Below are 53,320 nucleotides of genomic sequence, written 5' to 3' on the forward strand. Positions count from 1 at the left end.
CTCCCACAGGTACTCCACAGCTCTCAGGCTTCGTGGGGTACCTGTGGGAGCCGGCTTGCCGGCGATAGGGCCAGTACAGGCAACCCCCGCAGTCAGCCCCTGCGCGGACTAAGGATCAACAGAGTCAAAACCCCCGCCACGATCCCCCAGAACGCCGACCCAATGGAAAACAGGGTGAACCCCGAAGCCGTCACCATGAAGGTAATCAACGCCGCCTCCCGCTCGCGTGCTTCGCCCATGGCCACCGTCAGCCCATTCATGATCGAGCCGAACAGCGCCAGCGCGGCAATCGACAGCACCAATTCCTTCGGCAGCGCGGCGAACAGCGCTGCCAGCGTGGCGCCGAACACCCCGGCAATGCCGTAGAAAATCCCGCACCACACTGCTGCGGTATAGCGCTTGCTCGGGTCTTCATGGGCGTGCGGCCCGGTGCAGATGGCCGCACTGATTGCCGCCAGGTTGACCCCATGCGAGCCGAACGGCGCCAGCAGCAGCGAGGCAAAGCCAGTGGCTGAAATCAGCGGCGAAGCCGGCACCTGATAGCCATCGGCGCGCAACACGGCCACACCGGGCATGTTCTGCGAGGTCATGGCCACCACGAACAGCGGAATGCCGATGCTGATGGTCGCGGCCAGCGAGAAGCTCGGGGTGGTCCACACCGGCGTAGCCACTTCCAGTTTGAAACCGCTGAAGTCCAGCAGGCCAAGGACGCCGGACAACGCCGTGCCGACCAGCAATGCGGCCAGCACGCAATAACGGGGCGACAGGCGCTTGACCAGCAGATAGCTGAAGAACATGCCCAGCACCAACAGCGTGCGGTGCTGCGCGGCGACGAAGATCTCGCTGCCGATCTTGAACAGGATGCCGGCCAGCAAGGCCGAGGCCAGCGAGGCCGGAATACGTTTGACCAGGCGCTCGAAGCTGCCGGTCAGTCCGCAGATCAGTACCAGCACGGCGCAGGTGATGTAGGCGCCAATGGCTTCGCCGTAGCTGACCCCGCCAAGGCTGGTGATCAGCAGCGCCGCACCGGGCGTCGACCAGGCGATGGTGATTGGTGTGCGGTAGCGCAACGACAGGCCGATGCTGCAGACCGCCATGCCGATCGACAAGGCCCAGATCCAGGATGAAATTTGCGCGTTGGTCAGGCCCGCCGCCTGGCCGGCCTGGAACATCAGCACCAGCGAGCTGGTGTAGCCGGTGAGCATGGCGATGAAGCCGGCGACCACCGCCGACGGGGAGCTGTCTGCCAGGGGCCGCAGGCGTGCGGAAGTGGCATCGGTCATGGGGTAAGTCCTTGTCCATGTGTAAGCAGTTTTTTCAGACTAACGCGGGCGCGCTTGATCCTTGTCATACAGCGGGCATTGCTTTTAGCCGTACAGTCGCCAACTATTGGGCCCTGACGCGCAACTGCATGGGAGGGGAGGGGCGATGTACAAGGTCTATGGCGACTACCAGTCGGGCAACTGCTACAAGGTCAAGCTGATGCTGAGCTTGCTGGACCGACCGTATCAATGGCACCCGGTGGATATCCTCAAGGGCGAGACCGAAACGCCCGAGTTCCTGGCCATGAACCCCAATGGCAAGGTGCCGGTGCTGCAGTTGGAGGACGGCACCTGTCTGTGGGAGTCCAACGCGATCCTCAACTTCCTGGCCGACGGCAGCGAGTTCCTGCCCAGCGAGCCGCGTTTGCGTACCCAGGTGCTGCAGTGGCAGTTCTTCGAGCAGTACAGCCATGAGCCGTACATTGCCGTGGCGCGGTTCATCCAGTTCTACCTCGGCTTGCCGGATGAGCGGGTGGAGGAGTACCGCAAGCTGCACAAGGGCGGGTACAAGGCGCTGAAGGTGATGGAGCGGCAGTTGCAGATGACGCCGTACCTGGTGGGTGAGCAGTATTCGATTGCCGATGTGGCGCTGTATGCGTACACCCATGTGGCGCAGCAGGGGGGCTTCGAGCTGGCGGATTACCCGGCGGTGCGGGCCTGGTTGGCCAGGGTGGCCAGCCATCCGCGGCATGTGCCGATGGTGGACTGAGACGCTACCGGCCCTATCGCCGGCAAGCCGGCTCCCACAGGTACCTCACCAAGCCTGAGAGCGGTGGAGTACCTGTGGGAGCCGGCTTGCCGGCGATAAGGGCCAGGCAATGTATCAGGCCGACGCGAACCGCTTGTCCAGGTAAGCAATAATGGCCTTGGACTCATACATCCAGGTCACCTTGCCCGCTTCTTCGATGCGCAGGCAAGGCACCTTCACCCGGCCCCCACCTTCGAGCAGCGCTTGGCGGTGCACCTCATCATTCTTCGCATCACGCAGCGCCACCGGCACGTTCAGCCGGTGCAGGGTGCGGCGGGTCTTGACGCAGAACGGGCAGGCATGGAACTGGTACAGCGCAAGGCCCTTGGCCTCCTGCTCGACGTGGGCCTGGGCCGCGGCATCGCGCTTGCGCTTGGCCGGGCGGCTGATCCAGTCGCCGAACACGATGAGCTGGCCGAGGCCGACCCGCAAGGCTTTGACGATCATGGGCAACTCCTGAAATGAAAAAGCCGACCCCACAGGGTCGGCTTGGGTCACGCGCCGATCACTTGATCAGGCTGAGGAACTCGCTGCGGGTGGCGGCGTTTTCGCGGAACTCGCCGAGCATCACCGAGGTGAGCATGGTCGAGTTCTGCTTTTCGACACCGCGCATCATCATGCACATGTGCTTGGCTTCGATGACCACCGCCACACCTGCAGCACCGGTCACCTGCTGGACGGCCTCGGCGATCTGGCGGCTGAGGTTTTCCTGGATCTGCAGGCGGCGGGCGTACATGTCGACGATCCGCGCGACCTTGGACAGGCCCAGCACCTTGCCTTTGGGCAGGTAGGCCACGTGGGCCTTGCCGATGAAAGGCAGCATGTGGTGTTCGCACATCGAATACAGCTCGATGTCCCGGACCAGCACCATCTCGCTGTTGTCGGAGGTGAACAGCGCGCCGTTGGTGACTTCTTCCAGCGTCTGCTCATAACCGCGGCAAAGGTACTTCATGGCCTTTGCAGCCCGCTTGGGCGTGTCGAGCAGGCCCTCACGGGAGACGTCCTCGCCGATCTGGCTGAGGATCTCGGTGTAGTTCTGTTCCAGGGACATGTATCTACCTGTGGGAAAAAATCGCAAAAACGAAGGGTACGGCGGCAAAGCCTACGCTGCAAGCGCGGCGTTACTCGTCGCGACCTTCCATCATGGTTCGCTTGAGCATTACATACACAGCGCCAGTGCCGCCGTGGCGGGCCTGGCAGGAGGTGAAACCGAGCACTTGCGGGTGCTGGCGCAGCCAGGTGTTGACGTGGCTCTTGATCATCGGCCGCTTGCCATCCAGGCGCGCGGCCTTGCCGTGGGTGACACGCACGCAGCGCACTTCCAGCTTGGTGGCTTCGGCGATGAAGTCCCACAGGGTTTCGCGGGCTTTTTCCACGCTCATGCCGTGAAGATCGAGGCTGCCTTCGAAGGCAATCTGGCCGAGCTTGAGCTTGCGGATCTGGCTCTCCTGCACCCCGTCGCGGCGCCACATCAGCTCGTCTTCGGCGCCGACGTCGATGACGAACTGGTCGGACAGGCCGTCGATCACCAGCGGCTGGTCACTGCGCACGGTCGCGGCCTGACGCAGGCCGGCGAGCTGCTTGCGGTCGGTCTTGGGTTTGCCGATGTCAGCGCGGTCGTGCTTGATCGGCTTGACGCCGCGCACCTCGGCGCTGAACAGGGAAAAATCGTCGTCTTGCATGCTGCCTCCACGTGGGCGACGTAGTTTACGCCATCAGCCTTGTGGCGTCAGCAATGGCCCTATCGCCGGCAAGCCGGCTCCCACAGGTATCTCACAGCGTTTGAGCATCGTGGTGTACCTGTGGGAGCCGGCTTGCCGGCGATAGGGCCGGTAAATTGAAAAAACTGTCAGTGGTGCTTCTTCATCAAGTGCGGCGACAGGTTCAACTCCCGCCCCCGACGCAAGCGAATACGACTGCGCCGCCAGAACCTCACGCCGAAATACAACATCAGCAACCCGGCCACCGTGATGATCCCGGCCAGCGGCCGGTTGGCATTGAGTTCGGCCAGCGCTGTGTAGTTGCCGAGCAAGCCGGCGATGCCAGCCATGGCCAGCAGCACACCGAGCGTCGCGAGCAAGGCCGACAGACCGGCAGCCAGGCGAGCACCCCAGTTGCGCGGTTCGCGTGGGCGCAGGCGCTTGGCGTCGAAACTGCCTTTTAGCTTCATTCCGATTTCCTCTGTGGACATCAGGAATTGGACCGGTCGCCGACCCTCGGGTTCCGCCTGGCTGCCGGCCGGTCAGATCAGGCTGGCAGTCGGGGCGACACAGGCGAAGTTGTCGGCCATCACGGCCATTTCGCACTCATGGATCTGCGCGGCGGGGATCACCCGGTCTTTCAGGGCAAGGTCGCGGGTCGCCGAGGCGTCTTCCACCAGGGTGCAACGATAACCATAGTCCTTGGCCCGGCGTACCGTGGTGCTGACGCTGGAATGGCTCATGAAACCGCAGACGATCAGGTCAAGGTGCCCCAGCGCTTGCAGGGTTTCGTGCAGCTTGGTGTTCTTGAAAGCGTTGGGCATGCGTTTTTCGATGACGATTTCTCCCTCGCGTGGCTCAAGGCCGGGGATGAACTCACCGGCCGCACCCTGGGGGTCGAAGCGACCACCAACGGTACCGAGGTGGCGGACGTGGATGATCGGACGGCCGGCCTTGCGGGCGGCGTCGAGCAACCTGGCGATGTTGGCCACGGCCTCGTCCATGCCCGACAGCGCGAGAGGGCCACTGAGGTACTCTTTTTGCGCATCGATGACGATCAGGCTGGCTTGGCTCAGCTTGGCCGGCGGGTAGTCGCGGCCAGTGAGGCGGAACATCGTGGTTGGAACGGACATCAAGGGCTCCTTGGGTAGGGCTTTTGTATACCTATTCTCCCTTGCCTTGGCGCCAATGGGAATGGTTGACATCGCAAGCAGCGTGGTTACTGGCCTGTGGCGGACTGCGGGGCGATCCGCGGCAACAAATGTGCGGGTAGGACTGTTAGACTTTTGTCCGGTCTGAATAGGAGTACCCCGTGATCACATCTCGTCTGCGCACGTTGCGCGACCATATCCGCTGGGCGGTCAGCCGCTTCCATGAGCACGAGCTGTTCTTCGGCCACGGTGCCGACAATGCCTGGGACGAAGCCCGCCTGCTGGTGTTGGGTGCCGTGCACCTGCCATGGGAGGTGGCCGACAGCTACCTGGACTGCCAGCTCGAGGACGACGAGCGGGTGCGCCTGCAGCACCTGCTCAAGCGCCGCATCCAGGACCGTGTGCCGACCGCCTACCTGTTGGGCGAGGCGTGGTTCTGCGGCATGTCGTTCATTGTCGACGAGCGTGTGCTGGTACCTCGTTCGCCGATCGGCGAGCTGATCGAGAAACGTTTCGAGCCGTGGCTGGCCGCCGAGCCTGCGCGCATTCTCGACCTGTGCACCGGTTCCGGCTGCATCGGTATCGTGGCGGCGGAAGTATTCCCCGAGGCCGAAGTGGTGCTTGCCGACCTGTCCTTCGAAGCACTTGAAGTGGCCAACCAGAACATCGAGCGCCACGGTCTGGACGAGCGCGTGTTCACGGTGCAGGGCGATGGTTTCGCCGGCCTGCCGGGGCAGCGTTTCGACCTGATCCTGTCCAACCCGCCGTATGTCGATGCCGAGGACTTCGGCGACATGCCGGCGGAGTATCACCACGAGCCGGAAATGGGCCTGGCCTGCGGCAACGACGGCCTGGACCTGGTGCGTCGGATGCTGGCCGAGGCGGCTGATCACCTGACCGAAAAGGGCTTGCTGATCGTCGAGGTAGGCAACAGCCAGGTGCATGTCGAGGCGCTGTACCCCGAAGTGGACTTTGCCTGGCTGGAGTTCGAGCGCGGCGGGCATGGGGTGTTCATGTTGACGGCCGAGCAGTGCAGGCAGCATCAGGAGCTGTTCAAGGCGCGCGTCTGATGCTGGAGCCTGGGGCTGCTTTGCAGCCCTTTCGCGACACAAGGCCGCTCCTACAGTCGACCGCGCTTCCTTGTAGGAGCGGCCTTGTGTCGCGAAAGGGCCGCAAAGCGGCCCCCGGTTTCAACGAGTAGCAATCCAGATCAGCAGGCCCGCCTGAAACACCGCAAACGCCACCAGGCAAGTGATGGTAAAGCGTAGCCCGCTGTCTTCGCGCCGATACTTGGCCACCCGCTCATCCCGCTCGCGCAGTTGCGCTTCCTTCTCCAGCAACTGCTGTTCGGCCTGCTGCAGCATGCCAGCGGCCTCCAGCATGTCCACCCGCTGGACCTTCTCGGTATTCCAGCCACCCTTGAGCTGGCCGACGGTCGTCTCCACGGTACTGCCCTTCAGATGCTGCGGGTCGGCGTATTCCACCTCGATGCCGGTGGCAGTCAAGAAGCGATCCCGGCGCAGGCGCGTGTCTTCGTTCATCGCATCCCTGTTCGGCAATGCCATGCCTTCGACCTTGTAGTGCGACCAGCGGCGCTGCAGCCACTGCACCGCCTGGCCCAGCAGGAAGCGGCCGAGGCCTCGGTTGAGGGGCTCCAGCTGCAGGCCGCTGTCGCTGCCGATGCTGACCCGGCGCTCGGCGTGGTCGACGCGCACATCCAGCTGGTTCTGTTCCTTGCGCACTTTCTGGCCGGGCAGGCGGATTTCCAGGCGTAGCAAGCTGTGCACTTTGTCGTGGCGCTCGGCATGGCCGAACTCGACGAAGCGCAGCGGCCGTGCACCGCTGTTGCGGTCGGTGGGCAGCGGCGCCAGGCGCAGCAGCTGGAAGTGCTCGACGGCAAGGTCGGCCCAGGGCAGCGAGTCGCTGTCCGGGGTTTGAGGCGCTTCGGCCGGTTCTACGGCAGCGGGGGCATCGGTCATCAGGGTGTTCTCGAATACAGGCCAATACCGAGCTTATCGGCCGTATCGCCCCGGACCTGAGGCCGTTGTGCGTCGATCTCCTCAGGCTGAGGGCAGCTGATGAATGAACGTCACGATGCGCTCGCCCAGCTCCCGGGCCAGGGGCAGTTCCGGGTTGAGGTAGCTGTCGCGCTGCAGGCGCATTTCCTTGGGGCTGATGCGCAGCATGTGGTTCATGCCATCGATCAGTACCAGTTGGGCGTCCGGTTTTGCCGCCTTGAGGCGTTCGGCGTCGACCACGTCGACTTGCACGTCGTTGCGGCCCTGCACGATCAGGGCGGGCATGGGCAGGCGGGCGAAGGCTTGCGCCGGGTCCTGGCGGAACAGCGAGATCAGGTAGGGCTGCACGCTGGGGCGGAACACCTGGCGCAGGGGCGCCGGCACGTCCAGGCTGGTATGCCCAGTCTGCAGACGGTCGAGCAGGGCGTCGCTGCGTGCCAGTTGTGCTGGCGGCAGGCGTCGGGCCAGCTGTTCGCGCACCACGTCGGCCAGCGGCCTGCCGCTGCCCGCCAGGGTGATCACGGCGCTGGCGCCGGCCTGTTCGGCAGCCAGGCTTGCGATCAACGCGCCTTCGCTGTGACCGATCAGGATCAATTGGCCGAAGCGCGGGTCAGCCTTGAGCTTGCGGCTCCAGGCGACCACGTCGGCGACGTAGCGCTCGACGCTGAGGTCGCGTTCATCGGGCGTGGCCGGTTGGCTGGCGGCTACGCCGCGCTTGTCGTAGCGCACGCTGGCGATGTGCTCGTTGGCCAGCAGCAGGGCCAGGCGCTTGAGGTTGTCGATGCGCCCCGAGGCTGGGTTGTTGCCGTCGCGGTCGGTGGGGCCGGAGCCGGCGATGATCAGCACCACTGGCGGTGGCGTGGCCTGCTGCGGCAGCAGCAGGCTGCCGTGCAGCACGCCCTGGCCGGTGTCCAGATCGATGGGCCGTTGCAGCACGGTAGGGGAGGCGGCCTGGGCCAGGCCTGCGCAGAACATGAAGAACAAGGCGACGAGGCGCGACATCATGGGGGTACTACGTGGTGAGATAGCGGTTTGACACTGTCTTTACCGGAAGGTTCGGCAGCCGGTTTGTTGCTTCCGGCCTCATCGCCGGCAAGCCGGCTCCCACAGGGTTTTGTGCCGCGCTGAGCGTGGTGCTTTACCTGTGGGAGCCGGCTTGCCGGCGATGAGGCCGGTACAGGCGAGCATTCCTTGTGAAATTTTCCGTATACTGCCGCTTTCGTCCACATCAGGCAGACTCGCGGAGCGTCCATGTCCGGCAATACCTACGGCAAGCTGTTCACTGTCACCACCGCTGGCGAAAGCCATGGCCCGGCGTTGGTCGCCATTGTCGATGGCTGCCCACCGGGCCTGGAAATTTCCCTCGCCGACCTGCAGCACGACCTCGACCGGCGCAAGCCCGGCACCAGCCGGCACACCACCCAGCGCCAGGAAGCCGACGAAGTGGAGATCCTTTCCGGCGTCTTCGAAGGCCGCACCACGGGCTGCTCGATCGGCCTGCTGATCCGCAACACCGACCAGAAGTCCAAGGACTACTCGGCGATCAAGGACCTGTTCCGCCCGGCCCACGCCGACTACACCTACCACCACAAGTACGGCGAGCGCGACTACCGCGGCGGTGGCCGCAGCTCGGCCCGTGAAACGGCCATGCGCGTGGCCGCCGGCGCCATCGCCAAGAAGTACCTGGCCACCCAGGGTATCCAGGTGCGTGGCTACATGAGCCAGCTGGGCCCGATCGAAATTCCGTTCAAGGGCTGGGAGTCGGTGGAAAACAACGCCTTCTTCAGCCCCGACCCGGACAAGGTGCCGGAGCTGGAGGCCTACATGGACCAGCTGCGCCGCGACCAGGACTCGGTTGGGGCGAAGATCACCGTGGTCGCCGAAGGCGTGATGCCGGGCCTGGGCGAGCCGATCTTCGACCGCCTCGATGCCGAGCTTGCCCATGCGCTGATGAGCATCAATGCGGTCAAGGGCGTGGAAATCGGCGCAGGCTTCGCCAGCGTCGCCCAGCGCGGCACCGAGCACCGTGACGAGCTGACCCCGGAAGGCTTCCTGAGCAACAACGCCGGCGGCATTCTCGGCGGTATCAGTTCGGGCCAGCCTATCGTCGCCCACCTGGCGCTCAAGCCAACCTCCAGCATCACCGTGCCGGGCCGTTCCATCGACGTTCATGGCAACCCGGTCGAGGTCGTTACCAAAGGGCGCCATGACCCTTGCGTGGGCATTCGTGCGACACCGATCGCCGAGGCGATGATGGCCATCGTGCTGATGGATCACCTGCTGCGTCACCGTGGGCAGAATGCCGAGGTGAAGGTCACGACGCCGGTACTGGGCCAGCTCTGATTCGTCTTTACCGGCCCTATCGCCGGCAAGCCGGCTCCCACAGGTACCCCACACGCTTCAGGTTTGTGGTGACCCTGTGGGAGCCGGCTTGCCGGCGATGGGGCCAGTACAGACAACCACCCTCCACGCAGAGCCCCGATGAACCCGATCCCCTACTGGCGCCTGTCCAGCTTCTACCTGTTCTACTTCGCCCTGCTGGGCTCCACGGCCCCCTTCCTGGCCCTGTATTTCGACCACCTTGGCTTCCCTCCGGCGCGCATCGGCGAGCTGGTGGCGATCCCCATGCTGATGCGCTGCATCGCCCCCAACCTGTGGGGCTGGCTGGGCGACCGCACGGGCCAGCGGTTGCTGATCGTGCGGCTCGGCGCCTTGTCGACCCTGGCCACCTTTTCGCTGATCTTCTTGGGCAAGAGCTACGCCTGGCTGGCGCTGGTGATGGCCCTGCATGCGTTTTTCTGGCACGCGGTGCTGCCGCAGTTCGAGGTCATCACCCTGGCCCACCTGCACGGCCAGACCTCACGCTACAGCCAGGTGCGGCTGTGGGGCTCGATTGGCTTCATCCTCACCGTGGTGGGCCTGGGTCGTCTGTTCGAATGGCTGAGCCTGGACATCTACCCGGTCGCGCTGGTGACGATCATGGCCGGCATCGTCGCCGCCAGCCTGTGGGTGCCCAACGCCCAGCCGGTGGAGCAGGGGGAGCGCGAGGGGGCCGGCGGTTTCCTGCGCCAGCTGACGGCGCCAGGCGTGATCGCCTTCTATGTGTGCGTGGCATTGATGCAGCTCAGCCACGGGCCGTACTACACCTTCCTCACCTTGCACCTGGAGCACCTGGGCTACAGCCGCGGTGCCATTGGCCTGTTGTGGGCCCTGGGGGTGGTGGCCGAAGTGCTGATATTCATGGCCATGAGCCGAATCTTCGCGCGCTTCAGCGTGCAGCAGGTGCTGCTGGTCAGCTTCCTGCTGGCGGCGCTGCGCTGGCTGTTGCTGGGCAACCTGGCCTCCGAGCCGGGCGTGCTGGTCTTTGCCCAGGTGCTGCATGCGGCCACCTTCGGCTGTTTCCACGCGGCATCGATTGCCTTCGTCCAGGCCAGTTTCGGCGCGCGTCAGCAAGGCCAGGGCCAGGCGCTGTACGCGGCATTGTCGGGTACGGGCGGTGCCCTGGGGGCGCTGTATTCAGGCTACAGCTGGAAACTGCTGGGGCCGACCTTCACCTTTGGTATGGCCAGCGCCGCAGCACTGGCTGCAGCCGTTATCATTGCCACTCGTTTGAAATCGACCAGGACCCGCCGCTGATGAGCATCCTCTGTGTTTTCCACCCGTCCAGCCCGGACTTGCCGAACAAGGTACTGACCCACCACGACGATATCGCTGCAACCTTGGCCGAGCAGGGTGTGCGTTTCATTCACCAGCCGCTGGATCTGCGCGTACGGCCAGGTTCGGGCGAGCAAGCGGTACAGGACGACTGCCGTGAGTTGCTCGACCAACTGATGACCGCGCACGGCAGCGCCGCCTTGCGCGTACTCGATCGTGATGGCGCACAACCGGCGCAGGTCGACCTGCGCGACGAGCATGTGCATGACGCCGAAGAAGTATTTGCGGTGGTGAGCGGCCGTGCCCAGGTCGGGTTGCGTCTGGGTGACGACGTGTATGCGGTGTTGTGCGAGAAGGGCGACCAGCTGGTGGTGCCGGCCAGGACGCGGCGCTGGGTGGAGCTGGGGGATAACCCGTTCTGCGTGGCGCTGCGGCTGTTTGGCAACGAGCAGGGGGTGGAACCACGGTTTACGGGTGATGAGACGGCTCGGTTGTTCTTGGGCATCGATGAGCTTTGAGCTTTAGTGCCTGACCGGGCCTCATCGCGGATAAATCCGCTCCTACACAAGTGCCCCGCCATCCCTATGGGCAATGCAGCAACTTGTTGTAGGAGCGGATTTATCCGTGAGAGGCCGGCCCAGGCAAACTCTACCGATAGGTCGGCAACGCAAACCGTTGCTGGCTCTGCAGCATCGTGATCACTGGCAGTTCACTGGCCTGTTCGGCCAAGTCACGGCGAATGGCGCTGATCGCCCAGGACAGCTGTTCGGCGCTGTGCAGTTGCGCATAAGTCAGCACCCGGCGAGTCACTTTGCTGTCAGCGGCGCGAAGGGTAAGCAGGATGCCACCATCGGGACGGGGCTGGGTGGCGACCTGGTAGGCCGGGAACACCGAGACGAACTTTTCCTGGATGAGGTCCATATCAACTCCTGACTGTTGGTGGGCAGACGTGAGTTGATTGTTGCAGTGACCGTGCCAGAACGGCTTGTTAGTAAAAATCCTTTAAATTCAATGAGTTATAAAGATTTTCAGAAGGCCGCGTCGTGCAGGCTGCATGGTCGTGCATTTTGCACAGTGCATTTTGCACGAGTCACGCAACGCCTATCGGCCCTATAGATTCTGAACCTTTGACCCTGTGCACGTGCCTGACAAACACTTGGGCAATCTTTTCTGCCAGGAGGTTCCAGATGTCCGATCAACATGCGCCCGCTGCCATGACCGATGAAGAAACCGCTGCCTTCGCCGAGCAGGTGTTCGAGCGTGCCCGCCAGGGGGACGCCGAGATGCTTGAACGGTTGTTGGCCAGCGGCCTGCCGGCCAACCTGCGCAACCACAAGGGCGACACCTTGCTGATGCTGGCCAGCTACCACGGCCAGCATGAGGCGGTGCGCGTGCTGCTGGCCCATGGCGCCGACCCGTTGATCGCCAACGACAACGGCCAACTGCCGATTGCCGGCGCGGCGTTCAAGGGCGATCTGGCGATGATTCGCTTGCTGCTGGAGCAGGGGGTGCCGGTGGACGCCGCCGCACAGGACGGGCGTACCGCACTGATGCTGGCGGCCATGTTCAACCGCGGCGAGATCCTCGACTACCTGCTGGCCCAAGGCGCCGACCCGGCTCACCGAGATGCCCGTGGCGTCACCGCGTTGATGGCGGCGCAGACCATGGGCGCAGTGGAAGCCGCAGCACGCTTGCAGGCGCTGGCCGGCTAACCGTTCGGGGGCGTTTGCGGCTATCCTTGGCGACTTTTCACCCGTCGCAGGCCCCCGTTCATGAAAAACCAGTTGCTCGAATTCATCAGCCTCATTGCCGCCGGCTGCATGCGCGATGAAGACATCGAGCGCATCGCCGACGAGGCCGCCCAAGCCTACGCCGACCCCGCCGCCTTCCTGTCCGCCAATCCGGACATCAATTATGACGACAGTTTCCCGATCGCCCTGGGTGAGTGGGTCGTGCTCGGCAGCCTGCCGGATACCGTGGTGTTCCAGGCCGACAGCTATCAGGAGCTGTTCCAGCACATCAGCGATTCGTTCGACAAGAGCGTGCCGTTCACCCTCAAGCCCAAGCAGCTGGCACGTACCGAGCCGCTGACCGCGCTCAACCGTATTCAGGTGCAGATGGGGGCGTTGAATAAAGAGGCGGGGGGATATGTGCTGCTGAACTTCAGCCAGTTGCTCGATGATGAGCTGCAGATGGTGATGGTGGGGCAGAACGACCTGGCGCGCGTGCTGGAGTTGGGGGCAGAGGTGGGGATCAAGGTGGAGCCTGCGTTGGAGGCCTTGAAGGTCGCGGTTCACGTCTGAGTTGATGGGCTGGCTGGACTGGCCCTATCGCCGGCAAGCCGGCGATAGGGCCCGAACAGGCAACCCACATGCTCAGCCCAGCGCAGTATCCAGAAACATCATCACTGCAAACCCACCCATCAACCCCAGGGTCGCCGCCGTCTGGTGCCCATTGCGGTGGGTCTCGGGAATCACTTCGTGGGACACCACGAAAATCATTGCCCCAGCCGCCAACCCCATGCTGATTGGGTAGGCGAGGGCGAACCCAGTGGAAATCCCCAGGCCAATCACCGCCCCCAGCGGCTCCATCAATCCCGAACCAATCGCCACCAACGCTGCCTTCAAATTCGAAAGCCCGGTCGCGCGTAACGCCAAGGCCACGGCCAACCCTTCGGGAATATCCTGGATAGCGATGGCGCTGGTCAGCGGCAGGCCGATGTTCATGTCGCCGTTGGCAAAGCTCACACCAATCGCCATGCCTTCAGGCAGGTTGTGCAAGGTGATCGCCAGCACGAACAGCCACACCCGGCTGATCCGCTCGGCCTCGGGGCCGCAGGGGCCGGTGCTTTCATGTTCATGCGGGGTGAAGCGATCGAGGCCGAGCATCAGCAGCACGCCAAGGCCCATGCCCAGCACCACGGTGAACGCTGCGGCCGGGCCATTACCGGTGATCTCGCGGGCGGCATCCAGGCCCGGCAGAATCAACGAGAAGGAGCTGGCCGCGAGCATCATGCCAGCCGCAAAGCCGAGCATCACGTCCTGGCTTCGGGCGCTGACGTCGCGCAGCACAACGGCCAGTACCGCCCCCAATGCCGTGGCGCCGAAGCCGGACAAGCCACCGAGCACCGCCAGGTGCAGGTTGTCGGCATGGTCGCCGTTGACGGCGTTCCAGAAACTGGCCGCCAGCAGCACGATGACCGCCAGCAGGCTCACGCCCAGGCCGGCGCTGAGCCACGGGGTGTTGATCGCTTGTTGCCGCCAGGCGCTCAGCAGGGAGGGGGAGGCGGCGCTTTGGGTGTTGGCGGGGGGCATGGGTACCTCGAACTGATGAATACAAGCAGTCTATCCAGAGACCGGCTCGCGTGACCAAGGATTCCCTTCTATCGACCTGATAGCCGATCATGCGCGGTTTCGCGCACTTCAAGGGGGGGCGACATGGGTTCGACATTCAATTGCGTGGTTGGGCTGATCATCCTGGCCCTGGATATCTGGGCCATCTTCAATGTGCTCAAAAGCGGCAGCAAAGTGGGCATCAAGGTGCTGTGGATGCTGCTGATCGTGCTGGCGCCAGTGATCGGGCTGGTGATCTGGGCGATCGCCGGGCCGCGCGCCAATGTGCGCGCTTGAAGGCCGCGGCAGACAAAAACCGCAACAGGTCCGTGACAAAATTTTCACATTGGTTTAAACAGAATCCGCACCCGCACAATGCTGCGTTGGTCTAGTGCCAGCGCCATCTCCGCAAACCGCAATCCTAGGACTTCCCCATTCATGGCTAACACGGATGCCTTGAAGCAACAGGGCGCGCGAGCTTTCACGCCGACCTTGAAATCGCACCTGGCCTATACGCTGCTCAGCGGCCTGGTAATCATGTTGATGCTCAGCCTGGTGCGCCTTGCGCTGCTGGTCTACAACAGCGACATGATCGGCGACACCCCTTACTCCACGGTCGCCGAAGGCTTCCTCAACGGCCTGCGCTTCGACCTGCGGGTAGTGGTGTACCTGAGCATTCCGTTGCTGCTGGCGATCCTCAGCCCGTGGGCGATGGCCCAGCGTGGCCTGTTCCGCTTCTGGCTGACGATCGCCTCGAGCGTGGTGATGTTCCTCGGCCTGATGGAGTTGGACTTCTACCGCGAGTTCCACCAGCGTCTGAACGGCCTGGTCTTCCAGTACATCAAGGAAGACCCGAAGACCGTGATGAGCATGCTCTGGTACGGCTTCCCGGTGGTTCGCTACCTACTCGCCTGGCTGTTCGGCACCTGGCTGCTGAGCCTGCTGTTCAAGGGCATCGACCGCCTGACCCGGGGCAATGGCGTGCAACGTATCGCCCCCTGGTACAACCGCCTGGCAGTGTTCATGGTGATTTTGCTGGTGGCCGTGGTCGCCGCCCGTGGCACCCTGCGCCAGGGCCCGCCGATGCGTTGGGGTGATGCCTTCACCACCGACTCCAACTTCGTCAACCAGTTGGGCCTGAACGGCACCCTGACCCTGATCGACGCCGCCAAGAGCCGCTTCGGCGAAGACCGCGCCAATATCTGGAAGCCGGTGCTGGAGCAGAACCTGGCCACCCAGACCGTGCGTGAGCAGCTGCTGACCCCGAACGACACCCTGGTCGATGCCGACGAGGCTGCCATCCGCCGTGACTTCGTGCCGCCGGCCGAGCGTACCCTGCCGATCAAGAACGTCGTGGTGATCCTGATGGAAAGCTTCGCCGGCCACTCGGTCGGTGCCCTGGGCAGCCCGAACAACATCACCCCGTACTTCGACAAGCTGGCCAAGGAGGGTCTGCTGTTCGACCGCTTCTTCTCCAATGGCACCCATACCCACCAGGGCATGTTCGCCACCATGGCCTGCTTCCCGAACCTGCCAGGCTTCGAATACCTGATGCAGACCCCGGAGGGCGGCCACAAGCTGTCTGGCCTGCCGGCACTGCTCAGCGCCCGTGACTACGACGATGTCTACGTCTACAACGGCGACTTCGCCTGGGACAACCAGTCCGGTTTCTTCGGCAACCAGGGCATGACCACCTTCATTGGCCGTAACGACTTCGTCAACCCGGTGTTCTCCGACCCGACCTGGGGCGTGTCCGACCAGGACATGTTCGACCGTGGCAACGAGGAACTGGCCAAGCACGACGGCAAGAAGCCGATCTACGCGCTGCTGCAGACGCTGTCCAACCACACGCCCTATGCGCTGCCAGCAGACCTGCCGGTCGAGAAGGTCACAGGCCAGGGCCGCCTGGATGAACACCTGACCGCCATGCGCTACTCCGACTGGGCATTGGGCCAGTTCTTCGAGAAGGCGCGCAAAGAGCCTTACTTCAAGGACACCCTGTTCGTCATCGTCGGCGACCACGGCTTCGGCAACCAGCAGCAAGTCACCGAACTAGACCTGGGCCGTTTCAACGTGCCGCTGTTGCTGATCGCTCCGGGCATCCAGGAGAAGTTCGGTGCGGTCAACCACACCGTCGGTACCCAGGTCGACATCGTGCCGACCATCATGGGCCGCCTCGGTGGCGAGACCCGCCACCAGTGCTGGGGCCGCGACCTGCTCAACCTGCCGGAAGGCGACCAGGGCGTTGGCATGATCAAGCCGTCGGGCAGCGAGCAGATCGTCGGCCTGGTGCAGGGTGACCGCATCCTCATCGAGTCCAAGGACATGAGCCCGCGCATGTACCGCTACCAGTTGGGTCGCGAGTTCAAGGCCGAGCTGATCGAAAGCCCGGACCAGCCGGAAATGCTCAAGAAGCTCGAGGCGTACATCCAGACCGCGACCAAGAGCTTGCTGGACAACACCGCGGGTGTAGTGCACGGCACACCTAAGTAAGTGTTCACCCATCGCCGGCAAGCCGGCTCCCACAGGTACGGTGTGGGAGCCGGCTTGCCGGCGATAGGGCCACCACTTGATTCAGCTGACTGAACAAATCCCCCCGCCCACGGTCAAGCAATTACAGGCATCACCCCCGGTGTTCTCTGCTTGAGGGCTATTCAATGAAAGAGTGGGAAGTCATCTTTGCCGACCAGAAAGGCGAGCCGACCACGCTGCTGATGCACGGTGAACAGTGCCCCAGCGAGGAAGAGGCGGCCCGCGCCATTCGTTCGCATCTGTTTCCGGTCATGGATGAGCTGGACCTCAACGACTTCCAGGACCGCGCCCCATCCCCCACGGCACGCTGGCTCAAGGAGCAGAACGGCGTGATCATCACAAGCATCACAGAAGCACCCTGACCCGCAGGTTGGCGTGGTGCCCTGGCAGGCACTACGCTGGTGGGAGGTGTCGGCCTTTTCTGCGGGGCGGCACCCATTCAATTCGCGTCTTGCATCAGCTCGATCTGCCGGTTGTGTCGGCAGGTGCGTAGTGCACGGAAAGTCTATCCATCGCTTTATTCGGGAGGACGATTCATGAGCAGCCAGAACGACGATATCAGCAGCAATGTCCTGCGCCAGATGAAAGCTGGCGGTTTTGACTTCACCCGCATCCATCCCATCGAGTTCTACGCGGTATTTCCCGACGAGGTCAACGCGCGTCGGGCGGCTGGGCAGTTTCAAGGTGAATCGCTCAATGCTCAGGTGCATGAGCGGGACGATGGCGTGTGGCACCTGGAGCTGAGCAAGGTCATGTATGCCACTTACGGGGGCATCGGTGACTTCGAGGAGCGGTTCGAGCAGGTCGTTTCACCTTACGGCGGAGAGGTCGAAGGGTGGGGCGTCAAGCACGAACGGCCGATTGCCTGAAAACCTCGGGGCTGCTTCGCAGCCCATCGCTGGCAAGCCAGCTCCCACACCTGTAGGAGCCGGCTTGCCGGCGATTGGCCCTCAAGGCTTGCGCTTGGCCATATGCCCCAGATAAGCCAGCAAGGCATCCAGCTCCTGCTCGTTCAACACACTTTCGGCAAACCCCGGCATCCGCCCCTGCGGCCATTGCCGCAAGCTTTGCGGGTCACGTATGTACTGGCGCAAGAACGCCGGCTGGAAATACTCCGTCGGGTTGTGCGGCACATTCAAGTCCGGCCCGAACTGCGCATCGCCCGCGCCATTGAGCCGATGGCAGGCCAGGCAATTCTGCTGGAACAAGGCAAACCCTTGGCGCACGGGGTCGTTGACCGGCAGTTTCGCGTCCGGCAGCAGCGCCGGGAAGCGTTTTTCGACGGGGGCCAGGCGGCGGATCGTGGCGATCTGGAAGGGCCACTGCTCGGGCCGGATGCCGCTCGCCTGTGGGTCGGTCCATACCAGATAGAACGGCCCGGCACTGGGTTTGCCGGTGCCCAGTGCTGGCCAAGGCTTGGCGGGGTCTTCGACCGCCAGCCAGGCGCGTGCAGGGCCGTCCTGCAGCAACGGTCCGGCGGGCATTTCGGCCGCAAAGCCATCGAGTGCCACGGCCTGCAGGTGGTCATCGGCATCGATGCCTTGCAGCAGTGTACTCAGGGGCACGGCGCGATAGCGCATGGGCCGCTTATAGGAGACATCCTGTTCGATGGTGATTTCTTGGGCTTGTGCAAGCAATTCGGCACTGTCGAGCTGGCGCGGCGCACCGCCCAGCTCCAGGTGCAACTGCGCCGCCGACAGCGGCAGGCTAGCGAGCAAGGCAAGCAGGGCAAGGCAACGGCGCATAGGCAATCTCCAACCATCAAGGCCGGCAGATTACCTGTGCATTGCCAGTGAAGGCCACAGCCACCGTCATCCGAACAAGCGTGTAAGGTTCGGCAGAATCAGCAGCAAAGTCGTGGCGAACAGAATGAGCCCAGCTTGGCGAAGTTTCGATTGTCTGAACATGGCGGACCGCCTTCTTGTTGTTATTCCTGAATACCCGTTTGGCTTCCTGTCACGTTGGGGTCGATCACAGTGGCGTGCCTTGCACGCCGGTACTGAATACCTCTTGAAATCGATATACAACCAACAGTAGGGGCAACGTCATCCCTGTTTCAGAACCCTTTGTTCTATTGAATAAAATTGAAATCGCTTTCTGCTATGAGGCCAAGGGCCAGCTCGCTGGCATGTCCTTCCTAGACGGCTGCACTTGCGGGTAAAGTTGTCCGACAAAATGTGACCGTTCGTCAGTGCAGCCTACTTGCTTGTACGTGTCTTTCGCGTCAGTCTCTACAACAGATTCCCACTCATGTCGTTCAGGACTATCCCTATGTCGTTACGCATCTGCATCCTTGAAACCGATGTCCTGCGACCGGAGTTGACCGCGCAGTACCAGGGCTACGGAAGGATGTTCGAGCAGCTCTTCTCGCGGCAGCCGATCGCAGCCGAGTTTTGTGTGTACAACGTGATGAACGGCGTCTACCCCCCCGACGAAGCGCGCTTCGATGCCTACCTGGTGACGGGCAGCAAGGCCGATTCGTTCGGCTCCGATCCCTGGATCCAGACGCTCAAGGCCTACCTCTTGAAGTTGTACGAGCGTGGCGAGAAGCTGCTGGGTGTGTGCTTCGGCCATCAACTGCTGGCGCTGACCCTGGGGGGCAAGGCCGAACGCGCCGACAAAGGTTGGGGTGTGGGCATTCACCGTTACTCGCTGGCGGCGCATGCGCCGTGGATGGACCCGGAAGTGTCCGAGCTGACCCTGCTGATCAGCCACCAGGATCAGGTGACCGAGCTGCCGGAGGGTGCCACGGTGATCGCCTCGAGCGATTTCTGCCCGAACGCGGCGTACCACATTCGGGATCAGGTGCTGTGCTTCCAGGGGCATCCGGAGTTCGTCCATGACTACTCGCGGGCGCTGCTCGATGCACGCCAGGATTACCTGGGCGACGAGGTGTACCACAAGGCGGTGGCGAGCCTGGCGAGCGAGCACCAGGGCGATCTGGTGGGCGAGTGGATGATGCGATTCGTTCAGCAGTCGGGCAAGGCCAGCGATAGCGCGGCCTGATCGAGTTTGGGGCTGCTGTGCAGCCCAATCGCCGGCAAGCCGGCTCCCACAGATAACCCACTAGCCCGAGAGCACTGGGATACCTGTGGGGGCGATGAGGCCCTCACAGCCAGCCAGATCTCTTGAAGCTGGCATACAAGCCCGAACACCCCACCCCAATCACCCCCAGCACCACGAAATACCCGTACTGCCACCCCAGCTCCGGCATGTTCTGGAAGTTCATCCCGTAGATCCCGGCAATCGCCGTGGGAAACGCCAGGATGGCCGCCCATGCCGCGAACTTGCGCTGCACGATGCTCTGCCGTGACGACTCCAGCAGCATGCCGATCTCGATGGTCTGGCTGGCGATATCGCGGATCCCGGCCAAATCCTCCATCTGCCGCGTGACGTGGATTTGCACGTCGCGAAAATACGGGCGCATGTTCTTGTCGATGAACGGGAAGCTCAACCGCTGCAGTTCCTCGCTCACTTCCACCATCGGTGCCACGTAGCGGCGCAAGCGCAGGATGTCGCGGCGCAGGCTGTGCAGGCGCCTGATGTCTTCTTCCTGCAGCGAGCCACCGAGCACGCTTTGCTCCAGCTCTTCGATTTCCCCATGGATCGCTTCGCTGACCGGCTGGTAGTTCTCGGTGACGAAGTCGAGCAGGGCGTAGAGCACGAAATCTTCGCCATGTTCGAGCAGCAATGGCCGCGCTTCGCAGCGCTGGCGCACCAGGGCATAGGACTTGGAGTGGCCATTGCGGCAGGTGATGATGTAACCGTTGCCGGCGAAGATGTGGGTTTCGATGAACTCCAGCTTGCCCTCATGGCGCACGGGCGAATACGTGACGATGAACAGCGCGTCGCCGAAGGTTTCAAGCTTCGGCCGGCTGTGTTTTTCCAGCGCGTCCTCGATGGACAGTTCGTGCAGGTTGAACTGGCGCTGCAGGTTGGCCAGTTCCTCGGCGTTGGGTTCTTCCAGGCCGATCCAGACGAAATGCCCAGGCTTGCGCGCCCACTCGCTGCCTTCATCGATGCTGATGTTGGTGACCTTCCTGCCGGCGGCGTACACCGCCGATGCCACGACTCGACCCATGGTGATCCACTTGTTCGGTTGCACACGGGTTACAGCTTGGGCTGTAGTGGGCCCAAGAGCAACCTAGTGGTTGGCCAGCTCGCCTTCCATGCGGTCGATGCACTGCTGCATCTGCGTGCGGCACTGCTCGACCAAGGCCGGCACGTCCTGTTGGCTGAGCCCGGCGGTGGCGATCGGTGGCAGCGAGCGCACGATCACCGTGCGCTGGCGCCAGCTGTTCAGGCTCAGGCGGCGGGTGTAGCGGCTGACGCACACCGGCACGATCGGCACGCCGGCCTCGATGGCCATGTGGAAGGCGCCTTTCTTGAACGCCAGCAATTGCTCCTCGGGGTTGCGCGTGCCTTCCGGGAAGATCCAGATCGAGGTGTCGTCACGCAGGATCCGTGTGGTCACCTGCATGGCCTTGCGTGCCTGGTAGGCGTTGCTGCGATCGATCAGCACGTTGCCGCCGAGCCAGAACAACTGCCCAAACAGTGGAATCCAGCCGAGGCTCTTCTTGCCGATGGCAACGGTGCGTTGCGGCACCACATGGCCAAGGATGAACAGGTCGAAGTTGGATTGGTGATTGGCGACGATCACGCAGCCGGGCGGTTGGTCCCACAGCGGGCCGACCTCGGCCTTGACCTTGATGCGCATCAGCCAGGTGGCGGGCACGCTGTAGAGGCGGGCGAACACGCGGCTGTTGTCGCGGTTGAAGGGGCGCAGCAGGCCGATCAGCAGACCGATGAAACCTACCAGCAAAAAGTGCAGCGCCAGCAGGAGCATGCGAAGGGAGTAGAGCATTGTACAACTCACACCAGAAGTCGCGGCGCAGTGTACGGATGTGCACTGGCGGGGGCAAACCTTGGTGTGTATCTGCGCTGGCCCTATCGCCGGCAAGCCGGCTCCCACAGAGAACGCGCAGGCTTCAAGACCTGCTCTGTACTTGTGGGAGCCGGCTTGCCGGCGATAGGGCCGTGAAGGTCAGCCCATATGCCCCTGGTCCAGCCCGATCGCTTCATCCAGCGTATCGAGCAGCCCTTTGCGCACCTTCAGCTTGGTGTTCTTGTGCGCCAGCATGTTGAGCTTTTTCAGCTCGCGCGCCACGGCCAGTGCGGTTTCGTGCAGTTGCTCGGCCGGCACCACTTTGTCGAGGAAGCCGGCATCCAGCGCGTCCTTGGGCTCGAACATCTCGGCATTGATCACCGAGCGGTGGAAGGCCGCACGGCCCAGGCGGTCGCGCGCCAGCTCGATGCCCGCGTGGTGCATGGTCATGCCGATCTGCACTTCGTTCAGGCCAATCTTGTACGGGCCTTCGACACCGATCCGGTAATCGGCCGACAGCAGCAGGAAGGCACCCTTGGCCACCGCGTGGCCTGGGCAGGCAACGATCACCGGGAACGGGTGCGACAGCAGGCGTCGGGCCAGGGTGGAGCCGGCGGTGACCAGACTGACCGCTTGCTGGGGGCCAGAAGTCATCACCTTGAGGTCGTAGCCGCCAGAGAGGATGCCCGGCTGGCCGGTGATGATCACCACGGCCCGTTCCTGGGTGGCGCGGTCGAGGGCGGCATTGAAGGCAGCGATGACATCCGGGGAGATGGCGTTGACCTTGCCGTTGTTCAGGGTCAGGGTCGCGATGCCGTCTTCGGCGTGGTAGGTAATCAGCTCGCTCATGACAGAGTCCTTTAAGTGGCGTGGCGACGACGTTACCCAGCGGCGCGAGCCAGGTAAAGCAGCAAGGCTGACCAGCCAGTCAGCGCGCAGGCTCCACGCCTTGCCGCGCCGGGGCAGTGTGTTGGCAGGCAGTAAAAGCGCAGGCGAATTTGGCAGCATTGCCCTGGCAGCCTCGGTTTTTCAGTGGGTTGGCTTAAATGCATGAAAAATTTGAAAAAAATGCTTGCCAAAGAAAAGCTCTTCCACTAAATTAGCGCGCCTCGACAGGGTGAAAGCCTTGAAGGGAAAACGGTGAAGTGTCCGAGTGGTCGAAGGAGCACGCCTGGAAAGTGTGTATACGAGAAATCGTATCAAGGGTTCAAATCCCTTCTTCACCGCCACATTCTGCGAAGAGCCCCCGAGCTGAAAAGTTCGGGGGCTTTTTGCATTCTGGGGCCGCTTCGCGGCCCTTTCGCGACACAAGGCCGCTCCTACAGGCGGGCGCGATCTTCCTGTAGGAGCGGCCTTGTGTCGCGAAAGGGCTGCGAAGCAGCCCCAAAAGCATCAAAAAAAAATCGAAGCCGACAGCCGAGCCGTACGCGGCGCCCCCTGGAACAGATAGTTGTCGCCCAGGTAGTCCCCCACATCCCGCCAATAGCGCTTGTCGAACACGTTATCCACCGTCAGCCGCAGCACCGTGTCATACCCCCCGATACGCGTGCGATAGCGGCTACCGACATCGAACACGGTATAGCCGCCCACTTCGACATTACCCGCCTGGCTCGCATACTTGCTGGCGCTGTAGCGTGCGCCGCCGAGCAACGCAAGGCCCGGCACCGGCAGGCTGTAGTCGGCCTGCACGGCGGCGCGCAGGTTCGGCACGTTGATCGCCTGATGGCCCTCGTAGGCGGCGGTGCCGCTGTTTTCGACCCGGGCGCGGATCGCTGCGGCGCTGGCCTGCAGCTGCAGGTTCGAAGTCACCCAGCCGCTGGCGCCCAGCTCAAGGCCAATGTTTTTCTGCTGCCCCTCCTGCACGTAGGTGAAGCTGCCATCCCCCTCCGGTCGCGCGTACTGGTAGGCCTGGCGGATCTGGAACAGGGCAGCGTTGAAACTCATGCCTTGCCAATCGCGCTTGATGCCCAGCTCCAATTGGTGGGAAAGGGTGGGGGCGAGAATTTCAGCGGCGTTGCTGGCATACCACGGCGCCGTTCCACCTGCCGACAAACCTTTGGCATAACTGGCGTACAGGATGGTATCGGGGCGCGGCTTATAAATGAGCGCGGCATTGGGTAGCAGCTGGTATTGCTGGGTATGGCGCCCGGCGACACCGTTTTCGTCCCAGGTCTGTTCGTCCAGGCGCACTTCACGGGCGCCGAGCACGGCCTGCCAGTGGTCGCTGAACGTAATACGGTCGCTGACGAACAGCCCGTACTGGCGGCTGTCGAGGCGGCGTTCGCTAGCGCCGATCGGCTTGTCCGAAGGCGGCACGGCCGGTGCGCCGGTGTAGATGTTGCCGCTGCCGACCAGCTCGTTGTAGTAGGGGCGCTGGTCGAGGGTGCGGCGTTGCGCGCTGCTGCCGACGGTCAACTCATGGCCGACGCCGAATGCGTCGAAGTGGCCGTTGAGCATGGCCTGGACCTCATCGGTACGGCGCGTGTCGTCGGGGCTGCGGAAATCGTAGATGTCGTAGTCGCCCTCCGGGCTGAAGTGCGACTGCCAGCCGCCTTCGCTGCCCCAGGCAAAGGCGCTGTAGTCATCGATGACCACTTTGCTGCGAGAAGCACTGAGGGTGCCGCTCCAGGCATCGCTGAATCGATATTCGAAGCGCCCGCCCAGGTTCAGCGAGTCGTTTTGCACAGGTTTGGCCCAGTGCTGATAGGCCAGGCGGTCATCCGGGTCGATGCCGTGGGGCACCTCGGTACCGCCGAGAAGCTGATAACCGGGCACCGAGCGCTGCTCGCGATGCTGGTACTCGGCATCCAGCTGCAGGGTGGCCGCGGGGCTTATCTGCCAGTCGAACGCCAGTGAGGCGAAGTCGCGCTGGCCATCGGCGTGGTCCACATAGGCGCGGATGTCCTCGTGGGCCAGGTTGGCGCGCAGACCGAACTGGCGCTCGCTGCCGAACCAGCCGCCGAGGTCGGTGGCCAGGTAGCGTTCACCCTGCGCGTTGGTCGAGACCGTCACGCTGCGCACATCCTCGGCGCGTTTGGTCACGTAGTTGATCAGCCCACCGGGCTCCGACACGCCGCTTTGCAGCCCGGACAAGCCTTTGAGCAACTCGACCTGCTGCTTGTTTTCCAGCGCTACGTTCTGCTCGCCGGCGATGGTCTGGCCATTGATGCGGTAGCTGCTGGCGGCATTGAGCTCGAAGCCGCGAACGTTGAAGTTTTCGTAGTAGCCGATGGGCGCGTAGCTTTCGCCGACCGAGGCGTCGCTGTGCAGGACTTCGCTGAGCAGACGCACCTGGCGGTCTTCGATCAGCTGTCGGTTGAACACGCTGACCGCTGCGGGCGTATCGAGCAGCGGCGTGGCCTGGAACCCGCCCACCGAGGCTTCACGCGCCTGGTAGCCCTCGTCGCCGTAGGTGTCGGAAACCTGCAGTGGGGCCAGTACGACACTGTCTTCGGCCATTCCATTGGGGCAGTGCAAGGCCAGGCCCAGGCTGAGCAGGCTCAGGGGCAGGCGAGGGTGAGGCAGGGGCATTACCGGGTCCTTGAATGGCGAAAACCGCACCGCGCCTTCCCAGGAAAGGCGCGGTGCGGTCAAAAGGTCGCCATGTTACCCGAAGCACCTCAGTCTGAGTTGGCGGCCCGCTGGTGCTGACGCCAGCTGTCGTCGATCTTCGACCAGGTCTTGCCGTCGGTGATCGCCATCAGCTTGCGGCCATCCTTGAAGGTGGCCAGGAAGGTGGCTTCTTCTTCTTTGCCGCCCAGCCAGAGCCCGGCCAGCAACCCCACTGGGCCGGCCACCAGGGCGCCGGCCACGCCCCAGCCGATGGCAGTACCCAGGCTGCGGTTGAATTCCAGGCTGGCAAGGCGCAGCTCGCTGATGCGGGCCAGGGAGATCCGCTCGCCAGGCGAGGGGCTGCGCGGGGTTTTGAGTGTGAGCGATCCGTTGCGAAATTCACCTTCACCTTGCAAGAAATCGCCGGATTGCACCGTGAGTCTTGTCATTGAGTCGTCCTGTCAGTGATAGGGCTTTGACCAGCGCCTACTGAGCGCCGCCGGGGCAGGCAAGTCAACGAGCAGGCGACGGAGGGTAGCGGTGCTATGTCGCGGGAGCCTGCAGGGCGCGTTGGCGCTTGCGCTCGGCGCAAGCCCACACCACCAGTGCCAATGCCCCGATCGACAATCCGGCGACCACGATGCCCATCCAGCCCTGATGCTGGAACAATTGCGTGCCCAGCAACGAGCCTAGCGCGCCGCCGATGAAATAACAGGTGATGTAGCCGGCATTGAGGCGCGTGCGTGCTTCAGGTCGCAGCGCGATCACGGCATTCTGGTTGCTCACATGCACCAGCTGCACGGCCAGGTCCAGCACCAGCACGCCCAGCAGCAAGGCCACCAGCGACTGCTGAGCAAAGCCCAGCGGTACCCATGCCAGCAACAAGGCCACCAGGCCCACAGTAGTGCCCAGTGAGCCTTTGCCGCGGTCTGCCAGGCGCCCGGCCCAGTTGGCCGACAGCGCACCCGCCGCACCGGCCAGGCCGAACAGGCCGATCACCGCATCGGAATAGTGGTAGGGCTCGCTGGCCAGGAGAAACGCCAAGGGCGTCCAGAACAAGGCAAACAGGCTGAACGCCAGCAGGCCCAGCAGCGAACGCAGGCGCAGCACCGGCTCTTGCGCGAACAAGCGAAACACCGAGCCAATCAGCGCGGGGTATTTCAGGCCGGCATGGCTGTCGTGTTGCGGCAGGCTGCGGTACAGGGCGATGGCGGCCACGGCCATGAGCGCGGCGGCCAGCACATAGATGCTGCGCCAGCCACCCAGTTCGGCCATGAAGCCTGCGGCGGTTCGAGCCAGCAAAATGCCCAGCAGCAGGCCGCTCATCAGCGTGCCTACCGCACGGCCGCGTTGCTCGGGTGCGCTCAAGGTCGCGGCGAGGGGTACAAGGATTTGCGCCACTACCGAGAACAGGCCGGTGAGCACCGTACCGAGCAACAACCAGGGCAGGCTGGGTGCGCAGGCGCTGATGACCAGGCCCAGGGTGGAGATCGTGGTCATCACCACGATCAGTCGGCGTTGCTCGAACAGGTCACCCAGGGGCGCCAGTAACAAAAGGCCGGCACCGTAGCTGAGCTGGGCGGCAATGATGATGCTGCCGGCGCTGGCGGTGCTCAGGCCAAACTGCTCGGCGATGCTGTGCAGCAGCGGTTGGGCGTAGTAGTTGCTGGCCACGGCCAGGCCAGTAGCGGTAGCCATCAGCAGGATCAGGGCACGACTTAAGGTCGGGGTGTTCATGGCAATCTCGTTGCGGACAGTGGTGGTGACAATCAGTATCTGGAACGATAAAGCATGACACCAATGTATAGTTTTCAGCCTATCCATCTCGAAAGCAGATAGATCAATGAACCTCAAGCAGCTCGAATATGCCTTGGCCGTGGCCGACACCGGCAGCTTTACCCGCGCGGCCGAACGCTGCCATGTGGTGCAATCGGCACTCAGCCACCAGGTGGCGCGTCTGGAGGCGCAGTTGGGTGTCAGCCTGTTCGAGCGTAGTTCGCGGCGGGTGCGCCTGACGCCAGCTGGCGAAGCTTTCGTGCTCAGCGCCCGCCCTGCCGTCGAGGCCGCCGGGCGGATTGCCGATGACGTGGCCGCCGCCTGTGGCCAGGTGCGTGGGCGACTGTCGATTGGCGAGATCAGTTCGCTCACTGCGCTGGACCTGGTCGAGCTGCTGGCGGTATTCCACGACCGCTACCCGGATGTGGACGTGCGTTGGCTCACCGCCAAGAGCGAGCTGCTGGTGGCCGACGTCTGTGAGCGGCGCCTGGATGTGGGCTTTATCGGCTTGTGGCAGGGCGAAGCGCTGCAGGGCGTACAGCACCGTTTGCTGGCGCGGGAGGCGTTGGTGGCGTTGCTGCCGCTGGGCCATCGCCTGGCGGGCAGGGCGCAGCTGGCGCTGGCCGATCTGGCCGACGAAGTGCTGGTGGACTTCCCGGAGGGTACGGGGGCGCGGCGGCAGACCGATGAAGCCTTTCAGGCGGCGGGGCTGGTGCGGCGGGTGCAGTTCGAGATCGGGCATATTCGTCTGGTAGAGAAGTTCGTGCAGCGTGGCATGGCCGTCGGGCTGGTGCCCGAGCGGGTGGCGCAGGGGATCCAGGGGGTGGCGGTCGCGCGGTTGGCCGATGCGCCGGTGCGGCATTTGTATGCGGTGTGGTCGAACAGCCCGACGCCTGCAGCGCGGGCGTTTCTGGAGATGCTGGAGCAGCACCTGACACCAGGCTGAAAGGGGGTTGCCGCTGCTGGCCTTTTCGCAGGCCCATAGCGGCAACCCATTCGATCACGCTGCGAAGCCACCGTCGGCGGTCAGGCTGGCTCCGGTGATGTACCCGGCCTCTGGCCCTGCCAGGTAGGCGACGAAGCTGGCAATCTCGTCTGCCTGCCCGTAGCGCCCAATCGCCATCAGCGGAATCAGGCTCTCGGCGAATTCGCCGCTGGCCGGGTTCATGTCGGTGTCGACCGGCCCCGGTTGCACATTGTTCACGGTAATCCCCTGCGGGCCCAGGTCGCGTGCCATGCCTTTGGTGAGGCCGACCAGCGCCGACTTGCTCATGGCGTACGGTGCCCCGCCCGCAAACGGCATGCGCTCGGCATTGGTGCTGCCGATATTGATGATGCGCCCGCCCTGGCCCATGTAACGAGCGGCGGCTTGGCTGGCCACGAACACGCTGCGCACGTTGATCGCCAGGGTGCGGTCGAAGTCCGCCAGGTCGAATTCGGCCAGCGGTGCTACCGCCAGTACGCCGGCGTTGTTGACCAGGATGTCGAGGCGGCCGAAGGCTTTGACGGTGTCGTCCACCGCCAGCTGTACGGCGGCGGCATCGGCACTGTCGGCGCGCAGGGCGAGGGCCTTGCCGCCGGCTGCCTGGACTTCCTCGGCCAGGGCCTGGGCCGGGCCTTCGGAGCTGACATAGGTGAAGGCTACCTGTGCGCCTTCACGGGCCAGGCGGCGAACGATGGCGGCGCCGATACCACGCGAACCGCCCTGGACCAGGGCCACTTTGCCTTCGAGTGTAAGTTGCTTGGACATGCTGATCTCCTGCTGGAAGCAAGGCCGAGTGCCTTGGATGGACGCAGTATCGACCGTTGATTACCAACTGATAAGATCGCAATCACTATCAGCAGAGTGAACCTTTGGTTGGTAATCATGGCCACAGAATCCTTCAGCGCCCTCGAGTGTTTCATCCGCAGCGCCGAGGTCGGCAGTTTCGCCGAGGCGGCCAGGCGCCTGAGCCTGACCCCGGCGGCAGTGGGCAAGCATGTCGCCCAGCTGGAAGCGCGCCTTGGGGTGCGGCTGTTCCAGCGTAGTACGCGCAAGCTGACCCTGACCGAAGCGGGGCAGCGTTTTCTCGGTGAAGTGAGTGACAGTTTCCGTACCATCCAGTACGCGGTCGCCAACCTGGCCAGTTCCGAAGGCCAGCCGGCGGGGCTGTTGCGGGTGAGCATGGGCACGGTGTTCGGCCGGCTTTATGTGCTGCCGTTGCTCGGCGAGTTCCTGCGCCGTTACCCGGCGATCACGCCGGATTGGCATTTCGACAACCGCCAGGTCGACCTGATCGGCCAGGGTTTCGATGCCGCCATTGGCGGTGGTTTCGAGCTGCCGCCCGGGGTGGTGGCGCGCAAGCTGACAGTGGCGCACCGGGTATTGGTGGCGTCGGCTGGGTACTTGGAGCGGCACGCGCCGATCGAAGATCCGCAGCTGCTGCAGCGCCATGACGGGATTTTGATCCGCTCACCGCAAACCGGGCGCGTGCGCTCGTGGCCGCTGACCAGTCGCGGGCAGGAGCAGCAGCCATTGCTGTTGCGCCAGGCGATGACCATGAGCGATTCGGATGCGGCTTGTGCTGTGGCCGTGCAGGGCTTGGGCATCGCCCTGGTCAGCTTGCCGTTTGCCGTGCCTTATCTGGACAGCGGGGCGCTGCAGCGGGTGTTGCCGGACTGGTATGTGGACGATGGGCATATCAGTTTGTACTACGCCGGGCACAAGCTGTTGCCGGGGAAGACCCGGGCGTTCATCGACTTTGTGGTGGAGCAGTTTGCCGAGCGGGGGTTGGCCGGGCGGTTTGATGCGTTGGCTGAGGGGTAATGGTGTCAGGGCTGGCCCAATCGCCGGCAAGCCGGCTCCCACAGGGCTCGGTGGGGTACCTGTGGGAGCAACTGTCTTGCTCAATTTCTAAAAGTCGACGCAATTCCTGTGGGAGCCGGCTTGCCGGCGATTGGGCCGGTTCAGACAACCTCAGTGACGAAGAAAACCTGCGTACCCAGGCTCACCTCATCATCGATCTTCTTGCCTACCAGCAATTGCCCCAACGGCGAGCGCGGGGTGATGACGGTCACCCGCTCCGCGCCCTCGCCAATCTTCAATCCGGCCGCCTCCGGCCCGAGGAACAGCAACCGCTGCGCGCCATCCTCATCCTCCAGCGTCACCAGGTTGCTCACCTGCACGCCGCGCGTCGGGTCATAGTCACGCAACAGCAACTGCTGGTAGGTCAGCAACGCCTGGCGAATCTCAGCCGTGCGCCGGGCCTGGCCGGTGGCCAGGTACGACGCCTCCAGGCCCAGGGTGTCGTACTTGTTCTCGGCGACGTTCTCTTTGGCGGTGGCGGCTTCATAGGCGGTCTGGGCGGCGCGGCGCAAGACTTCCATATCCGCTTCCAGCGCGGCATTGATGCGGGCGAGCAGGGTGGTCTTGTCCATGATCAGTAACAGAACTCCAGCACGTTGGCCTGGCTCTTGTCGGTCGGTGCAGTGCGGTTCTGCGACAGCCAGAACTGGCACTTGGGGCTGTTCAGATTGCGTGGGTTGCCCTGAGCGGCCTCGGCAGCCTGCTGCAGCTCCTGCTTGTGCAAGATGTCCTGGTAGCGTTCGAACATCTGGGCTTGCGCATCCGGAGGTTGTGCGGGCGCGGGCCGCACAACGGCCGGGGCGACAGCCTGGGCCAGCGGTTGCACATGCTCGGGCCAGCGCTGCACGGCCAGCCACAGGCTCAAGGCGATGGCCACGGCGCCCAGCCACAGGCCGAACGCCACGCAGAGGATAAGCTGCAGTGGCTTGAGGGTGATCTTCAGTTCACGATGGCGGGGCATGGCGGCCTCCTGGCAGGGCGGGTCGAGGGGCCATTGTCGCATGGCATCGGACGGAATTTCAGCGCCGGTACTTTTGTCGGCGACCATTTGGCCGCAGAATTCGCGGTTTTGGCGCAGGCAGTGGGATGGGCACATGAAGGTCACCTGGGACATTTTCTGCACCGTCGTCGACAACTATGGCGATATCGGTGTGACCTGGCGCCTGGCGCGGCAACTGGTGGCCGAGCACGATCTGGCAGTGCGCTTGTGGGTGGACGACCTGAACGCCTTCGTGCCGATGTGCCCGGGCGCTGACGCGGCTGCGGCGCAGCAGTGGCAGGAGGGGGTCGACGTACGCGCATGGCCGGCCGCGTGGCAGCCTGTGCAGCCGGCCGAGGTGGTCATCGGTGCCTTTGCCTGCCAGTTGCCGGCGCAGTACGTCGACGCGATGCGCGCCCTGGCCACGCCGCCGTTGTGGCTGAACCTCGACTACCTCAGCGCCGAGGACTGGGTCGAAGGTTGCCATGGCCTGCCGTCGCCCCAGCCCAATGGCCTGCGCAAGGTGTTTTTCTTTCCTGGTTTCACCGACAAGACCGGTGGGCTGCTGCGTGAAGCCTCGTTGCTGGCGCGGCGGGACGCGTTGCAGCAGTCTGCCCAGGCGCGCACGGCATTCTTGCAGGGGCTGGGCGTGCAGGTGCGGGACGATGCGCAGCTGATCTCGCTGTTCGCCTACGAAAACCCGCAACTGGGCGCCTGGCTCGATGCGCTGGCCACGGACACCTGCGCCACGCACCTGCTGGTGCCGCGCGGGCGTATCCTTGGCGACCTTGGCAATTGGCTCGGTGAGCCTGGGTTGAAGGTGGGCGACCTGCACCAGCGCGGCGCGCTGACCGTGCAGATCCTGCCGTTCGTCAGCCAGGATGACTACGACCGCCTGCTCTGGTGCTGCGACTTCAACGCGGTGCGCGGTGAGGACTCGTTCGTGCGCGCGCAGTGGGCCGGGCGGCCCATGCTCTGGCACATCTATGTGCAGGAGGAAAATGCCCATTGGGAAAAGCTCGACGCGTTCCTTGGCCATTATCGCCAGGGCTTGTCAGACGATGCCGCACAGGCGCTGATGGCATTGTGGCGTGCGTGGAACATGGGCGACGACATGGGCCAAGCCTGGCAAGGGGCCCGCAAACACTGGGCGCAACTGCAGCAGCATGCCCGTGACTGGGCGGCCCGGCAGGCCGCTCGGCCGGACCTCGCCAAGGCGCTAGTACAGTTTTACCGAAATTCGCTATGATACGCGGCCTCGATTTTTATAAATCCATCCAGATTCGGATACTTCGTAATGAAAACTGGTAAAGAACTGAAACCCGGTACCGTACTGCGGATCGACAACGACCCGTGGCTGGTTCAGAAAGCTGAATTCACCAAGTCGGGTCGCAACAGCGCGATCATGAAGACCAAGCTGAAGAACCTGCTGACCGGCTACAAGACCGAAACCGTCTACGGTGCGGACGACAAGCTGGACGACGTGATCCTGGATCGCAAAGAAGCGACCCTGTCGTTCATCAGCGGTGACTCGTACACCTTCATGGACACCTCCGACTACACCATGTACGAACTGAACGCCGAAGACATCGACGCCGTTCTGCCGTACATCGAAGAAGGCATGGAAGATATCTGTGAAGCCGTCTTCTTCGAAGGCCGCCTGGTATCGGTTGAACTGCCGACCACCATCAGCCGTCAGGTTGTCTACACCGAGAACGCTGCTCGCGGCGACACCTCCGGCAAGGTCATGAAGCCTGCCAAACTGAAGAACGGCACCGAGATCCAGGTTGCCGACTTCATCCAGATCGACGAGTGGATCGACATCGACACTCGCGACAACAGCTTCAAGGGCCGTTCCAAGAAGTAATTCTTCTTGTGATGAGCACAAAAAAACCCGGCCTTGGCCGGGTTTTTTTGTGCCTGCAATTTCACAATCCGAAAGCTTGCGCGATCCCTGTAGGAGCTGGCTTGCCAGCGATGAGGCCAGGGCAGGCAACTTGAATTGCCTGTCAGGGCCCTATCGCTGGCAAGCCAGCTCCCACAGGGAAAATCAGGGGCTTCAGACTGTTACGTTCAACCGTACATCCACATTGCCGCGGGTGGCGTTGGAGTAAGGGCAAACCTGGTGCGCTTTCTGTACCAGGCTTTCTGCCTCGGCCTGGGCCAGCCCCGGCAGGTTGATGTTCAGGTCGATATCCAGGCCAAAGCCACCGGGGATCTGGCCAATGCCTACCTTGGCGGTGATCGATGCGTCGGCGGGCAGCTGTTTTTTCTCCTGACCGGCGACGAACTTCAGTGCGCCGATGAAGCAGGCCGAGTACCCGGCCGCGAACATCTGCTCGGGGTTGGTGCCGTCACCGCCCGCGCCGCCCAGTTCCTTGGGGGTGCTCAGCTTGACTTCCAGCTTGCCGTCGCTGGAGCGGGATTTGCCGTCGCGACCGCCGGTGGAGGTGGCTTCTGCGATGTACAGGGGAGTGACCTTTTGCATGGTGAACCTCGCGAGTGTGCTGGGCGCTCTGGTCGATGCAGGTGCGCCGGGTGGGTACGGGATTTAACTTAGCGCGCAATTAATTTGCGCGCAAGATAAATGCTCGCCGTCCATCGGAACGGGCATCTCACAGCTTAGCCCTCAGAGGTGTTTTTGCAGGTTTTCGCGTAGGTCCAGCAGGTCGGCCTGCAGCTGCTGCAGGCGTTCAAGGCTACGTCCGCTGGCCTTGAGAATGCACGGTGGCACTGCTTTGGCCTGCTGTTGCAGGGCGCGTCCTTTGTCGGTCAAGTGCACCAGCACCACCCGTTCGTCCTCGCGGCTGCGGTTGCGCTCGAGCAGGCCTTCGCTCTCCAGGCGCTTGAGCAGCGGGGTCAGCGAACCGGGGTCGGTCAGCAGGTGCTGGCTGATTTCGCCCACCGTGCGGCCGTCCTGCTCCCACAGCACGAGCATGGCCAGGTACTGCGGGTAGGTCAGGCCCAGTGCCTGAAGCAGTGGCTTGTAGACCTTGGTCATCAGCAACGAGGTGGAGTGCAGGGCGAAACAGACCTGGTTGTCCAGCAGCAGCTCGTCACAAGAGGCTTGGGTGTCGGCGTTCATGCAGGTCCTTGAATGTCATCGATAGAGAAATCTAGCACGCTGATGGTTAGTGCGCTCATTGCCAGCGTAGTTCGCTGCGCAAGGCCAGGTCCCAAGGAGGGATCGGACTGAAGCGGCTCTTGAGGAATTCGAGCAGCAAGCGACTGCGAGAGTTCGTTTCATGTTCCAGACGGAGCGCATAAATACCGCTGGTCTCCGCCGCGGGCAGGCCGTTGTGGCAGAACAGCGGCACCAGTTCGCCGCGCAGCAGGTAGTCGCTGATCAGCCAGGTCGGCAAGTGGGCGATGCCCAGACCGGCAAGGGCGCCGAACAACAAGGTTTCGGCGTTGTTGGCGGTCATGCGCATGCGTGAAGGGCGAAGCTGGCGCGGCTGGCCGTCGACCGTGAAGCGCCAGGCGAAGGGCGGTGCCAGGCCGTCCCAGTCCAGGCCGTCGTGCTCGGGCAGTTCGCTCGGGCAATCGGGCATGCCGCGGCTGGCCAGGTAGGCGGGGCTGGCGCAAGCGATGCGCACCATGTACGCCAGCGGGGTGGCCACCAGTCGGGTATCGGCCAGGGGGCCGGCGCGCAGCACCAGGTCGACTTCGCCCAGGTGGCTGCCGTGCAGGTCGACGAAGCTGTCGATCAGCCGCAGTTGCACGTCCAGGCCTGGGTAAGCCACCAGGAAGTCGGCGATGGCCGGTGCCAGGTGGCGGCGGCCGAAGGCCGCGGGCGCATCGATGCGGATCAGGCCTTCCGGGGCATTGCTCAGTGACACCGCCTCGGCGCGAGCCAGGCGCAGTTCCTCGATGATGCGCCGAGCGCGCTCGGCGAAGGCCTTGCCAGCGGGGGTCGCGCGCACCGCATGGGTGCTGCGGGTGAACAGGCGGCTGCCGACCGCGTTTTCGAGGTTGTCGATGCGCCGCGCCACGGCGGACGGGGTCAGCGGATGGCGACGGGCGGCGGCAGAAAAGCTCCCGGCCTCCAGTACATCGAGAAACAGGCTCAGTTGGTCGGTCAGGGTATCCGGGCTCATGGCAACTTCGCTTTTGCATAAAACGCATAGCCATTGTGCGTGGCTGTGCGTTTCCGTGCCAGCCCCCAATCGTTAGCATGCTCGCATTAACAACGCAGGCGGATGAGGCCCTGATGATCGAGTGGTTGTTGTATATCGCCTTGGGCGCTGGCCTGGGCACCATGGGTGGGCTGTTCGGCATTGGCGGCGGGCTCATCGCCATCCCGGCCTTGGGTGTGTTGTTTGGACTCGACCAGCAGTTGGCGCAGGGCACGGCCCTGGTCATGGTGGTGCCGAACGTGTTGCTGGCGCTGTGGCGCTATCACCAGCGCAACCGCATCGAACTGCGCCATGCGCTGCCGCTGGCGCTGTGCAGCTTCCTGTTCGCCTGGTTGGGCTCGATCTGGGCGGTGGGTATCGATGCGCAGTCCATGCGCCTGGGCTTCGTCGGTTTCCTGGTGGCGCTGGCGATCTGGAATGTGGCGCGGATGTTTCTCAAGGTGCCGCCGGCGAGCACAGAGTTGCGGTATCCCTGGCCATGGCTTGGGGTGTTGGGAAGCTTTGCCGGGGCCATGGGCGGTTTGTTCGGGGTGGGCGGCGCGGTGGTGGCCACGCCGATCCTGACCAGCGTATTCGGCACGACCCAGGTGGTGGCGCAGGGGCTGTCGCTGGCGCTGGCGGCGCCGAGCACCACGGTAACGTTGCTGACGTATGGGGTGCACCAGAGTGTTGATTGGAGTGTGGGGATTCCGTTGGCGGTGGGTGGGCTTTTGAGTATCAGCTGGGGGGTGCGGCTGGCGCATGCGCTGCCGGAGAAAGTGTTGCGGGGGATGTTCTGTGGGTTTCTGGTGGTGTGTGCGGTGATGTTGGGGTTTGAGCTTTGAGATTTTGGGGCCGCTTTGCGGCCCTTTCGCGACACAAGGCCGCTCCTACAGAGGCGCGCGATACCTGTAGGAGCGGCCTTGTGTCGCGAAAGGGGCGCAAGGCGCCCCCAGCTCACTGGAACCCTTCGACGATGTAATCAGCCATGCAATCGGTAATGGGTGATTGGGTCTGCGTATTGCGCAGCAGCATCACATTGGCCACCGGCAACTGCGGCAATCCATCCTGCTCGCCCAGAATGCGGATATTGCCGCCAATCAAGCTCTGCAACTGCGCCGTCACCGCGAGCCCCGCAGTGATGATGGCAAAGATCGCCGCCAGGCTGGGGCTGGTGTAGGCGATGCGGTACTCGATGCCCTGGGCTTCCAGGGCATTGCAGGTCCAGGCGCGGCAGAAGCAGTCGGTGTTGAACAGGGCCAGTGGTATCGGCCGTTGTTCCTGCGGACAGAAGCCTTCGGCAGCGGCCCACACCAGGCGCTCCTGGCGCAGCAGCTGGCCTATCTCGTTGCCCGGCTCGCGGGTGACGATGGTCAGGTCCAGGTCCTGGCGCAGCATCAGTTGCTTCGACGAATCGCAATGCACTTCTACCTGCACCAGCGGATAGGCCTTGGCAAAGCTGGACAGGATGGTCGGCAGAAAGCGCATGGCGTAGTCGTCGGGTGTGCCAATGCGCACCATCCCGACCATGTGCGGCATGCGCAGGGTATTGAACACTTCGCCATGCAGCTTGAGGATGCGCCGGGCATAGCCCAGCAGCACCTGGCCTTCGGCGGTCAGGCGCACCTGGCGGCCGTCGCGCTCGAACAGCTGGCGCTGCAGGATGTCTTCCTCCAGGCGCTTCATCTGCATGCTGACGGCCGACTGGGTGCGGTTGACCACTTCACCGGCGCGGGTGAAGCCGCCTTGCTCGGCGATGGCGACGAAAGTGCGCAGCACGTCGGCATCGAGGCTCTGGTACTGGGACATTGCATCAATCTCCGAGATGCATGGCATCAGAAACATTCGTTGGATTGATCTTAAGCCTGGCGTGAGACTGGAGCCATCAACACGGAGGGCTTCACGATGAAAGGTCATGTCAGCAGCATCCAGCATCCTGCCTTTTCCCTGAACCACCTGTTGCACGTCGCCCTTGGGCGGTCGCTGCGCTGGTACGAGCTGTACCGTCAACGCCGCGAGCTGGCCAGCCTCAGCGATGCGACATTGCACGACCTGGGGTTGAGCCGGGCGGACATCCAGCAAGAGGCTGATCGGCATTTCTGGGATGATCCGCTGCGTAAGTAATGCAGTGGCCCTATCGCCGGCAAGCCGGCTCCCACAGGTACAGCATTGCTCTCTCTCTGTGGGAGCCGGCTTGCCGGCGATAGGGTCAGTGAGGACACTAGAGGGACAACGCACCTGCAGGGAGGTACAACCATTGCCCCTCAACCTGTCCATCAACCAGGCCCGGCGCCTGGCGCTGTCCGCCCAGGGCTTCGGCAAACAGCCACAATCCCCCCCGACGCTGCCTGGCCTCAAGCGCATGCTGCAACGCCTGGGCGTGGTGCAGATCGACTCAGTCAACGCCTTGGTCCGCTCCCACTACCTGCCGCTGTTCTCCCGCCTGGGCGACTACGCCCCCGAGATGCTCGACCAACTCGCCTGGGGCCGCGGCCGCCAACGCCAGCTGTTCGAATACTGGGGCCATGAGGCCTCGCTGTTGCCGCTGAGTCTCTACCCCATGCTGCGCTGGCGCATGGCCCACGCTGCCGACGGCCGTGGCATCTACCGCCAGCTCGCGCAATTCGGCCGCGAGCGCCAGGACGTGATCGCCCGGGTGCTGGCGGCGGTGCGCGAACAAGGGGCCCTGGGCGCAGGCAGCCTGTCGACGCGCCAGGAACGGGCCGGCCCCTGGTGGGACTGGAGCGAGGAGAAGCATGCGCTGGAATGGCTGTTCGCCGCAGGCGAGGTGACAGTGGCGGGGCGGCGTGGCTTCGAGCGGCTCTACGATGTGCCGGACAACGTGCTGCCTCGGGCCATCCTCGATCAGCCCCAGCCTGGCGAGGCCGAAGCGCACCAAGGCCTGATGCTGCACGCCGCCACCGCCTTGGGCGTGGCGACCGAGCGCGACCTGCGCGACTACTTTCGCCTGGAACCTGCGCAGGGCAGGGCAGCACTGGCCGAACTCATCGCCGATGGCCGCCTGCAAGCGCTACAGGTGCAGGGCTGGAAGCAACCCGCCTACTGCGCAGGCACGCCACGTATCCCCCGGCGAATCGAGGCCAGCGCCTTGCTGTCGCCCTTCGATTCATTGGTCTGGGAACGCAACCGCACCGAGCGTCTGTTCGATTTCCGCTATCGGTTGGAGATCTACACGCCTGCTCACAAGCGTGTGTATGGCTATTACGTCCTGCCATTCCTGTTCGATGAACGCATCGCGGCTCGTGTGGATTTACGCGCCGAGCGGGCGCTGGGGCAGCTGGCGGTGCACGCCGTGCATGCCGAGGCAGACGGGTTGGGCGAGGTGGGCTATGAGGCGCTGGCGGCGCAGTTGCTGCGCCTGGCCCAGTGGCTGGGCCTGGAGCGGGTGCAACTGAACTGCCCGCGCGAGGAGGGCAGCCAGTTGCGCCGGGCGTTGCTCAGCGCCGCACTTGCTTGAGGGTCTCGGCGATCAGGAACGCCAGCTCCAGCGACTGGTCGGCGTTCATCCGTGGGTCGCAGTGGGTGTGGTAGCGGTCTGACAGCGCATCTTCGGTGATCGGACGGGCGCCACCGATGCACTCGGTAACGTTCTGTCCGGTCATTTCGATATGGATACCGCCCGCATGGCTGCCCTCGGCCTGGTGCACCTGGAAGAACTGCTTCACTTCGTCGAGGATCTGCGCGAAGTCGCGGGTCTTGTAGCCGCTGCTGGCCTTGATGGTGTTGCCGTGCATCGGGTCGGAGCTCCACAGCACCTTGCGTCCCTCGCGCTCGACACTGCGGATCAGCCCTGGCAGGTGATCGCCGACCTTGCCGGCGCCCATGCGCACGATCAGGTTGAGGCGGCCGGGGTCGTTGTCCGGGTTGAGGGTGTCGATCAGGCGGATCAGCTCTTCAGGGTTCATGCTCGGGCCGACCTTGACCCCGATCGGGTTGTGCACACCGCGCAGGAACTCGACATGGGCGCCGTCGAGCTGGCGCGTACGGTCGCCGATCCACAGCATGTGCGCCGAGCAGTCGTAGTAGTCGCCGGTCAGGCTGTCCTGGCGCACGAAGGCTTCTTCGTAGTTGAGCAGCAGCGCTTCGTGGGCGGTGAAGAAGCTGGTTTCGCGCAGTTGCGGGGCGTTGTCCAGGCCGCAGGCGCGCATGAAGGCCAGGGTTTCGTCGATGCGGATGGCCAGTTGGTGGTACTTGTCGGCCAGCGCCGAGTTGGCGATGAAGTCGAGGTTCCACTTGTGCACCTGGTGCAGGTCGGCGAAACCGCCCTGGGCGAAGGCACGCAGCAGGTTGAGGCTGGCCGTGGCCTGGTGGTAGGCCTGCAGCAGGCGGTCCGGGTCCGGCACGCGGCTTTTTTCGTCGAAGCCGATGCCATTGACGATATCGCCACGGTAGGCCGGCAGGGTGACGTTGCCGAGGGTCTCGTCGCCCGAGGAGCGTGGCTTGGCGAACTGCCCGGCCATGCGCCCGACCTTGACCACCGGGCAGCCCGCGGCAAAGGTCATGACAATGGCCATCTGCAGCAGCACCTTGAAGGTGTCGCGGATCTTCGCTGCCGAGAACTCGGCGAAGCTTTCTGCACAGTCGCCGCCTTGCAGCAGGAAGGCGCGGCCTTCGGTGACTTCGGCGAACTGCCGGCGCAGCTCACGCGCTTCCCCGGCGAACACCAGCGGCGGGTAGCTGGCCAGGGTCTGCTCGACCTTGAGCAGGTGCTCGGCATCGGGGTAGGTCGGTTGCTGCTGGATCGGCAGGGCACGCCAGCTGTCAGGGCTCCACGGTCGGTTCATCACAGGCTCGGTATTGTCGGTTTGGGCATGCCTGCCATGGTAACAGTTGCCGCTGAGCTTGTTGCATCGAGGGTGTTGTCGGACAATGCCCGCTTTTGCGCGGGCAGGTGGCAGGTACATGGCGACGGAGCGGGAAGAGCGGCTGTTGGCCCGGGTCGAGGATGCCTTTGGCGTGATCAGCGTGTACGAGGTGGACGACTACCGCTTCCTTGAGTTCGGCGATGCCATCGAGCAGAGCTGCGTGTTTACCGCCGACCCCAGCTGGCTGGAGTACGACTACACCCGCGCCATGCTGGTCGGGGCGTTGTGCCATGCACAGCCGGAAAGCGCGCTGTTTCTTGGCTTGGGGGCCGGTACCCTGACCCAGGCCTGCATGAAGTTCCTGCCGCTTGAAGACATCGAGGCGATCGAGTTGCGCGCGGACGTGCCGCGCCTGGCCATGGAATACCTGGGCCTGGATGATGACCCGCGGCTGTACGTGCGCATTGGCGACGCCCTGGAGCTGCTGCCCACGGCGGAGAAGACCGACCTGTTGTTCGTCGACCTGTACACCGACCACGGGCCGGGCGTCGGGCACCTGGCCTGGACCTTTCTGGAAAACTGCCAGAAGCAGCTCAACCCCGGCGGTTGGCTGGTGATCAACCAGTGGGCCAGCGATGACGGCAGGCCCCTGGGCGCGGCGCTGCTGCGCGGGTTGTATCACCGGCATTACTGGGAGCTGCCGGTGAAGGAGGGCAATGTGATCCTGCTGGTGCCGGCGGATCTGGATCAGGAGCTGGACCTTGAGGGGGTGCGGGTGCGGGCAGAGGCCCTGGCGCCGCTGTTGGGGTACAGCCTGGAGGGGTTGATCCGGGAGATTCGGGCGGCTACCTGAAGATAGGCTGTGAGGCTTCTGGCCCTATCGCCGGCAAGCCGGCTCCCACAGGGTCACCACCGCCCTCCTGTGGGAGCCGGCTTGCCGGCGATAGGGCCGGTAAAGTCACTAAAGAAGTAACGTTTCAGCCACTCATCGCTGATGGCCCGATACTGGCCGTCAACCTCGAAAATATTCCTCACTTCCTTCTGTTAATTCGGGTATAGTACGCGCCGGTCTTTTAGCGGACCTCAAAATCAGGTGGTGCAAATCCTCCGAGTCCAGCTTCGGCTGCACGTCCGCTAGGCGGACCTTCCCAAGTTTTCTTTTTCAATCGTTTTCGCAAATCCCCGCCGCCAAAGCTGCCTGGGTGACCTTTTGGTCTTTCAAGGCATGTGCAGCTTTGGAGCATGGGTCTTTGCGGATGCACCTAGAGGCAGACCCATGACCCAGGAAACCGGCGGCTTCGCCGCTCTCGATCTTAATCCGAATATTGTTGCTGCCGTTCTGGCTACCGGCTATGAAGAGCCGTCCGCCATTCAGCAACAATCGATCCCGATCATCCTCGCCGGTCACGACATGATCGGCCAGGCGCAGACTGGCACCGGCAAAACCGCTGCCTTCGCCCTGCCGATCCTCAACAAGATCGATGTGAGCAAGCGCGAACCGCAAGCCCTGATCCTTGCGCCAACCCGTGAGTTGGCGCTGCAAGTAGCCACCGCTTTCGAAACCTACGCCAAGCAGATGCCAGGCGTTAATGTAGTGGCCGTTTATGGTGGTGCCCCGATGGGCCCACAGCTGCGCGCAATCCGCAACGGCGCGCAAATCGTCGTGGCCACCCCGGGCCGTCTGTGCGACCACCTGCGTCGTGACGAGAAAGTCCTGTCCACCGTGCAGTACCTGGTACTGGACGAAGCCGACGAAATGCTCAAACTGGGCTTCATGGACGACCTCGAAGTGATCTTCGACGCCATCCCTGCCTCGCGTCAGACCGTGCTGTTCTCCGCAACCCTGCCGTCGTCGATCCGCTCGATCGCCGAACGTCACCTGCGTGAACCCAAGCACGTCAAGATCCAGAGCAAGACCCAGACCGTCACCGCGATCGACCAGGCTCACCTGATGGTCCACGCTGACCAGAAGATCCCGGCTGTGCTGCGTCTGCTGGAAGTGGAAGAGTTCGACGCGCTGATCGCCTTCGTGCGTACCAAGCAAGCCACCCTGGACCTGGCCGCCGCGCTGGAAGCCAAGGGCTACAAGGCTGCTGCGCTGAACGGCGACATCGCCCAGAACCAGCGTGAGCGCGTGATCGACTCGCTCAAGGATGGCCGTCTGGACATCGTCGTCGCCACCGACGTCGCTGCCCGTGGTCTGGACGTACCGCGCATCACCCACGTGTTCAACGTGGACATGCCGTACGATCCGGAATCCTACGTTCACCGTATCGGCCGTACCGGCCGTGCGGGTCGCGAAGGCCGTGCACTGCTGCTGGTCACCCCGCGTGAGCGCCGCATGCTGCAGGTAATCGAGCGCGTGACCGGGCAGAAAGTTGCCGAAGCACGCCTGCCGAACGCCCAGGCTGTACTGGACGCACGCATCAAGAAGCTGACCATGAGCCTGGCGCCGCTGGTGGCTGAATCGGAAGCTACCCATGGTGAGCTGTTCGACCGCCTGACCGCCGACCTGGGCTGCAGCGCGCGTGCCCTGGCTTCGGCCCTGCTGCGCAAGGCCACCAATGGCCAGGCGCTGGACCTGGGTGCGGTAGAGCGCGAGCAGCCGCTGGTGCCGAGCTTCGCCCCGCGTGGTGAGCGCACCGAACGTGCTGACCGTGGCGAGCGCCGCGAGGGTGGTGACCGCGATCGCGAGCGTCGTGCGCCGATGCCACTGGCTGAAGGCCGCGTGCGTTGCCGTACCGCCCTGGGTGCCCGTGATGGTATCGCTGCCAAGAACCTGTTGGGTGCGATCCTCAACGAAGGTGGCCTGGCCCGTGACGCTATCGGCCGTATCCAGGTGCGTGACAGCTTCAGCCTGATCGAGCTGCCGGAAGATGGCCTGGAGCGTCTGCTGACCAAGCTCAAGGACACCCGCGTGGCCGGCAAGCAGCTGAAGCTGCGTCGGTACCGCGAGGATTGATCCTGGCGCAATGAAAAAATCCCCGGCCTAGGTCGGGGATTTTTTTGTCTGCATTTCTGGGGCTGCTATGCAGCCCTTTCGCGACACAAGGCCGCTCCTACAGAGAAATGCGATCCGCTGTAGGAGCGGCCTTGTGTCGCGAAAGGGGCGCAAAGCGCCCCCGGCGCCCTTCAGTCGAACCGATAAATATCCATCCCCAGCGCCCCCAGGGTAAACCCCTGATGAACGATGCCAAACTTGCCTCCAGCCCCCAGGGCAAAGAACAGCGGCAGGAAATGCTCATCACTGGGATGGTTGCGCAACGCAAACGGCGCCTGCTGCTTGAAGTCCAGCAGTGCAGCCCGGTCATCCCCGCCCAGCTTCTCCACCACCCAATCACGAAACGCCCGCGCCCAGGGCTCGATCACCTCTGGCCCGGCATGCCAGTCAAGCTCGCCCAGGTTATGGGTAATGCTCCCGGACCCGACCAGCAGAACGCCTTCCTCGCGCAGCCCTGCCAAGGCCTGGCCGACCTTCACCTGCAGTGCAGGCCCGAGCTGGCTAGGCAGTGACACCTGGACCATCGGGATGCTCGCATCGGGATACATCAACGACATCGGCACCCAGGCGCCATGATCGAATGGCCGCTGGGCATCCACGCGCGCCGGCAGGCCGGCGGCGTTCAGCCGCTCGCTGACGTTCGTGGCCAATTGCGGCTGGCCCTGCGCGGGGTACTGAACGGCATACAGCGCTGCAGGAAAGCCGTAGAAGTCATGCCAGGTCTCAGGCGCCGGATTACCGGTCACCAGCAGCTCGCGACTTTCCCAGTGCGCCGACACCACCACGATCGCCTTGGGCCGTGGCAGCACATTAGCCAATCCGGCCAGCGCCGGCCCGCTGGCACCGGGTTGCAGGGCAAGCATGGGGGAACCGTGGGAAATGAACAGGCTGGGCAGCATGGTGAGGTCCTGAAGGTTAAGATGCAGCCATCTTCGATCAGTTACCGATCGACATCCAATATAAGATTTTTGCCCAAACCATCGAAAAACCAGGAGGAAACATGGAGCCGGCGTTCTGGCATCGAAAGTGGGCCGACAACCAGATCGGTTTTCACCAGGCCCAGGCCAACCCCTATCTGCAACGCTACTGGCCGGCGCTTGGCCTGGCCCCCGGTAGCCGAGTGCTGGTGCCGTTGTGCGGCAAGAGCCTGGACCTGGTCTGGCTGGCGGGGCAGGGGTATCGCGTGCGGGGGGTCGAGCTCTCGCGGCGGGCGGTGGAAGACTTCTTCCACGAACAGGGGCTGCAGGCGCAGGTCTCGCAGCGCGGGGCATTCGAAGTTTGGCGCAGTGGTGAGGTGGAGTTGTGGTGCGGGGATTTCTTTGCTTTGCGGGCCGAGGATGTGGCGGACTGTGTGGGGCTTTATGACCGTGCGGCGTTGATCGCACTGCCGCCGGAAATGCGGGCGGACTACATGCGTTTGCTTTCACAGCTGATGCCCTCGGGTGGTGGGCTTCTGGTGACTTTGGACTACCAGCAGGAATTGCTGGCCGGGCCGCCGTTCTCGGTGACGGATGAGGAAGTGCGGCGCGGGTTTGCCGGTTGGCAGGTGGAGGAGGTGGAGGCTGTGGATGTGATTGGGCAAAGCCCGAAGTTCCTGCAGGCGGGGGTGAAGCGCTTGGTTGAGCGGGTCTATCGCGTACGGTTCTGATGTTTGGGTTGTCTGTTCTGGCCCCAATCGCCGGCAAGCCGGCTCCCACAGTGACTCCACTGCTCTCAGGCTCAGTGGGGTACCTGTGGGAGCCGGCTTGCCGGCGATAGGGCCGGTACAGACAAACGAATAAGGGCGACCGAAGTCGCCCTTTTCTTTACCTGTGGATCAACCGCGGCGGCGCAGCGCCTCGATGCGTTCTTCCAGCGGCGGGTGGCTCATCAGCAGGCCGGCCAAGCCATGCTTGAGGCCACCGTTGATGCCGAAAGCCTTCATGGTATCGGGCATGTGTACAGGCAATCCCTGTTCCACGCGCAGGCGCTGCAAGGCGCCGATCATCGCGGCGGTACCGGCCAGTTGGGCGCCGGCTTCGTCGGCGCGGTACTCGCGGCGACGCGAGAACCACATGACGATCATGCTGGCGAGAATGCCCAGCACCAGCTCGGCGACGATGGTCGCCACGTAGTAGGCGATGCCCTGGCCTTCTTCGTTCTTGAAGATCACCTTGTCGACGAAGTTGCCGATGATTCGGGCGAAGAACATCACGAAGGTGTTCACCACGCCTTGCACCAGCGCCAGGGTGACCATGTCACCGTTGGCCACGTGGCCGATCTCGTGAGCCAGCACGGCGCGTACTTCATCGGGCGAGAAGCGCTCGAGCAGACCCTGGGAAACGGCTACCAGGGCGTCGTTGCGGTTCCAGCCGGTAGCGAAGGCGTTGGCCTCGTAAGCCGGGAAGATACCCACTTCGGGCATCTTGATGCCGGCCTCGCGTGACAGCTCTTCGACCGTTTGCAACAGCCATTGCTCGTGGCGGGTGCGCGGCTGGCTGATGATCTGAGTGCCGGTGGTCATCTTCGCCATCCACTTGGAGATGAACAGCGAGACCAGGGAGCCGGCGAAGCCGAACACGGCGCAGAACACCAGCAGGCTGCTGAGGTTGAGGTCAACCCCGTTGGCGGCCATGAACCCGTTGAAGCCGAACAGGCTCAGGGTAATGCTTGCAACCAGCACCACCGCAAGGTTGGTGGCTACAAACAACAGAATGCGCATCATGGTTGTTACGTTCTCCTGACGGATGAATTGTTGCGTATGCGGGGTATATAAGGGGCCGGACGTGCCGATTCAATCGGGCGACTATTACAAACTGTGTACGGCGGAGTATGGCAGAGGATCTGGCGGGGGCTGTGAGATAGAGCGTTGCAGGATGTAAGAAACATTCTGTGGGCAGGTAGGGGGCTGCTGTGCAGCCCAATCGCCAGCAAGCTGGCTCCCACAGGGTCTCCACAGTCCTTGAAATCTGTGGTGATCCCTGTAGGAGCCGGCTTGCCGGCGATGAGGCCAGTGCTTACTGCGAATAAGTCCGCAGGAAGTTACCGATACGGCCAATCGCCGCCTCCAGGTCATCCACCCGCGGCAAGGTCACGACGCGGAAGTGGTCTGGCCACGGCCAGTTGAACGCCGTGCCCTGGACAATCAACAGTTTCTCGGACAGCAGCAGGTCCAGCGCGAACTTCTCGTCATTGAGGATCGGGCAGACTTTCGGGTCGATACGCGGGAAGGCATACAGCGCCCCCATCGGTTTCACGCAGCTCACACCCGGGATTTCGTTCAGCAGCTCATACGTGCGGTTACGCTGCTCCAGCAGGCGGCCAGGCGGCAGCACCAGGTCGTTGATGCTCTGGTAGCCGCCCAGGGCGGTCTGGATGGCATGCTGGGCCGGCACGTTGGCGCACAGGCGCATGTTGGCCAGCATGTCGATGCCTTCGATGTAGCTCTGGGCATGGTGCTTGGGCCCGGAGATGATCAGCCAGCCAGAGCGGAAACCCGCGACCCGGTACGACTTGGACAGGCCGTTGAAGGTCAGGCACAGCAGGTCAGGTGCCAGCGAGGCGGTGCTGATGTGCACGGCTTCGTCGTACAGGATCTTGTCGTAGATCTCGTCGGAGAACACCACCAGGTTGTGCTGGCGAGCCAGCTCCAGCATGCCCAGCAGCAGCGCTTTGGAGTAAACGGCGCCGGTCGGGTTGTTCGGGTTGATGATCACCAGGGCCTTGGTGTTCGGGGTGATCTTGGCCTTGATGTCTTCCAGGTCCGGGAACCAGTCGGCCTGTTCGTCGCACAGGTAGTGCACCGGCTTGCCGCCGGCCAGGCTCACGGCGGCGGTCCACAGCGGGTAGTCAGGGGCCGGGATCAGTACTTCGTCGCCGTTGTTGAGCAGCGCCTGCATCGACATGACGATCAGCTCGGACACACCATTGCCGAGGTAGATGTCCTCGATGGTGACGCCTTCGATTTCCTTCTGCTGGCAGTACTGCATCACCGCCTTGCGCGCGCTGAACAGGCCCTTGGAGTCGCTGTAGCCCTGGGCGGTGGGCAGGTTGCGGATCACATCCTGGAGGATTTCATCCGGCGCCTCGAAGCCAAACGGCGCCGGGTTGCCGATGTTCAGCTTGAGGATGCGATGGCCTTCCTCTTCCAGGCGTTTGGCGTGCTTGAGCACTGGGCCGCGAATGTCGTAGCAGACATTGGCGAGCTTGTTCGATTTGCTGAACTGCATGATGTGATCCCGATTGAGAATACGCGGTGCGCCGCCGTCGAAAGGTTTGAAAGGGCAGAGCGCGGGTGCCAGACTTGAGGCCTTGCACACGAAGCCAACTAATATACGTGCCACCCGCGCTACGGAAAAGACGGCGCGAGGTGAAATTCAGCCTGCCGAGGTCCCCACATGCAAAAGATCGAAAAAACCCTGGAAGAATGGCGTGCGATGCTCGACCCGGCGCAGTACCAGGTGTGCCGCCTGAAGGGCACCGAGCGGCCGTTCAGCGGCAAGTACAACAGCGAGCGCCGGGCCGGTGTCTACCACTGCATCTGCTGCGACCTGGCTCTGTTCGATTCGCAGACCAAGTTCGACTCCGGCTGCGGCTGGCCGAGCTTCTATGCGCCCATTGAAGAAAGCGCGATGATCGAGATCCGTGACACCACCCACGGCATGATCCGCACCGAAGTCACCTGCGCCCAGTGCGATGCCCACCTGGGCCACGTGTTCCCCGACGGCCCGCCACCGACCGGCCTGCGCTATTGCATCAACTCGGTGTGCCTGGACTTCAAACCCCACGACGGAGCCTGATCATGGCCACATCGATGCTGGACATCCCCTGCGTGACCCTCGGCGGCGAGCACAAGGTGCTGGGCGACTTCACCGGCAAGGCGCTGCTGGTGGTCAACACCGCCAGCCAGTGCGGCTTCACCCCGCAGTACAAGGGCCTGGAGCAGCTGTGGCAGGATTACCACGCGCGCGGCCTGATGGTGCTGGGCTTCCCCTGCAACCAGTTCGGCAAGCAGGAGCCGGGGGATGCGCGCGAAATTGCACAGTTCTGCGAGCTCAATTTCGGTGTGAGCTTCCCGCTGTTTCGCAAGATCGAGGTCAACGGCGCAGGCGCCCATCCGCTGTTCGTCGAGCTCAAGCAGCGTGCCCCGGGCCTTCTGGGGTCGCAGAAGATCAAGTGGAACTTCACCAAGTTCCTGGTCGATCCGGCAACCGGCAAGGTCAAGCGCTATGCCCCCAGCACCAAGCCCCAGGCGCTGAAAGCCGATATCGAGCGGCTGCTCAGCCGCTGAGCGGCACCCAGTGGTCGATCAGCGCCAATAGCTCTTCGCGGCGAAACGGCTTGGCCAGGTAGTCGTTCATGCCCGCCGCGCGGCAGCGCTCACGCTCCTCGGGCATGGCGTTGGCGGTCAGGGCGACGATCGGAAGGTCCGGCCAGCGGCCGCTCTGACGGATGCGTCGGCTGGCCTCGTAGCCGTCCATCACCGGCATGTTGCAGTCCATCAGCACCAGGTCGAACGTTTCTTGGGCCAGCAGTTCCAGGGCTTCGGCGCCCTGGGTAGCAAGCTGTACCTGACAGCCGAGCTTGGCCAGCATGCCTTTGGCCACCAACTGGTTCACCGGGTTGTCTTCTACCAGCAGGATGCGTGCGCGGCCGTCTTTGGTGCTGGGCGTCGGGGCTGCCAGCGGGTGCTCCGGCGCCTGGCCCTGCAGGGTGCGGCGCAGGGTCTGGTATAGGGCATTGCGCGCCAGGGGGCGGGCCAGCTGGTGCAGCGGCGCCAGTTGCGCAGACTGCTCGGCGGGCAGGAAGTTGCCGTAGGCGGTCACCAGCAGGATCGGTGCTTCGAGCGCGGGGCGCAGTTGCAGCAGGTGGTCGAGGTCATCGGTGATCAGCAGGTCGATGCCGTCGCTGAGCAGGCTGGCGACACTGTCGTGGCGCCGGTAGCTCAATCCCCAATCCGGCAGCAGGCCCTGCAGCAGCTCGCTGAGGCCGCTGGAGGCGGCGCTCAGGGCTACCACCTGGCCGAGCAACGGCGCGGGGGCGATGGCCTCGGTGTGGGTGGGTAGCGGCAGTTCGGCGCTGAAGCGGCTGCCCTTACCCGTCTCGGACTGGATATGCAGGCGTCCTTGCATGGCCTTGCACAGATTGTGGGTCAGCGTCAGCCCCAGCCCGGTGCCACCATACTGGCGGGTGATGCCGGCACCGGCCTGGGTAAAAGGCTGGAAGATACGCGCCTGGGCTTCCTCGGGGATGCCGATACCGGTATCGCTCACTTCCAGGCGCACGCCGCCACTGATGCGTTCCAGGCGGATGTCGACGCGGCCGAAGCGGGTGAACTTGAGGGCATTGGACAGCAGGTTGCTGACCACCTGGCGCACCCGGGTCGGGTCGCCCAGCACCGAGCTTGGGAAGTCGCTGGCAATCAGGCAGGTGAGTTCGACACCCTGCGCGGCATTCTGTGACAGCAGGTTGGCGGTGTCCTCGACCATCGCGCCCATGTCGAACGCAATGCGCTCCAGTTCCAGTTGCCCGGCATCGAACTTGGACAGGTCGAGGATATCGTTGAGCAGTTCCACCAGCACCTTGCCCGAGTCGTGGGCGATCGCCAGTTGCTGACGGGGTTCGCTGTCCAGCGGGCTGTCGAGGGCCAGGGCGATCATGCCGAGCATGCCATTGAGCGGGGTGCGGATCTCGTGGCTCATGTTGGCCAGGAAGGCCGCGCGTGCCTGGGCCATGTCGAGGGCGCGCTGGCGGGCTTCCTCCAGCTCCTGGTTGGACTGGCTCAGGCGGCTGTTGATGGCCTTGAGTTCGTCGGTACGCGCCGAGACGATGTTTTCCAGTTCATTGAGGTACTCGGTCAGGCGGTTCTCGGCGCTGCGCCGCTGCTGGATCTCGGTGGCCATGCTGACGAACTGCTGGTTGGCGACCTTGACCAGCACGCCGATCTCATCGCGCTCGTGACCGGGTGGGCATTCCACGCGGTTTAGCCGCGGCTGGCGCGGGTCGCCGCCACTGAGTGCGGCGATCACCGTCACCAGTGGCTTGGTCAACATCAGGTAGAACAGCCCCAGGAGGATACCGGTCAGCACCAGGCTGCGGATGAAGCCGCTGAGCAGCGTGACCTTGGCGCGGTCGAGAAAGCGGGTGCCGGAGGCGAACGTGTCGATGTCCAGGTAGAGGGTGCCGAGGTATTCCTGTGGCATGTGCGCCAGGAACAGCCGGCCCTGGAACTGGCGCTGCTCGCCGAACAGGAAGTCGCTCAGGGGCCGGTAGCGGTCCTGCAGGCGTGGGCGTTCGACGTCGGCCAGCACGGTGTCGTTGTTGTCGATCAGCCGGGCGCGGATCACCGCTGGTGCTTGCAAAAGGCCCCGGGTCAGCTCCAGCGCCAGTTCCGAATCGATGTTGTAGGCGATGCGCGAGGCCGGGGTGTGGCTGACTTGCAGCAGTGCCTGCACTTCGCGGTTGATGGATGCATCGACGCTGGCATAATCGATGCCGATCTGGATGAGACTGAGCAATGTTCCCAGGATGAAGCCGACCAGGACTGTCAACCGGGCTTGCTTGTATGACAGGCGATTGGTGAACTTGATATCCATGGGCCCCGAGCCGGTTTCACATCCCTTGCGCTGCGCAAGCATAGCCTGTAGGAGCGGCCTTGTGTCGCGAAGGGCTGCAAGGCAGCCCTCGGTAATTTCAGCTACGCGGCTGGTCCCTGGGGCCGCTTCGCGACCCTTTCGCGACGCAAGGCCGCTCCTACAGGCGATGGGCGGCGAAGCGGCCCCAAAGAACTGAAGTCCGAAGGAGTCCTCATGGACGCTCGCTTGAATGCTTTCCTGGAACGCGCGGAATCGGTGCTGGCGCGTCTCGAACCGCTGTTGCCGGCACCACGCCCGACCATCGATTGGGCCACCACCCTGGCCGCGCGCTGGCAGCGCGACGGCCGCACGGGCTACCTGATGCCGCTGGAAGTCAGCCTGGACATCCACCTGACCGACCTGATCGGGGTCGACAAGCAACGTGACCAGCTGGGCCGCAACACCCACCAGTTCATCCACGGCCTGCCGGCCAACCACGCCTTGCTGTGGGGCTCGCGCGGCACCGGCAAATCGTCGCTGGTACGCGCCTTGCTGGCCGAGCACGCCGGCGTCGGGCTACGCCTGATCGAGATCGAGCGCGATCACCTGGCCGACCTGCCACGGGTGGTCGAACAGCTGCAGAAACTGCCGCAGCGCTTCATCCTGTTCTGCGATGACCTGTCGTTCGAAGCCGGGGAGGGCGACTACCGGGTGCTCAAGAGCGTGCTCGACGGCTCGCTGGAGCAGGCGCCGGACAACGTGCTGCTGTACGCCACCTCCAACCGCCGCCACCTGGTGCCGGAGAAGGAAAGCGACAACGAGAACTGGAAGCGCGTCGATGGCGAGCTGCACCCCAGCGAAGCGGTGGAAGACAAGATTGCCTTGTCCGACCGTTTTGGCTTGTGGCTGTCGTTCTACCCCTTCACCCAGGAACACTTCCTCGATGTGGTCGAGCACTGGATCGGCCAGCTGGCCGGCACGGCCGGCCTGGCCTGGCAACGTACCGAAGAACTCGACATCCTCGCCGTGCGCTGGGCCACCGGCCGCGGTAACCGTAATGGCCGTTGTGCCTATCAGTTCGCCCGCTACTGGGTTGGACTGCAATTGTTGGAGCAGAAGTAAATGATCGACCTCAATGCCAGTGGCACCGGCCTCGACGGCTATGACCTGCTGGCTGCGCAAGTGCAGGCGCTGTTTGCCGACGAGCGCGACTTCATCGCCAATGCCGCGCAGTTCTCGGCGTTCCTCTATAACCAGGTGGACGACCTGAACTGGGCGGGGTTCTACCTCAATCGCAATGAAGAGCTGGTGCTTGGCCCGTTCCAGGGGCAGGTGGCTTGTGTGCGCATTCCATTCAGCAAGGGTGTGTGCGGCGCGGCAGCGGCCACCCGGCAGACGCAGCGGGTGGAAGACGTGCATGCCTTCCCGGGGCATATTGCCTGTGACAGTGCGTCGAACAGCGAACTGGTGATTCCGCTGGTGAAGGAGGGCAGGCTGATTGGCGTGCTGGACCTGGACAGCCCGAAGCTGGCGCGGTTCAGTGAGGGGGATCAGGTGGGGCTGGAGCGGTTGGTGGCGGTGTTTCTGGCGTTGACTGACTGCTGATCGTTGTTGCCTGCACCGGCCTTATCGCCGGCAAGCCGGCTCCCACAGGGGAAATCACAGTACTCAAGACCTGTGGTGTACCTGTGGGAGCCGGCTTGCCGGCGATAGGGCCATGGGATCAGTCGTAGATCACCCGCTTTTTCCAGGTCTCGTCCTCATCGGTCTTCAAGCCCTGGGTCAAGGCATTCTCGTCATTCTCCGCCGGCTCCATCTGGTCCAGCACCTGGGCATTGGCCCGCGCCAGCAATTTCTCAAGATAAGTCAGCTGCTCTTCATAGACCTTCGGTTCAGGCTGCTTGCGCAGGTACTGCACGCCCCGCTCGAACGCCAGTCGCGCCTGCCCCGGCTGCTCTTGCTGCAGCGCTTGCTGGCCAAGGTTGTTGAAGAACTCGATATGCAGCAGCACCAGCAGGTGACGAATCTCCTTTACCCAATGCTTGGCCTCGGTCGTTTGCAGTACGTTCTCGTGGGTGGCCTTGACGATCTGGGTATGCAAGGCCTCGAGCAGGAAGCGCACGTCCTTGGCCTTGACCTCGGTCTGGATAGGGCTCGGAGGGTTGTTCACCGGGATTCGCTCGCCCTGGGCGATCTGGTCTTCGAGTTCGGCGATGCGTGCCTTGAGTTCGGCGTTGTGCTTGTCCAGCGTCAGTTGCCGCTGGTTGAGGTTGAGTTCCAGGCGGGTCAGCAGCAGCTTGAGGGCCGGGGTCATGAACTGGCCGGGGAAGGTTTCGGTGATTTCGCCACAGCGGCGCAGGCGGTCGGCGAGTTCGATCTTCAGCCGCGCGCGTTCCAGTTTACTGTTCTCGACCACGTTGTTGAGGTAGCCGATCACGATCAGCAACGCGATACCCGCAACGATGAGCAGTGTGATCAGAAGTGGTGTCACCGTTAACGCCTCATCAGGAAGTTTTACATTGAGAGTGTAGCGAACAGGCCAGCCCGCTTGCCACGTCACGCTGTGTCGGCTGGTCGGGTGGTTTCTACAGTGATGGCACTTTGCGACGAGGCCGTCAGAAAATCAACGCCAATCCTTGGGCGCGGCTTGCAGGGAGCCTTCATATAGAGCGAAGTCATTGATTTAAATAAATTTCTAGAAAAGGGTTGACGACCTTTCACAGCATCCATAGAATGCGCGCCACTTGCAGCGTAAAGCACACAGCGAAACGCGGCAGGGAGTGAAAGCAAGCAGTAATGCTTGTAGCGTGTCCCCTTCGTCTAGTGGCCTAGGACACCGCCCTTTCACGGCGGTAACAGGGGTTCGAGTCCCCTAGGGGACGCCAATGCGGGAATAGCTCAGTTGGTAGAGCACGACCTTGCCAAGGTCGGGGTCGCGAGTTCGAGTCTCGTTTCCCGCTCCAGTTTCTCCGGCAGCGCTTAACGGCGGGGCAGGAAAAGAAAATCCAGGCTGAATCGTGAGGTTCAGGTTCTGGTGCACTGAAAAGTGTTGTGTGTCCCCTTCGTCTAGTGGCCTAGGACACCGCCCTTTCACGGCGGTAACAGGGGTTCGAGTCCCCTAGGGGACGCCATTTGCGGGAATAGCTCAGTTGGTAGAGCACGACCTTGCCAAGGTCGGGGTCGCGAGTTCGAGTCTCGTTTCCCGCTCCAGTTTAAATACTGTGGCGTCTATGCGGTGCAGTGGTGGTGAAGGTCTTCATGGCGCTTCACGCCGTAAGCGGTAAAAGTTTCACAATGCGGGAATAGCTCAGTTGGTAGAGCACGACCTTGC

55 protein-coding genes, 6 tRNA genes and 1 pseudogene (1 of these 62 cut by a window edge) are annotated in these 53,320 nt (G+C 63.4%); 32 read left to right on the forward strand and 30 right to left on the reverse strand.

The genetic code is table 11. From position 1 onward, the window contains the following. Nucleotides 1-92: 92 nt before the first annotated feature. Nucleotides 93-1,283, reverse strand: a complete 1,191-nt coding sequence (locus tag ACIPZB_RS22705) for a benzoate/H(+) symporter BenE family transporter (protein ID WP_400642777.1) — start codon at nt 1,281-1,283, stop codon at nt 93-95. A 145-nt stretch (nt 1,284-1,428) separates the two neighbouring features. Between ACIPZB_RS22705 and ACIPZB_RS22710 the strand changes: the two genes are divergently transcribed. Next, nucleotides 1,429-2,031, forward strand: coding sequence for a glutathione S-transferase family protein (locus ACIPZB_RS22710; RefSeq protein WP_400642778.1), 603 nt, complete (start codon nt 1,429-1,431; stop codon nt 2,029-2,031). 114 nt (nt 2,032-2,145) lie between these two features. Here the strand turns inward: ACIPZB_RS22710 and ACIPZB_RS22715 are convergent, their stop codons facing one another. The 5 genes from ACIPZB_RS22715 to ACIPZB_RS22735 form a co-directional block, all read right to left on the reverse strand. Beyond that, nucleotides 2,146-2,517: a glutaredoxin gene (locus ACIPZB_RS22715; RefSeq protein WP_400642779.1), complete on the reverse strand. Its 372-nt coding sequence runs from the start codon at nt 2,515-2,517 to the stop codon at nt 2,146-2,148. Nucleotides 2,518-2,575: 58 nt separating this feature from the next. After that, a complete protein-coding gene (gene folE / locus ACIPZB_RS22720; protein WP_008093613.1) occupies nt 2,576-3,121 on the reverse strand; it encodes a GTP cyclohydrolase I FolE in 546 nt (181 codons plus the stop codon). Between the two features lie 70 nt (nt 3,122-3,191). Next, nucleotides 3,192-3,752 (reverse strand): Smr/MutS family protein, encoded by a 561-nt coding sequence (locus ACIPZB_RS22725; RefSeq protein ID WP_008093614.1) that lies wholly within the window; start codon nt 3,750-3,752, stop codon nt 3,192-3,194. Between the two features lie 167 nt (nt 3,753-3,919). Further along, nucleotides 3,920-4,240, reverse strand: coding sequence for a hypothetical protein (locus ACIPZB_RS22730; RefSeq protein WP_400642781.1), 321 nt, complete (start codon nt 4,238-4,240; stop codon nt 3,920-3,922). Nucleotides 4,241-4,312: 72 nt separating this feature from the next. Continuing rightward, nucleotides 4,313-4,903, reverse strand: a complete 591-nt coding sequence (locus tag ACIPZB_RS22735) for a cysteine hydrolase family protein (RefSeq protein WP_400642783.1) — start codon at nt 4,901-4,903, stop codon at nt 4,313-4,315. Nucleotides 4,904-5,082: 179 nt separating this feature from the next. Here ACIPZB_RS22735 and prmB point away from each other — a divergent pair, with 179 nt between their 5' ends. Beyond that, complete coding sequence (prmB, locus tag ACIPZB_RS22740) at nt 5,083-5,991, forward strand: 50S ribosomal protein L3 N(5)-glutamine methyltransferase (protein ID WP_008097810.1); 909 nt, start codon at nt 5,083-5,085, stop codon at nt 5,989-5,991. A gap of 120 nt (nt 5,992-6,111) precedes the next feature. On the opposite strand, the gene ACIPZB_RS22745 is transcribed toward prmB, so the two are convergent. Together ACIPZB_RS22745 and ACIPZB_RS22750 are read right to left on the reverse strand one after the other, a co-directional pair. Continuing rightward, nucleotides 6,112-6,900, reverse strand: a complete 789-nt coding sequence (locus ACIPZB_RS22745; protein WP_400642785.1) for a hypothetical protein — start codon at nt 6,898-6,900, stop codon at nt 6,112-6,114. 81 nt (nt 6,901-6,981) lie between these two features. Continuing rightward, on the reverse strand, nt 6,982-7,944 hold the full coding sequence (locus ACIPZB_RS22750) for an alpha/beta hydrolase (RefSeq protein WP_400642786.1): 963 nt from the start codon (nt 7,942-7,944) through the stop codon (nt 6,982-6,984). A gap of 246 nt (nt 7,945-8,190) precedes the next feature. Here ACIPZB_RS22750 and aroC point away from each other — a divergent pair, with 246 nt between their 5' ends. The 3 genes from aroC to ACIPZB_RS22765 all read left to right on the forward strand — a co-directional run bounded on the left by aroC (nt 8,191) and on the right by ACIPZB_RS22765 (nt 11,111). Further along, nucleotides 8,191-9,282, forward strand: a complete 1,092-nt coding sequence (gene aroC, locus ACIPZB_RS22755) for a chorismate synthase (RefSeq protein WP_400642788.1) — start codon at nt 8,191-8,193, stop codon at nt 9,280-9,282. A gap of 138 nt (nt 9,283-9,420) precedes the next feature. After that, nucleotides 9,421-10,575, forward strand: coding sequence for an MFS transporter (locus tag ACIPZB_RS22760; RefSeq protein WP_400642789.1), 1,155 nt, complete (start codon nt 9,421-9,423; stop codon nt 10,573-10,575). Next, nucleotides 10,575-11,111 carry an oxidase gene (locus ACIPZB_RS22765; RefSeq protein ID WP_400642790.1) on the forward strand — a complete coding sequence of 179 codons (537 nt, stop codon included), beginning with the start codon at nt 10,575-10,577 and terminating at the stop codon, nt 11,109-11,111. The genes ACIPZB_RS22760 and ACIPZB_RS22765 overlap by 1 nt, the downstream gene beginning before the upstream one ends. Nucleotides 11,112-11,241: 130 nt before the next feature. Here ACIPZB_RS22765 and ACIPZB_RS22770 read toward each other — a convergent pair whose 3' ends face one another. After that, nucleotides 11,242-11,514 carry a DUF3509 domain-containing protein gene (locus tag ACIPZB_RS22770; protein ID WP_400642792.1) on the reverse strand — a complete coding sequence of 91 codons (273 nt, stop codon included), beginning with the start codon at nt 11,512-11,514 and terminating at the stop codon, nt 11,242-11,244. 266 nt (nt 11,515-11,780) lie between these two features. Here ACIPZB_RS22770 and ACIPZB_RS22775 point away from each other — a divergent pair, with 266 nt between their 5' ends. Together ACIPZB_RS22775 and ACIPZB_RS22780 are read left to right on the forward strand one after the other, a co-directional pair. Further along, on the forward strand, nt 11,781-12,305 hold the full coding sequence (locus tag ACIPZB_RS22775) for an ankyrin repeat domain-containing protein (protein WP_400642793.1): 525 nt from the start codon (nt 11,781-11,783) through the stop codon (nt 12,303-12,305). Between the two features lie 60 nt (nt 12,306-12,365). Continuing rightward, on the forward strand, nt 12,366-12,896 hold the full coding sequence (locus ACIPZB_RS22780; protein WP_008092636.1) for a hypothetical protein: 531 nt from the start codon (nt 12,366-12,368) through the stop codon (nt 12,894-12,896). 72 nt (nt 12,897-12,968) lie between these two features. Here ACIPZB_RS22780 and ACIPZB_RS22785 read toward each other — a convergent pair whose 3' ends face one another. Then, a complete protein-coding gene (locus ACIPZB_RS22785; RefSeq protein ID WP_008092638.1) occupies nt 12,969-13,907 on the reverse strand; it encodes a ZIP family metal transporter in 939 nt (312 codons plus the stop codon). 123 nt (nt 13,908-14,030) lie between these two features. On the opposite strand from ACIPZB_RS22785, the gene ACIPZB_RS22790 reads away from it, so the two are divergent. The 4 genes from ACIPZB_RS22790 (at nt 14,031) to ACIPZB_RS22805 (ending at nt 17,326) form a co-directional block, all read left to right on the forward strand. Beyond that, nucleotides 14,031-14,222 carry a PLDc N-terminal domain-containing protein gene (locus tag ACIPZB_RS22790; RefSeq protein WP_008092639.1) on the forward strand — a complete coding sequence of 64 codons (192 nt, stop codon included), beginning with the start codon at nt 14,031-14,033 and terminating at the stop codon, nt 14,220-14,222. Nucleotides 14,223-14,363: 141 nt separating this feature from the next. After that, the gene (locus tag ACIPZB_RS22795) at nt 14,364-16,418 is read left to right on the forward strand and encodes an LTA synthase family protein (RefSeq protein ID WP_400642795.1); all 2,055 of its coding nucleotides are present in this window, start codon (nt 14,364-14,366) and stop codon (nt 16,416-16,418) included. 164 nt (nt 16,419-16,582) lie between these two features. Further along, nucleotides 16,583-16,819: a hypothetical protein gene (locus ACIPZB_RS22800; protein ID WP_400642796.1), complete on the forward strand. Its 237-nt coding sequence runs from the start codon at nt 16,583-16,585 to the stop codon at nt 16,817-16,819. Between the two features lie 174 nt (nt 16,820-16,993). Further along, nucleotides 16,994-17,326: a ribonuclease E inhibitor RraB gene (locus ACIPZB_RS22805; RefSeq protein ID WP_008092646.1), complete on the forward strand. Its 333-nt coding sequence runs from the start codon at nt 16,994-16,996 to the stop codon at nt 17,324-17,326. An 81-nt stretch (nt 17,327-17,407) separates the two neighbouring features. Here the strand turns inward: ACIPZB_RS22805 and ACIPZB_RS22810 are convergent, their stop codons facing one another. Then, the gene (locus tag ACIPZB_RS22810; protein WP_400642797.1) at nt 17,408-18,202 is read right to left on the reverse strand and encodes a c-type cytochrome; all 795 of its coding nucleotides are present in this window, start codon (nt 18,200-18,202) and stop codon (nt 17,408-17,410) included. Between the two features lie 526 nt (nt 18,203-18,728). On the opposite strand from ACIPZB_RS22810, the gene ACIPZB_RS22815 reads away from it, so the two are divergent. Continuing rightward, nucleotides 18,729-19,463 (forward strand): amidotransferase, encoded by a 735-nt coding sequence (locus ACIPZB_RS22815; RefSeq protein WP_400642798.1) that lies wholly within the window; start codon nt 18,729-18,731, stop codon nt 19,461-19,463. Nucleotides 19,464-19,566: 103 nt separating this feature from the next. On the opposite strand, the gene ACIPZB_RS22820 is transcribed toward ACIPZB_RS22815, so the two are convergent. The 3 genes from ACIPZB_RS22820 to ACIPZB_RS22830 form a co-directional block, all read right to left on the reverse strand. Continuing rightward, nucleotides 19,567-20,538: a magnesium and cobalt transport protein CorA gene (locus tag ACIPZB_RS22820; protein WP_008092652.1), complete on the reverse strand. Its 972-nt coding sequence runs from the start codon at nt 20,536-20,538 to the stop codon at nt 19,567-19,569. A gap of 63 nt (nt 20,539-20,601) precedes the next feature. Then, nucleotides 20,602-21,321, reverse strand: coding sequence for a lysophospholipid acyltransferase family protein (locus ACIPZB_RS22825; protein WP_400642799.1), 720 nt, complete (start codon nt 21,319-21,321; stop codon nt 20,602-20,604). 180 nt (nt 21,322-21,501) lie between these two features. Next, nucleotides 21,502-22,191, reverse strand: coding sequence for a crotonase/enoyl-CoA hydratase family protein (locus tag ACIPZB_RS22830; protein WP_400642801.1), 690 nt, complete (start codon nt 22,189-22,191; stop codon nt 21,502-21,504). A 290-nt stretch (nt 22,192-22,481) separates the two neighbouring features. Between ACIPZB_RS22830 and ACIPZB_RS22835 the strand changes: the two genes are divergently transcribed. After that, a tRNA-Ser gene (locus tag ACIPZB_RS22835) sits at nt 22,482-22,571 on the forward strand. Nucleotides 22,572-22,734: 163 nt separating this feature from the next. On the opposite strand, the gene ACIPZB_RS22840 is transcribed toward ACIPZB_RS22835, so the two are convergent. From ACIPZB_RS22840 to ACIPZB_RS22850, 3 genes are all read right to left on the reverse strand, one after another. After that, on the reverse strand, nt 22,735-24,873 hold the full coding sequence (locus tag ACIPZB_RS22840; protein WP_400642803.1) for a TonB-dependent siderophore receptor: 2,139 nt from the start codon (nt 24,871-24,873) through the stop codon (nt 22,735-22,737). Between the two features lie 89 nt (nt 24,874-24,962). Continuing rightward, complete coding sequence (locus ACIPZB_RS22845) at nt 24,963-25,343, reverse strand: hypothetical protein (RefSeq protein WP_008092661.1); 381 nt, start codon at nt 25,341-25,343, stop codon at nt 24,963-24,965. A gap of 94 nt (nt 25,344-25,437) precedes the next feature. After that, complete coding sequence (locus ACIPZB_RS22850; RefSeq protein WP_400642805.1) at nt 25,438-26,631, reverse strand: MFS transporter; 1,194 nt, start codon at nt 26,629-26,631, stop codon at nt 25,438-25,440. Nucleotides 26,632-26,737: 106 nt separating this feature from the next. On the opposite strand from ACIPZB_RS22850, the gene ACIPZB_RS22855 reads away from it, so the two are divergent. Next, nucleotides 26,738-27,616, forward strand: a complete 879-nt coding sequence (locus ACIPZB_RS22855; protein WP_400642806.1) for a LysR family transcriptional regulator — start codon at nt 26,738-26,740, stop codon at nt 27,614-27,616. 54 nt (nt 27,617-27,670) lie between these two features. On the opposite strand, the gene ACIPZB_RS22860 is transcribed toward ACIPZB_RS22855, so the two are convergent. After that, nucleotides 27,671-28,420, reverse strand: coding sequence for a 3-oxoacyl-ACP reductase family protein (locus tag ACIPZB_RS22860; protein ID WP_008092669.1), 750 nt, complete (start codon nt 28,418-28,420; stop codon nt 27,671-27,673). Between the two features lie 117 nt (nt 28,421-28,537). On the opposite strand from ACIPZB_RS22860, the gene ACIPZB_RS22865 reads away from it, so the two are divergent. Then, the gene (locus ACIPZB_RS22865; protein WP_400642807.1) at nt 28,538-29,476 is read left to right on the forward strand and encodes a LysR substrate-binding domain-containing protein; all 939 of its coding nucleotides are present in this window, start codon (nt 28,538-28,540) and stop codon (nt 29,474-29,476) included. A gap of 140 nt (nt 29,477-29,616) precedes the next feature. On the opposite strand, the gene ACIPZB_RS22870 is transcribed toward ACIPZB_RS22865, so the two are convergent. Together ACIPZB_RS22870 and ACIPZB_RS22875 are read right to left on the reverse strand one after the other, a co-directional pair. Further along, a complete protein-coding gene (locus ACIPZB_RS22870; RefSeq protein WP_400642808.1) occupies nt 29,617-30,087 on the reverse strand; it encodes a transcription elongation factor GreAB in 471 nt (156 codons plus the stop codon). Between the two features lie 2 nt (nt 30,088-30,089). Then, complete coding sequence (locus ACIPZB_RS22875) at nt 30,090-30,476, reverse strand: hypothetical protein (protein ID WP_400642809.1); 387 nt, start codon at nt 30,474-30,476, stop codon at nt 30,090-30,092. Between the two features lie 133 nt (nt 30,477-30,609). On the opposite strand from ACIPZB_RS22875, the gene earP reads away from it, so the two are divergent. Together earP and efp are read left to right on the forward strand one after the other, a co-directional pair. Next, entirely contained in the window at nt 30,610-31,743 is a 1,134-nt protein-coding gene (gene earP, locus ACIPZB_RS22880) for an elongation factor P maturation arginine rhamnosyltransferase EarP (protein WP_400642810.1), read from the forward strand. 48 nt (nt 31,744-31,791) lie between these two features. Continuing rightward, on the forward strand, nt 31,792-32,361 hold the full coding sequence (gene efp / locus ACIPZB_RS22885; protein WP_008092676.1) for an elongation factor P: 570 nt from the start codon (nt 31,792-31,794) through the stop codon (nt 32,359-32,361). Nucleotides 32,362-32,553: 192 nt separating this feature from the next. Here the strand turns inward: efp and ACIPZB_RS22890 are convergent, their stop codons facing one another. From ACIPZB_RS22890 to ACIPZB_RS22900, 3 genes are all read right to left on the reverse strand, one after another. Then, complete coding sequence (locus ACIPZB_RS22890) at nt 32,554-32,982, reverse strand: organic hydroperoxide resistance protein (RefSeq protein ID WP_400642812.1); 429 nt, start codon at nt 32,980-32,982, stop codon at nt 32,554-32,556. A 141-nt stretch (nt 32,983-33,123) separates the two neighbouring features. Further along, nucleotides 33,124-33,579, reverse strand: a complete 456-nt coding sequence (locus ACIPZB_RS22895; protein ID WP_008092679.1) for a MarR family winged helix-turn-helix transcriptional regulator — start codon at nt 33,577-33,579, stop codon at nt 33,124-33,126. Between the two features lie 55 nt (nt 33,580-33,634). Next, on the reverse strand, nt 33,635-34,591 hold the full coding sequence (locus ACIPZB_RS22900; RefSeq protein ID WP_400642814.1) for a LysR family transcriptional regulator: 957 nt from the start codon (nt 34,589-34,591) through the stop codon (nt 33,635-33,637). 113 nt (nt 34,592-34,704) lie between these two features. Between ACIPZB_RS22900 and ACIPZB_RS22905 the strand changes: the two genes are divergently transcribed. After that, complete coding sequence (locus ACIPZB_RS22905) at nt 34,705-35,454, forward strand: sulfite exporter TauE/SafE family protein (RefSeq protein ID WP_400642816.1); 750 nt, start codon at nt 34,705-34,707, stop codon at nt 35,452-35,454. Nucleotides 35,455-35,566: 112 nt separating this feature from the next. Here the strand turns inward: ACIPZB_RS22905 and ACIPZB_RS22910 are convergent, their stop codons facing one another. After that, a complete protein-coding gene (locus tag ACIPZB_RS22910; RefSeq protein WP_400642818.1) occupies nt 35,567-36,418 on the reverse strand; it encodes a LysR substrate-binding domain-containing protein in 852 nt (283 codons plus the stop codon). A gap of 96 nt (nt 36,419-36,514) precedes the next feature. Here ACIPZB_RS22910 and ACIPZB_RS22915 point away from each other — a divergent pair, with 96 nt between their 5' ends. Together ACIPZB_RS22915 and ACIPZB_RS22920 are read left to right on the forward strand one after the other, a co-directional pair. Continuing rightward, a complete protein-coding gene (locus ACIPZB_RS22915; protein ID WP_008092683.1) occupies nt 36,515-36,733 on the forward strand; it encodes a DUF1127 domain-containing protein in 219 nt (72 codons plus the stop codon). A 133-nt stretch (nt 36,734-36,866) separates the two neighbouring features. After that, nucleotides 36,867-38,087: a winged helix-turn-helix domain-containing protein gene (locus tag ACIPZB_RS22920; protein ID WP_400642820.1), complete on the forward strand. Its 1,221-nt coding sequence runs from the start codon at nt 36,867-36,869 to the stop codon at nt 38,085-38,087. Here ACIPZB_RS22920 and ACIPZB_RS22925 read toward each other — a convergent pair. Then, nucleotides 38,068-39,414, reverse strand: a complete 1,347-nt coding sequence (locus tag ACIPZB_RS22925; RefSeq protein ID WP_400642821.1) for a class II 3-deoxy-7-phosphoheptulonate synthase — start codon at nt 39,412-39,414, stop codon at nt 38,068-38,070. The genes ACIPZB_RS22920 and ACIPZB_RS22925 overlap by 20 nt on opposite strands. A gap of 118 nt (nt 39,415-39,532) precedes the next feature. Between ACIPZB_RS22925 and ACIPZB_RS22930 the strand changes: the two genes are divergently transcribed. Together ACIPZB_RS22930 and ACIPZB_RS22935 are read left to right on the forward strand one after the other, a co-directional pair. Next, on the forward strand, nt 39,533-40,288 hold the full coding sequence (locus ACIPZB_RS22930; protein WP_400642823.1) for a spermidine synthase: 756 nt from the start codon (nt 39,533-39,535) through the stop codon (nt 40,286-40,288). Between the two features lie 389 nt (nt 40,289-40,677). After that, nucleotides 40,678-42,397 (forward strand): annotated as a pseudogene (locus ACIPZB_RS22935) (DEAD/DEAH box helicase). Between the two features lie 170 nt (nt 42,398-42,567). Here ACIPZB_RS22935 and ACIPZB_RS22940 read toward each other — a convergent pair. Beyond that, nucleotides 42,568-43,335 carry a DODA-type extradiol aromatic ring-opening family dioxygenase gene (locus tag ACIPZB_RS22940; RefSeq protein ID WP_400642825.1) on the reverse strand — a complete coding sequence of 256 codons (768 nt, stop codon included), beginning with the start codon at nt 43,333-43,335 and terminating at the stop codon, nt 42,568-42,570. A gap of 101 nt (nt 43,336-43,436) precedes the next feature. On the opposite strand from ACIPZB_RS22940, the gene ACIPZB_RS22945 reads away from it, so the two are divergent. Beyond that, nucleotides 43,437-44,084, forward strand: coding sequence for a thiopurine S-methyltransferase (locus ACIPZB_RS22945; protein ID WP_400642826.1), 648 nt, complete (start codon nt 43,437-43,439; stop codon nt 44,082-44,084). Nucleotides 44,085-44,252: 168 nt separating this feature from the next. Here ACIPZB_RS22945 and htpX read toward each other — a convergent pair whose 3' ends face one another. Both htpX and ACIPZB_RS22955 read right to left on the reverse strand, forming a co-directional pair. Further along, nucleotides 44,253-45,140, reverse strand: a complete 888-nt coding sequence (htpX, locus tag ACIPZB_RS22950) for a protease HtpX (RefSeq protein WP_317659123.1) — start codon at nt 45,138-45,140, stop codon at nt 44,253-44,255. 292 nt (nt 45,141-45,432) lie between these two features. Next, the gene (locus tag ACIPZB_RS22955) at nt 45,433-46,644 is read right to left on the reverse strand and encodes a pyridoxal phosphate-dependent aminotransferase (RefSeq protein WP_400642827.1); all 1,212 of its coding nucleotides are present in this window, start codon (nt 46,642-46,644) and stop codon (nt 45,433-45,435) included. A gap of 168 nt (nt 46,645-46,812) precedes the next feature. Here ACIPZB_RS22955 and msrB point away from each other — a divergent pair, with 168 nt between their 5' ends. Further along, nucleotides 46,813-47,214 (forward strand): peptide-methionine (R)-S-oxide reductase MsrB, encoded by a 402-nt coding sequence (gene msrB / locus ACIPZB_RS22960; RefSeq protein ID WP_008098113.1) that lies wholly within the window; start codon nt 46,813-46,815, stop codon nt 47,212-47,214. Between the two features lie 2 nt (nt 47,215-47,216). After that, complete coding sequence (locus ACIPZB_RS22965) at nt 47,217-47,705, forward strand: glutathione peroxidase (protein WP_400642828.1); 489 nt, start codon at nt 47,217-47,219, stop codon at nt 47,703-47,705. Here the strand turns inward: ACIPZB_RS22965 and ACIPZB_RS22970 are convergent. After that, complete coding sequence (locus ACIPZB_RS22970; protein WP_400642830.1) at nt 47,695-50,052, reverse strand: response regulator; 2,358 nt, start codon at nt 50,050-50,052, stop codon at nt 47,695-47,697. The genes ACIPZB_RS22965 and ACIPZB_RS22970 overlap by 11 nt on opposite strands. 171 nt (nt 50,053-50,223) lie before the next feature. Between ACIPZB_RS22970 and ACIPZB_RS22975 the strand changes: the two genes are divergently transcribed. Together ACIPZB_RS22975 and ACIPZB_RS22980 are read left to right on the forward strand one after the other, a co-directional pair. Next, nucleotides 50,224-51,111 (forward strand): ATP-binding protein, encoded by an 888-nt coding sequence (locus ACIPZB_RS22975; RefSeq protein ID WP_400642832.1) that lies wholly within the window; start codon nt 50,224-50,226, stop codon nt 51,109-51,111. After that, nucleotides 51,112-51,594 carry a GAF domain-containing protein gene (locus ACIPZB_RS22980; protein ID WP_400642833.1) on the forward strand — a complete coding sequence of 161 codons (483 nt, stop codon included), beginning with the start codon at nt 51,112-51,114 and terminating at the stop codon, nt 51,592-51,594. It abuts the gene before it with no gap. A gap of 118 nt (nt 51,595-51,712) precedes the next feature. Here the strand turns inward: ACIPZB_RS22980 and ACIPZB_RS22985 are convergent, their stop codons facing one another. After that, entirely contained in the window at nt 51,713-52,480 is a 768-nt protein-coding gene (locus ACIPZB_RS22985) for a hypothetical protein (RefSeq protein WP_400642835.1), read from the reverse strand. Nucleotides 52,481-52,798: 318 nt separating this feature from the next. Between ACIPZB_RS22985 and ACIPZB_RS22990 the strand changes: the two genes are divergently transcribed. The 5 genes from ACIPZB_RS22990 to ACIPZB_RS23010 form a co-directional block, all read left to right on the forward strand. Beyond that, nucleotides 52,799-52,874: transfer RNA gene (locus ACIPZB_RS22990), tRNA-Glu, on the forward strand. Between the two features lie 2 nt (nt 52,875-52,876). After that, nucleotides 52,877-52,952 (forward strand) — tRNA-Gly (locus ACIPZB_RS22995). Between the two features lie 92 nt (nt 52,953-53,044). Further along, nucleotides 53,045-53,120: transfer RNA gene (locus tag ACIPZB_RS23000), tRNA-Glu, on the forward strand. Nucleotides 53,121-53,123: 3 nt separating this feature from the next. Then, nucleotides 53,124-53,199 (forward strand) — tRNA-Gly (locus ACIPZB_RS23005). Nucleotides 53,200-53,285: 86 nt separating this feature from the next. Further along, nucleotides 53,286-53,320, forward strand: a tRNA-Gly gene (locus tag ACIPZB_RS23010); it runs 41 nt beyond the window's last position.

The organism is Pseudomonas sp. NPDC089396 (assembly GCF_044749545.1).
Taxonomy (GTDB): domain Bacteria; phylum Pseudomonadota; class Gammaproteobacteria; order Pseudomonadales; family Pseudomonadaceae; genus Aquipseudomonas.

Excerpts from the sequence above, each read along its gene's own strand:
- ACIPZB_RS22745 (WP_400642785.1), bottom strand. The coding sequence starts at position 6,900 with ATGACCGATGCCCCCGCTGCCGTAGAACCGGCCGAAGCGCCTCAAACC.
- ACIPZB_RS22925 (WP_400642821.1), bottom strand. The coding sequence starts at position 39,414 with ATGAACCGACCGTGGAGCCCTGACAGCTGGCGTGCCCTGCCGATCCAG.
- ACIPZB_RS22865 (WP_400642807.1), top strand. The coding sequence starts at position 28,538 with ATGGCCACAGAATCCTTCAGCGCCCTCGAGTGTTTCATCCGCAGCGCC.
- ACIPZB_RS22965 (WP_400642828.1), top strand. The coding sequence starts at position 47,217 with ATGGCCACATCGATGCTGGACATCCCCTGCGTGACCCTCGGCGGCGAG.
- ACIPZB_RS22810 (WP_400642797.1), bottom strand. The coding sequence starts at position 18,202 with ATGCGCCGTTGCCTTGCCCTGCTTGCCTTGCTCGCTAGCCTGCCGCTG.
- htpX (WP_317659123.1), bottom strand. The coding sequence starts at position 45,140 with ATGATGCGCATTCTGTTGTTTGTAGCCACCAACCTTGCGGTGGTGCTG.
- ACIPZB_RS22825 (WP_400642799.1), bottom strand. The coding sequence starts at position 21,321 with ATGCTCTACTCCCTTCGCATGCTCCTGCTGGCGCTGCACTTTTTGCTG.
- ACIPZB_RS22790 (WP_008092639.1), top strand. The coding sequence starts at position 14,031 with ATGGGTTCGACATTCAATTGCGTGGTTGGGCTGATCATCCTGGCCCTG.
- ACIPZB_RS22860 (WP_008092669.1), bottom strand. The coding sequence starts at position 28,420 with ATGTCCAAGCAACTTACACTCGAAGGCAAAGTGGCCCTGGTCCAGGGC.
- ACIPZB_RS22715 (WP_400642779.1), bottom strand. The coding sequence starts at position 2,517 with ATGATCGTCAAAGCCTTGCGGGTCGGCCTCGGCCAGCTCATCGTGTTC.
- ACIPZB_RS22815 (WP_400642798.1), top strand. The coding sequence starts at position 18,729 with ATGTCGTTACGCATCTGCATCCTTGAAACCGATGTCCTGCGACCGGAG.
- earP (WP_400642810.1), top strand. The coding sequence starts at position 30,610 with ATGAAGGTCACCTGGGACATTTTCTGCACCGTCGTCGACAACTATGGC.
- ACIPZB_RS22855 (WP_400642806.1), top strand. The coding sequence starts at position 26,738 with ATGAACCTCAAGCAGCTCGAATATGCCTTGGCCGTGGCCGACACCGGC.
- ACIPZB_RS22830 (WP_400642801.1), bottom strand. The coding sequence starts at position 22,191 with ATGAGCGAGCTGATTACCTACCACGCCGAAGACGGCATCGCGACCCTG.
- ACIPZB_RS22735 (WP_400642783.1), bottom strand. The coding sequence starts at position 4,903 with ATGTCCGTTCCAACCACGATGTTCCGCCTCACTGGCCGCGACTACCCG.
- ACIPZB_RS22705 (WP_400642777.1), bottom strand. The coding sequence starts at position 1,283 with ATGACCGATGCCACTTCCGCACGCCTGCGGCCCCTGGCAGACAGCTCC.
- ACIPZB_RS22760 (WP_400642789.1), top strand. The coding sequence starts at position 9,421 with ATGAACCCGATCCCCTACTGGCGCCTGTCCAGCTTCTACCTGTTCTAC.
- ACIPZB_RS22775 (WP_400642793.1), top strand. The coding sequence starts at position 11,781 with ATGTCCGATCAACATGCGCCCGCTGCCATGACCGATGAAGAAACCGCT.
- ACIPZB_RS22725 (WP_008093614.1), bottom strand. The coding sequence starts at position 3,752 with ATGCAAGACGACGATTTTTCCCTGTTCAGCGCCGAGGTGCGCGGCGTC.
- ACIPZB_RS22915 (WP_008092683.1), top strand. The coding sequence starts at position 36,515 with ATGAAAGGTCATGTCAGCAGCATCCAGCATCCTGCCTTTTCCCTGAAC.
- ACIPZB_RS22850 (WP_400642805.1), bottom strand. The coding sequence starts at position 26,631 with ATGAACACCCCGACCTTAAGTCGTGCCCTGATCCTGCTGATGGCTACC.
- ACIPZB_RS22975 (WP_400642832.1), top strand. The coding sequence starts at position 50,224 with ATGGACGCTCGCTTGAATGCTTTCCTGGAACGCGCGGAATCGGTGCTG.
- ACIPZB_RS22785 (WP_008092638.1), bottom strand. The coding sequence starts at position 13,907 with ATGCCCCCCGCCAACACCCAAAGCGCCGCCTCCCCCTCCCTGCTGAGC.
- ACIPZB_RS22970 (WP_400642830.1), bottom strand. The coding sequence starts at position 50,052 with ATGCTTGCGCAGCGCAAGGGATGTGAAACCGGCTCGGGGCCCATGGAT.
- ACIPZB_RS22840 (WP_400642803.1), bottom strand. The coding sequence starts at position 24,873 with ATGCCCCTGCCTCACCCTCGCCTGCCCCTGAGCCTGCTCAGCCTGGGC.
- ACIPZB_RS22905 (WP_400642816.1), top strand. The coding sequence starts at position 34,705 with ATGATCGAGTGGTTGTTGTATATCGCCTTGGGCGCTGGCCTGGGCACC.
- ACIPZB_RS22805 (WP_008092646.1), top strand. The coding sequence starts at position 16,994 with ATGAGCAGCCAGAACGACGATATCAGCAGCAATGTCCTGCGCCAGATG.
- ACIPZB_RS22940 (WP_400642825.1), bottom strand. The coding sequence starts at position 43,335 with ATGCTGCCCAGCCTGTTCATTTCCCACGGTTCCCCCATGCTTGCCCTG.
- ACIPZB_RS22795 (WP_400642795.1), top strand. The coding sequence starts at position 14,364 with ATGGCTAACACGGATGCCTTGAAGCAACAGGGCGCGCGAGCTTTCACG.
- ACIPZB_RS22870 (WP_400642808.1), bottom strand. The coding sequence starts at position 30,087 with ATGGACAAGACCACCCTGCTCGCCCGCATCAATGCCGCGCTGGAAGCG.
- ACIPZB_RS22845 (WP_008092661.1), bottom strand. The coding sequence starts at position 25,343 with ATGACAAGACTCACGGTGCAATCCGGCGATTTCTTGCAAGGTGAAGGT.
- ACIPZB_RS22900 (WP_400642814.1), bottom strand. The coding sequence starts at position 34,591 with ATGAGCCCGGATACCCTGACCGACCAACTGAGCCTGTTTCTCGATGTA.
- ACIPZB_RS22780 (WP_008092636.1), top strand. The coding sequence starts at position 12,366 with ATGAAAAACCAGTTGCTCGAATTCATCAGCCTCATTGCCGCCGGCTGC.
- ACIPZB_RS22980 (WP_400642833.1), top strand. The coding sequence starts at position 51,112 with ATGATCGACCTCAATGCCAGTGGCACCGGCCTCGACGGCTATGACCTG.
- ACIPZB_RS22955 (WP_400642827.1), bottom strand. The coding sequence starts at position 46,644 with ATGCAGTTCAGCAAATCGAACAAGCTCGCCAATGTCTGCTACGACATT.
- efp (WP_008092676.1), top strand. The coding sequence starts at position 31,792 with ATGAAAACTGGTAAAGAACTGAAACCCGGTACCGTACTGCGGATCGAC.
- ACIPZB_RS22750 (WP_400642786.1), bottom strand. The coding sequence starts at position 7,944 with ATGATGTCGCGCCTCGTCGCCTTGTTCTTCATGTTCTGCGCAGGCCTG.
- ACIPZB_RS22875 (WP_400642809.1), bottom strand. The coding sequence starts at position 30,476 with ATGCCCCGCCATCGTGAACTGAAGATCACCCTCAAGCCACTGCAGCTT.
- aroC (WP_400642788.1), top strand. The coding sequence starts at position 8,191 with ATGTCCGGCAATACCTACGGCAAGCTGTTCACTGTCACCACCGCTGGC.
- ACIPZB_RS22800 (WP_400642796.1), top strand. The coding sequence starts at position 16,583 with ATGAAAGAGTGGGAAGTCATCTTTGCCGACCAGAAAGGCGAGCCGACC.
- ACIPZB_RS22910 (WP_400642818.1), bottom strand. The coding sequence starts at position 36,418 with ATGTCCCAGTACCAGAGCCTCGATGCCGACGTGCTGCGCACTTTCGTC.
- ACIPZB_RS22820 (WP_008092652.1), bottom strand. The coding sequence starts at position 20,538 with ATGGGTCGAGTCGTGGCATCGGCGGTGTACGCCGCCGGCAGGAAGGTC.
- ACIPZB_RS22930 (WP_400642823.1), top strand. The coding sequence starts at position 39,533 with ATGGCGACGGAGCGGGAAGAGCGGCTGTTGGCCCGGGTCGAGGATGCC.
- folE (WP_008093613.1), bottom strand. The coding sequence starts at position 3,121 with ATGTCCCTGGAACAGAACTACACCGAGATCCTCAGCCAGATCGGCGAG.
- ACIPZB_RS22710 (WP_400642778.1), top strand. The coding sequence starts at position 1,429 with ATGTACAAGGTCTATGGCGACTACCAGTCGGGCAACTGCTACAAGGTC.
- msrB (WP_008098113.1), top strand. The coding sequence starts at position 46,813 with ATGCAAAAGATCGAAAAAACCCTGGAAGAATGGCGTGCGATGCTCGAC.
- ACIPZB_RS22730 (WP_400642781.1), bottom strand. The coding sequence starts at position 4,240 with ATGAAGCTAAAAGGCAGTTTCGACGCCAAGCGCCTGCGCCCACGCGAA.
- ACIPZB_RS22890 (WP_400642812.1), bottom strand. The coding sequence starts at position 32,982 with ATGCAAAAGGTCACTCCCCTGTACATCGCAGAAGCCACCTCCACCGGC.
- ACIPZB_RS22895 (WP_008092679.1), bottom strand. The coding sequence starts at position 33,579 with ATGAACGCCGACACCCAAGCCTCTTGTGACGAGCTGCTGCTGGACAAC.
- ACIPZB_RS22945 (WP_400642826.1), top strand. The coding sequence starts at position 43,437 with ATGGAGCCGGCGTTCTGGCATCGAAAGTGGGCCGACAACCAGATCGGT.
- ACIPZB_RS22770 (WP_400642792.1), bottom strand. The coding sequence starts at position 11,514 with ATGGACCTCATCCAGGAAAAGTTCGTCTCGGTGTTCCCGGCCTACCAG.
- ACIPZB_RS22765 (WP_400642790.1), top strand. The coding sequence starts at position 10,575 with ATGAGCATCCTCTGTGTTTTCCACCCGTCCAGCCCGGACTTGCCGAAC.